General features: G+C 67.6%; 50 protein-coding genes (2 of these 50 cut by a window edge). 19 read left to right on the top strand and 31 right to left on the bottom strand.

All coding sequences use genetic code 11. The features are described 5' to 3' along the window. Together ACG3SL_RS11520 and ACG3SL_RS11515 are read left to right on the top strand one after the other, a co-directional pair. Positions 1-509, top strand: the end of a protein-coding gene (locus tag ACG3SL_RS11520) for a CocE/NonD family hydrolase (RefSeq protein ID WP_448661263.1). It extends 1,426 nt beyond the left edge of the window; only the last 509 of its 1,935 coding nucleotides appear in the window; its start codon lies beyond the left edge, outside the window; the stop codon is at positions 507-509. A gap of 170 nt (positions 510-679) precedes the next feature. Then, positions 680-1,219: a hypothetical protein gene (locus ACG3SL_RS11515; protein WP_448661262.1), complete on the top strand. Its 540-nt coding sequence runs from the start codon at positions 680-682 to the stop codon at positions 1,217-1,219. Between the two features lie 12 nt (positions 1,220-1,231). On the opposite strand, the gene ACG3SL_RS11510 is transcribed toward ACG3SL_RS11515, so the two are convergent. Both ACG3SL_RS11510 and ACG3SL_RS11505 read right to left on the bottom strand, forming a co-directional pair. Continuing rightward, positions 1,232-2,854 (bottom strand): FAD-dependent protein, encoded by a 1,623-nt coding sequence (locus tag ACG3SL_RS11510; RefSeq protein WP_448661261.1) that lies wholly within the window; start codon positions 2,852-2,854, stop codon positions 1,232-1,234. 54 nt (positions 2,855-2,908) lie between these two features. Further along, positions 2,909-3,691 (bottom strand): hypothetical protein, encoded by a 783-nt coding sequence (locus ACG3SL_RS11505; RefSeq protein WP_448661259.1) that lies wholly within the window; start codon positions 3,689-3,691, stop codon positions 2,909-2,911. A gap of 128 nt (positions 3,692-3,819) precedes the next feature. Here ACG3SL_RS11505 and ACG3SL_RS11500 point away from each other — a divergent pair, with 128 nt between their 5' ends. After that, entirely contained in the window at positions 3,820-5,223 is a 1,404-nt protein-coding gene (locus tag ACG3SL_RS11500) for a M16 family metallopeptidase (protein WP_448661258.1), read from the top strand. Beyond that, a complete protein-coding gene (locus ACG3SL_RS11495; protein ID WP_448661256.1) occupies positions 5,223-6,644 on the top strand; it encodes a M16 family metallopeptidase in 1,422 nt (473 codons plus the stop codon). The genes ACG3SL_RS11500 and ACG3SL_RS11495 overlap by 1 nt, the downstream gene beginning before the upstream one ends. On the opposite strand, the gene ACG3SL_RS11490 is transcribed toward ACG3SL_RS11495, so the two are convergent. Beyond that, the gene (locus tag ACG3SL_RS11490; RefSeq protein WP_448661255.1) at positions 6,589-8,670 is read right to left on the bottom strand and encodes an acyltransferase family protein; all 2,082 of its coding nucleotides are present in this window, start codon (positions 8,668-8,670) and stop codon (positions 6,589-6,591) included. The genes ACG3SL_RS11495 and ACG3SL_RS11490 overlap by 56 nt on opposite strands. A gap of 122 nt (positions 8,671-8,792) precedes the next feature. On the opposite strand from ACG3SL_RS11490, the gene ACG3SL_RS11485 reads away from it, so the two are divergent. Then, complete coding sequence (locus tag ACG3SL_RS11485) at positions 8,793-9,923, top strand: hypothetical protein (RefSeq protein WP_448661254.1); 1,131 nt, start codon at positions 8,793-8,795, stop codon at positions 9,921-9,923. 76 nt (positions 9,924-9,999) lie between these two features. Here ACG3SL_RS11485 and rplL read toward each other — a convergent pair whose 3' ends face one another. Together rplL and rplJ are read right to left on the bottom strand one after the other, a co-directional pair. Continuing rightward, on the bottom strand, positions 10,000-10,374 hold the full coding sequence (rplL, locus tag ACG3SL_RS11480) for a 50S ribosomal protein L7/L12 (RefSeq protein WP_448661253.1): 375 nt from the start codon (positions 10,372-10,374) through the stop codon (positions 10,000-10,002). Between the two features lie 57 nt (positions 10,375-10,431). Next, positions 10,432-10,947 carry a 50S ribosomal protein L10 gene (gene rplJ, locus ACG3SL_RS11475; RefSeq protein WP_448665118.1) on the bottom strand — a complete coding sequence of 172 codons (516 nt, stop codon included), beginning with the start codon at positions 10,945-10,947 and terminating at the stop codon, positions 10,432-10,434. Positions 10,948-11,426: 479 nt separating this feature from the next. Here rplJ and ACG3SL_RS11470 point away from each other — a divergent pair, with 479 nt between their 5' ends. Further along, the gene (locus ACG3SL_RS11470) at positions 11,427-13,970 is read left to right on the top strand and encodes a S8 family peptidase (RefSeq protein WP_448661252.1); all 2,544 of its coding nucleotides are present in this window, start codon (positions 11,427-11,429) and stop codon (positions 13,968-13,970) included. 91 nt (positions 13,971-14,061) lie between these two features. On the opposite strand, the gene ACG3SL_RS11465 is transcribed toward ACG3SL_RS11470, so the two are convergent. The 9 genes from ACG3SL_RS11465 to ACG3SL_RS11425 form a co-directional block, all read right to left on the bottom strand. Further along, positions 14,062-16,095, bottom strand: a complete 2,034-nt coding sequence (locus ACG3SL_RS11465) for a radical SAM protein (RefSeq protein WP_448661251.1) — start codon at positions 16,093-16,095, stop codon at positions 14,062-14,064. Between the two features lie 146 nt (positions 16,096-16,241). Further along, positions 16,242-16,934 carry a 50S ribosomal protein L1 gene (gene rplA, locus ACG3SL_RS11460; protein WP_448661250.1) on the bottom strand — a complete coding sequence of 231 codons (693 nt, stop codon included), beginning with the start codon at positions 16,932-16,934 and terminating at the stop codon, positions 16,242-16,244. A gap of 4 nt (positions 16,935-16,938) precedes the next feature. Continuing rightward, entirely contained in the window at positions 16,939-17,370 is a 432-nt protein-coding gene (gene rplK / locus ACG3SL_RS11455) for a 50S ribosomal protein L11 (protein ID WP_448661248.1), read from the bottom strand. A gap of 186 nt (positions 17,371-17,556) precedes the next feature. Beyond that, positions 17,557-18,531 (bottom strand): alpha/beta hydrolase, encoded by a 975-nt coding sequence (locus ACG3SL_RS11450; protein ID WP_448661246.1) that lies wholly within the window; start codon positions 18,529-18,531, stop codon positions 17,557-17,559. Positions 18,532-18,708: 177 nt separating this feature from the next. Then, on the bottom strand, positions 18,709-19,245 hold the full coding sequence (nusG, locus tag ACG3SL_RS11445; protein WP_448661245.1) for a transcription termination/antitermination protein NusG: 537 nt from the start codon (positions 19,243-19,245) through the stop codon (positions 18,709-18,711). A gap of 3 nt (positions 19,246-19,248) precedes the next feature. Beyond that, positions 19,249-19,452, bottom strand: coding sequence for a preprotein translocase subunit SecE (gene secE / locus ACG3SL_RS11440; RefSeq protein WP_448661244.1), 204 nt, complete (start codon positions 19,450-19,452; stop codon positions 19,249-19,251). Positions 19,453-19,604: 152 nt separating this feature from the next. Continuing rightward, positions 19,605-20,177: a YqaA family protein gene (locus tag ACG3SL_RS11435; protein WP_448661241.1), complete on the bottom strand. Its 573-nt coding sequence runs from the start codon at positions 20,175-20,177 to the stop codon at positions 19,605-19,607. Positions 20,178-20,430: 253 nt separating this feature from the next. Then, positions 20,431-20,865, bottom strand: a complete 435-nt coding sequence (locus tag ACG3SL_RS11430; RefSeq protein ID WP_448661240.1) for a hypothetical protein — start codon at positions 20,863-20,865, stop codon at positions 20,431-20,433. Between the two features lie 91 nt (positions 20,866-20,956). After that, complete coding sequence (locus tag ACG3SL_RS11425; protein ID WP_448661239.1) at positions 20,957-23,716, bottom strand: ATP-binding protein; 2,760 nt, start codon at positions 23,714-23,716, stop codon at positions 20,957-20,959. Between the two features lie 193 nt (positions 23,717-23,909). Between ACG3SL_RS11425 and ACG3SL_RS11420 the strand changes: the two genes are divergently transcribed. The 7 genes from ACG3SL_RS11420 (at position 23,910) to ACG3SL_RS11390 (ending at position 31,935) form a co-directional block, all read left to right on the top strand. Continuing rightward, positions 23,910-24,737: a hypothetical protein gene (locus ACG3SL_RS11420; protein WP_448661238.1), complete on the top strand. Its 828-nt coding sequence runs from the start codon at positions 23,910-23,912 to the stop codon at positions 24,735-24,737. Positions 24,738-24,788: 51 nt separating this feature from the next. Next, the gene (locus tag ACG3SL_RS11415; RefSeq protein ID WP_448661237.1) at positions 24,789-26,552 is read left to right on the top strand and encodes an MFS transporter; all 1,764 of its coding nucleotides are present in this window, start codon (positions 24,789-24,791) and stop codon (positions 26,550-26,552) included. Beyond that, the gene (locus ACG3SL_RS11410) at positions 26,539-27,633 is read left to right on the top strand and encodes an HlyD family secretion protein (protein ID WP_448661236.1); all 1,095 of its coding nucleotides are present in this window, start codon (positions 26,539-26,541) and stop codon (positions 27,631-27,633) included. The genes ACG3SL_RS11415 and ACG3SL_RS11410 overlap by 14 nt, the downstream gene beginning before the upstream one ends. Continuing rightward, a complete protein-coding gene (locus tag ACG3SL_RS11405; protein WP_448661235.1) occupies positions 27,630-29,018 on the top strand; it encodes an efflux transporter outer membrane subunit in 1,389 nt (462 codons plus the stop codon). The genes ACG3SL_RS11410 and ACG3SL_RS11405 overlap by 4 nt, the downstream gene beginning before the upstream one ends. 196 nt (positions 29,019-29,214) lie before the next feature. Then, the gene (locus ACG3SL_RS11400; RefSeq protein WP_448661234.1) at positions 29,215-29,997 is read left to right on the top strand and encodes a 3-hydroxybutyrate dehydrogenase; all 783 of its coding nucleotides are present in this window, start codon (positions 29,215-29,217) and stop codon (positions 29,995-29,997) included. Positions 29,998-30,058: 61 nt separating this feature from the next. After that, a complete protein-coding gene (locus ACG3SL_RS11395; protein ID WP_448661232.1) occupies positions 30,059-31,195 on the top strand; it encodes a patatin-like phospholipase family protein in 1,137 nt (378 codons plus the stop codon). Further along, positions 31,192-31,935 carry an acetoacetate decarboxylase gene (locus tag ACG3SL_RS11390; RefSeq protein ID WP_448661231.1) on the top strand — a complete coding sequence of 248 codons (744 nt, stop codon included), beginning with the start codon at positions 31,192-31,194 and terminating at the stop codon, positions 31,933-31,935. The genes ACG3SL_RS11395 and ACG3SL_RS11390 overlap by 4 nt, the downstream gene beginning before the upstream one ends. A gap of 75 nt (positions 31,936-32,010) precedes the next feature. On the opposite strand, the gene ACG3SL_RS11385 is transcribed toward ACG3SL_RS11390, so the two are convergent. From ACG3SL_RS11385 to ACG3SL_RS11335, 11 genes are all read right to left on the bottom strand, one after another. After that, on the bottom strand, positions 32,011-33,753 hold the full coding sequence (locus ACG3SL_RS11385) for a hypothetical protein (protein WP_448661229.1): 1,743 nt from the start codon (positions 33,751-33,753) through the stop codon (positions 32,011-32,013). Between the two features lie 21 nt (positions 33,754-33,774). Then, a complete protein-coding gene (locus tag ACG3SL_RS11380; protein WP_448661228.1) occupies positions 33,775-34,860 on the bottom strand; it encodes a protein-glutamate methylesterase/protein-glutamine glutaminase in 1,086 nt (361 codons plus the stop codon). After that, positions 34,857-35,699: a CheR family methyltransferase gene (locus ACG3SL_RS11375; protein WP_448665117.1), complete on the bottom strand. Its 843-nt coding sequence runs from the start codon at positions 35,697-35,699 to the stop codon at positions 34,857-34,859. Before ACG3SL_RS11375 ends, ACG3SL_RS11380 begins: the two co-directional genes overlap by 4 nt. 28 nt (positions 35,700-35,727) lie before the next feature. Continuing rightward, the gene (locus tag ACG3SL_RS11370; protein WP_448661227.1) at positions 35,728-36,210 is read right to left on the bottom strand and encodes a chemotaxis protein CheW; all 483 of its coding nucleotides are present in this window, start codon (positions 36,208-36,210) and stop codon (positions 35,728-35,730) included. Next, on the bottom strand, positions 36,207-38,129 hold the full coding sequence (locus ACG3SL_RS11365) for a methyl-accepting chemotaxis protein (RefSeq protein ID WP_448661226.1): 1,923 nt from the start codon (positions 38,127-38,129) through the stop codon (positions 36,207-36,209). The genes ACG3SL_RS11370 and ACG3SL_RS11365 overlap by 4 nt, the downstream gene beginning before the upstream one ends. Positions 38,130-38,295: 166 nt before the next feature. Next, positions 38,296-38,811 (bottom strand): chemotaxis protein CheW, encoded by a 516-nt coding sequence (locus tag ACG3SL_RS11360; RefSeq protein ID WP_448661224.1) that lies wholly within the window; start codon positions 38,809-38,811, stop codon positions 38,296-38,298. A gap of 4 nt (positions 38,812-38,815) precedes the next feature. Continuing rightward, positions 38,816-40,765, bottom strand: coding sequence for a chemotaxis protein CheA (locus ACG3SL_RS11355; protein WP_448661223.1), 1,950 nt, complete (start codon positions 40,763-40,765; stop codon positions 38,816-38,818). Continuing rightward, positions 40,762-41,130 (bottom strand): response regulator, encoded by a 369-nt coding sequence (locus tag ACG3SL_RS11350; RefSeq protein ID WP_010546075.1) that lies wholly within the window; start codon positions 41,128-41,130, stop codon positions 40,762-40,764. The genes ACG3SL_RS11355 and ACG3SL_RS11350 overlap by 4 nt, the downstream gene beginning before the upstream one ends. Next, the gene (locus tag ACG3SL_RS11345; RefSeq protein ID WP_448661222.1) at positions 41,127-41,432 is read right to left on the bottom strand and encodes an STAS domain-containing protein; all 306 of its coding nucleotides are present in this window, start codon (positions 41,430-41,432) and stop codon (positions 41,127-41,129) included. The genes ACG3SL_RS11350 and ACG3SL_RS11345 overlap by 4 nt, the downstream gene beginning before the upstream one ends. A 376-nt stretch (positions 41,433-41,808) precedes the next feature. Further along, entirely contained in the window at positions 41,809-42,855 is a 1,047-nt protein-coding gene (locus ACG3SL_RS11340; RefSeq protein WP_448661221.1) for an ATP-binding protein, read from the bottom strand. After that, entirely contained in the window at positions 42,852-43,529 is a 678-nt protein-coding gene (locus tag ACG3SL_RS11335) for a response regulator (RefSeq protein WP_448661220.1), read from the bottom strand. The genes ACG3SL_RS11340 and ACG3SL_RS11335 overlap by 4 nt, the downstream gene beginning before the upstream one ends. Positions 43,530-43,655: 126 nt before the next feature. Here ACG3SL_RS11335 and ACG3SL_RS11330 point away from each other — a divergent pair, with 126 nt between their 5' ends. The 6 genes from ACG3SL_RS11330 (at position 43,656) to ACG3SL_RS11305 (ending at position 52,212) form a co-directional block, all read left to right on the top strand. Further along, positions 43,656-44,780 (top strand): efflux RND transporter periplasmic adaptor subunit, encoded by a 1,125-nt coding sequence (locus tag ACG3SL_RS11330; protein WP_448661219.1) that lies wholly within the window; start codon positions 43,656-43,658, stop codon positions 44,778-44,780. Next, positions 44,767-47,892 carry a multidrug efflux RND transporter permease subunit gene (locus ACG3SL_RS11325; RefSeq protein ID WP_448661218.1) on the top strand — a complete coding sequence of 1,042 codons (3,126 nt, stop codon included), beginning with the start codon at positions 44,767-44,769 and terminating at the stop codon, positions 47,890-47,892. Before ACG3SL_RS11330 ends, ACG3SL_RS11325 begins: the two co-directional genes overlap by 14 nt. Then, on the top strand, positions 47,889-49,319 hold the full coding sequence (locus tag ACG3SL_RS11320) for an efflux transporter outer membrane subunit (RefSeq protein ID WP_448661217.1): 1,431 nt from the start codon (positions 47,889-47,891) through the stop codon (positions 49,317-49,319). The genes ACG3SL_RS11325 and ACG3SL_RS11320 overlap by 4 nt, the downstream gene beginning before the upstream one ends. Further along, positions 49,319-49,864, top strand: a complete 546-nt coding sequence (locus tag ACG3SL_RS11315; protein ID WP_448661216.1) for a cytochrome b — start codon at positions 49,319-49,321, stop codon at positions 49,862-49,864. The genes ACG3SL_RS11320 and ACG3SL_RS11315 overlap by 1 nt, the downstream gene beginning before the upstream one ends. A gap of 171 nt (positions 49,865-50,035) precedes the next feature. Further along, entirely contained in the window at positions 50,036-51,340 is a 1,305-nt protein-coding gene (locus ACG3SL_RS11310) for an O-acetylhomoserine aminocarboxypropyltransferase/cysteine synthase family protein (protein ID WP_448661215.1), read from the top strand. Positions 51,341-51,432: 92 nt separating this feature from the next. Next, positions 51,433-52,212 carry a class I SAM-dependent methyltransferase gene (locus tag ACG3SL_RS11305; protein WP_448661214.1) on the top strand — a complete coding sequence of 260 codons (780 nt, stop codon included), beginning with the start codon at positions 51,433-51,435 and terminating at the stop codon, positions 52,210-52,212. Between the two features lie 59 nt (positions 52,213-52,271). Here the strand turns inward: ACG3SL_RS11305 and ACG3SL_RS11300 are convergent, their stop codons facing one another. From ACG3SL_RS11300 to ACG3SL_RS11275, 6 genes are all read right to left on the bottom strand, one after another. Further along, positions 52,272-52,685, bottom strand: a complete 414-nt coding sequence (locus tag ACG3SL_RS11300; protein ID WP_448661213.1) for a YbaN family protein — start codon at positions 52,683-52,685, stop codon at positions 52,272-52,274. Beyond that, entirely contained in the window at positions 52,678-53,283 is a 606-nt protein-coding gene (locus ACG3SL_RS11295; RefSeq protein ID WP_448661212.1) for a biliverdin-producing heme oxygenase, read from the bottom strand. The genes ACG3SL_RS11300 and ACG3SL_RS11295 overlap by 8 nt, the downstream gene beginning before the upstream one ends. Before the next feature lie 27 nt (positions 53,284-53,310). Beyond that, positions 53,311-54,141 (bottom strand): energy transducer TonB family protein, encoded by an 831-nt coding sequence (locus ACG3SL_RS11290; protein WP_448661211.1) that lies wholly within the window; start codon positions 54,139-54,141, stop codon positions 53,311-53,313. Then, entirely contained in the window at positions 54,131-55,591 is a 1,461-nt protein-coding gene (locus ACG3SL_RS11285; RefSeq protein ID WP_448661210.1) for a surface lipoprotein assembly modifier, read from the bottom strand. The genes ACG3SL_RS11290 and ACG3SL_RS11285 overlap by 11 nt, the downstream gene beginning before the upstream one ends. 158 nt (positions 55,592-55,749) lie before the next feature. Continuing rightward, on the bottom strand, positions 55,750-56,514 hold the full coding sequence (locus tag ACG3SL_RS11280) for a Slam-dependent surface lipoprotein (RefSeq protein WP_448661209.1): 765 nt from the start codon (positions 56,512-56,514) through the stop codon (positions 55,750-55,752). A 118-nt stretch (positions 56,515-56,632) separates the two neighbouring features. Then, a protein-coding gene (locus ACG3SL_RS11275; protein WP_448661208.1) for a TonB-dependent receptor crosses the window boundary here: on the bottom strand, positions 56,633-57,467 show its end. Its footprint extends 2,213 nt past the window's final position; only the last 835 of its 3,048 coding nucleotides appear in the window; the start codon falls outside the window, past its right edge; it ends in the stop codon at positions 56,633-56,635.

Below are 57,467 nucleotides of genomic sequence, written 5' to 3'. Positions count from 1 at the left end.
GGCCGGACGTGCTGACCTATTCGACCGAAGTGCTGAAGGCGCCGGTGCGCGTCTCGGGCGCGCCGCTGGCCGACATCTTCGCCAAGACTACGGGCACCGACGGCGATTTCATCGTCAAGGTGATCGACGTGTATCCGGACGAGATCGCGTCGGACAAGGAAATGGGCGGGTTCCAGCTGCCCATCGCGATGGACATCTTCCGTGGGCGCTATCGCAATTCGTTCGAGAAGCCGTCGCCGATCCCGGCGAACAAGGTGCAGGAATACAAGTTCCGCCTGCCGACCGTGAACCATGTGTTCCAGCCGGGGCACCGGATCATGGTGCAGATCCAGTCCACCCAGTTCCCGGTCTATGATCGTAATCCGCAGAAATATGTGGAGAACATCTTCTTCGCCAAGCCGGAAGACTATCAGAAAGCGACCGTGTCGATCGTCTATGGCGGCGCGCAGTCGAGCGCGGTGCTGTTGCCGGTGGTGCCGCTGGACCAATCGGCCGCCAGCGCGAAGTGAGGTGCGGGCGGGAGGGGGCGGTGGCGCACTCTCCCGCATCGCGGCAGCGATTTGCGCTCCCTCAAAGCGCGGAGGCGGCTGTCGCGCTATAATTAGGTCATGGTTGCCCGATCCGTTTCTGTTTGCGCCCCTGACCCAGCGCCGAGGACCGGACGCAGGAGCGCGCGCGGATGATCCCGCCACAGATCCGCCGCCCGCTGCTCGCGACGCTGGAATTCAGCGCCTACTTCGTGGTGATGGTGCTGCTGGGCGTCGCGATGTTCGCGCTGGTGCGCTATCATCCGCGCGCCGATGCCAAATGGTATATCCTGATCACGCTGGTCGTTGGCCTGGGTTCCGCCGGCTATGCCGCGCGCGAGTATATGCAACTGCGCCGCGCGCTGCGCCGCACCCGCGCCGCCGGAGTGGAGGAAGCCGCGCTGGCGCATGCCGAGGCGGTCGCCAATCATCGCCTGTGGTCCGAACGGCTGGCCGAGGATGAGGCGGTGCCCCCGACGGACGCGCTCAAGGAATCGCGAAAGGCGCCGCCGCTGATCGAAGTCCTCTCGATCCTGGGCCCCGGCGAAGCAGCGCCGGAGGGTGCGGAGGGCGAAGAAGTTTCAGAGCCCGGACAGGACATGTCGCTCGACGCGATCCGCGCGCGCATCGCCGAACGCATGGCGCGCGAGGACCACGAACGCGAAGAAGCGGCGAAGAACTCGAAATTCTGAAGTGCCCCTGCGCTATCCCGCCAGGATGCTCTTCCCCACGGCTTCGGCCACCTTGATCCCGTCGATCGCGGCGGACAGGATGCCGCCAGCATAGCCGGCCCCTTCACCCGCCGGGTACAGCCGTTCGACATTCAGGCTCTGGAAATCGGCCCCCCGCGTGATCCGCACGGGTGACGACGTGCGCGTCTCCACGCCGGTCATCACCACATCGGGATGGTCGTACCGCGCGATCTGGCGCCCGAACACCGGCAGCGCCTCGCGCATCGCCTCGATCGCGAAGGCAGGGAGGCACGCTGACAGGTCGGTCATCGTCACGCCGGGCTTGTAGCTGGGGACGACTTCGCCGAGCGCGGTCGATGCGCGGCCCGCCAGGAAGTCGCCGACTTTCTGCCCCGGCGCCCAATAGTTCGATCCGCCCGCGACGAACGCGGCGCTTTCCCATTTGCGCTGCAATTCGATGCCCGCCAGCGGCCCTTCGGGATAGTCGCGGGCGGGGTCGATGCCGACGACCAGCCCGGAATTGGCGTTGAACTCGGCGCGCGAATACTGGCTCATGCCGTTGGTGACGACGCGGCCTTCCTCCGAAGCCGCCGCCACCACGCGCCCGCCGGGGCACATGCAGAAGCTGTACACGGTGCGCCCGTTTGCGCAGTGATGTGCCAGGCTATAGGCGGCGGCGCCCAGATCGGGATGGCCCGCGCAATTGCCGTAGCGCGCCTGATCGACCCAGCTTTGCGGATGTTCGATCCGCACGCCGATCGAAAAGGGCTTGGCCTCCAGGAACACGCCGCGCCGGTGCAGCATCTCGAAGGTCGGGCGGGCGCTGTGGCCCACCGCCATCACGACGTGATCGGCCTCCAGGAAGCTGCCGTCTTGCAGATGCAGTCCGCGCAGCCGCTGGTGCCCGTCGCCGGTGCGTTCCAGCTCCAGATCGTCGACGCGGGTCTGCCAGCGATATTCGCCGCCCAGCCCCTCGATCGTGCGGCGCATGCTCTCCACCATCGTGACGAGGCGGAAGGTGCCGATATGCGGGTGCGCCTCCCACAGAATGTCGTTGGGGGCGCCCGCCTTGACGAACTCCTCCAGGACCTTGCGGCCCAGGAAGCGCGGATCCTTGACCCGGCAATAGAGCTTGCCGTCGGAAAAGGTGCCGGCGCCGCCCTCGCCGAACTGGACGTTGGAATCGGGGTTCAGCTCGGCGCGGCGCCACAGGCCCCAGGTGTCCTTGGTCCGCTCGCGCACGATCTTGCCGCGGTCGAGGATGATCGGGCGCAGGCCCATCTGCGCGAGGATCAGCCCCGCGAACAGCCCGCACGGCCCCGCGCCGATCACGACCGGGCGCAGGCCCTGCCACCCCTCCGGCGCATGGCCGACGAAGCGATAGGCGGTGTTGGGGGTGGGGCGTACATCCTTGTCCCCGGCAAAGCGCGCCAGCACCGCCGCCTCGTCGGTCAGCGCGATGTCGAGCGTATAGACCAGCAGGATCGCGCTGCGCCGCCGCGCGTCGTTGCCGCGCTTCACCACGTCGAAGCGGACGAGTTCGTCGGGCGCGATACCCAGCCGCTCGCAAATGGCGCGGGGCATCGCCTCGGCAGGATGATCGAGGGGCAGGGACAGGCCAGAGAGACGCAACATGCGGCTCCCCCTAGCCGTTTCGCGCGCAGGCGCCAATTCCCGGCGCGTCCGGGCTTATGCGGAGATCGAGGCGAGGATTCCCGGCGCCGCGCCCGCCAGCGTGGCGTCGGGTGGGGCGTTGAGCTGGTCTTCGACTTTGGCCAGCGCGTGTTCGGCGTCGCGGACGTCCTTGTCGTCGGGGTCGCGATCGTCCTTGGCGCGGCGGATCAGCGCCTTGATCTGGGCGGCGGCGTCACGCGCGTCGCGGGCGAATTCGGCGTCGGCCTTGCCATCGGCCTGGCGGGCGCTGCTCTGGGCCACGGCGACGCGCTCGCGATAGCGTTCGAGGTCGGAGTCCTTGGCGTCCGCCGGATCGGCGGGCTCCTTCGCGGCGTCGGCGGGATCGGGCGTTGCCGCATCGGTGGTATCGCTCGCCTGCGCCTCGGTGCCCGCATCGGCGGCGGCTTCGGGGGCGGCGGCATCGGTGGTCGCGCCGAGATCGCCGGCCGATCCGCCGGCATCCTGATATTGCTTCACCGCCGCGCCCAGTTCGCGCGCGATCGCGGCGGCGGCGCGGGCTGCGGCCTTGGGATCGAAAGCCGCGAGCATCTGGAGCGCCTTTAGCCGTTCCTTGAGCTGGCGCACCTTTTCGCGCGCGGTGGCCTTGGCGCTTTCGGCCTGGTCGGTCTTGCTCGCCTCCAGCGTCGCCACCGCGCTCTGGGCCTGGGCGAGCTTGCGCTCTGCGGCCTGTTCGCGCGGCGTGGTGGCAGGCGTGGGGGTGGACGTCGCCGGGCGCGCGGGCGCCTTGGGGCGCAGCGCGGCAGGCACCAGCAACGGGGCGAGCGACAGGATCGACATCGCTTTCATTATAGCGGGCTGGCGGCCGGAACGGGTGCCGATCGCGCAAACAACCGGGCATGGCGCCGGCTTCCCAAGCCCAAAGTGTGATGATACCCCAACACACATAAGCGGACTCAGGGGATTGCATGCTCAAGAACAGATTGCGCCTCGCGCTCGTGCTCGCCGCGACGGCACTCGCCACCCCGGCACTGGCCCAGTCGACGCCGCCGGCCGCCACGCAGAAACTGCATGTCGAATCGCAGTATTTCACGCTGGCCAACGGGCTGCGCGTGGTGCTGGCAAAGGACAGCATCGCCCCGACGGTGACGGTGGGCGTCTATTACGGCATCGGCTTTCGCGTCGAGCCGCGCGACCGCACCGGCTTTGCCCATCTGTTCGAACATCTGATGTTTCAGGGGTCGAAGCACGCGCCCAAGGGCGTGTTCGACACCACGATCACCAGCTCGGGCGGCGTCAATAACGGCTCCACCCGCTTCGACTTCACCAATTATTTCGAGATCGTCCCTTCCAGCGCACTCGACCGGATGCTGTGGCTCGAGGCGGACCGCATGGCCAATCCGGTGATCGACGAGGTCGTGCTGAAGAACCAGCAGGGCGTGGTCGGCAACGAAGTGAAGGTCAATGTGCTCAACCAGCCGTACAGCACCTGGCCATGGATCGACCTGCCGATGCTGGCGAACACCAACTGGTACAACAGCCACAATTTCTACGGCGACCTGACCGAGATCGAGGCGGCGACCGTGGCCGACGCCAAGACCTTTTCCCAGACCTATTACCGGCCAAGCAACGCCGTGCTCGTCGTGGCCGGCGATCTGGACTATGCGGCGACCCGCGCGACGATCGAGCGCTATTTCGGGCCGATCGCCAAGCAGCCCCGCGTCGTCCAGCCCGACATCAGCGAGCCGCGCCAGACCGTGGAGAAGACGCGCAGCCGCGTCGATGCGCTCGCGCCCAAGCCCGGCTATGCTGCCGGCTATCATGTGCCCGCGCGTGGCACGCCCGAATGGTATGCGATGGGGCTGATCGACCAGATCCTGCTCCAGGGCGACGACAGCCGGCTGTACCGCAAGCTCGTCCAGCAGACCGGCATCGCCGGCGATGTCGATGGCGGGATCAACGGCGATCTCGGCAACATGTTCAACTATAACGGGCCGATGCTGTGGAGCTTCAGCTTCACGCACGACTCCGCGCACAGCCCCGCGCAGATTACCCAGGCAGTGGACGAAGTGATCGAGGCGCTGCGCTCCACCCCGGTGAGCGCCGAGGAACTGGCGCGGGCCAAGACCAAGATGCGGTCCAGCCTGTACGGCACGATCGACGGCAGCGGGCGCGTCGGCCTGATCGATCTGCTCGCGGTCTATGCGCTGTTCGACGACGATCCTTCCGCCGTGAACCGGATCGAGGACGGCTTTGCGCAGGTGACGCCCGCGCTGATCCAGAAGACCGCGCAGGAATATCTGCGCCGCACCAATCGATCGATCTACACGATCGAGCCCGGCGCTGCCGGCGCCAAGCAGGGGGCAAAGTGATGAAGCGCGCCATTTTCGCGAGCCTGCTCGCCATCGCTGCGGCCACCGCTGCCACGCCGGTGCTGGCGCAGGACAGCTTCCCGCCCGCGCCGCCGATCGGCGAGCCCAAGCCGTTCCGCCTGCCCGCGACCGAGACCTACACGCTCGCCAACGGGCTTCAGGTCACGCTGATCCCCTATGGCATCGCGCCCAAGACGGTGGTGGCGCTGCGCATCCGCGCGGGCAATGCCAATGAAGGGGCCGAAACCTGGCTGGCCGATGTGACCGGCGAGATGCTGAAGGAAGGGGCGGGGGGCCGTTCCTCCGATGCGCTGGCGACGGCGGCGGCGGCGATGGGCGGCGACCTGAATGTCGGCGTCGGGCCGCAGACGACGTCGATCGCGATGAACGTCCTGTCCGAACATGCCGGCGACGCCATCGCGCTGGTCGGCGACGTCGCCACCCGGCCCGACCTGCCTGCCGGCGAGCTGGCGCGAGTAAAGGCCAATATGGGGCGCAATTTGGCGGTGATGCTGTCGCAGCCGGGCTCGCTGGCGAACATCGCGCTGGCGCGGACGGTGTACGGTCCCGACCATCCCTATGGCCGAATCGTGCCGAGTGCGGCGCAGCTGGCGGGGTACACGATCGCCGATGTGAAGCGTTTCTATGCCACCCAGTTCGGGGCGAAGCGCGCGCATCTCTACATCGCCGGGCGCTTCGACGCGGCCAGCGTGAAGGCGGCGGTGGAAAAGGCGCTGGGCGGCTGGGCGGCGGGCCCTGCGCCCGCGACGCTCGCCGCGCCCCACAAGCCGGGGCCGCAGCTGGTGCTGGTCGATCGCCCCGGCGCGCCGCAGACCACGCTGCGGCTCGCGTTCGATGCGACGCCGGCGGGCGCGGCGGACGATATTCCCCAGCGCGTGACCAATGCGCTGCTCGGCGGGTCGTTCAGCTCGCGCATCACCACCAACATCCGCGAGGACAAGGGCTATACCTATTCGCCCTATTCCGACGTCGATTTCAGCCCGAGCGATGCGCTGTGGACCTTCCAGGCGGACGTGACGACGGCAGTGACCGGCCCGGCGCTGGCCGAAGTGTTCAAGGAAATCCGCCGGATGCAGACCGAGCCGGTGCCGGCGGACGAGGCCAAGGGTATCCGCACCTATATGGCCGGCACCTTCGCGATCCGTAACTCCACCGCAGGCGCCGTGGTCGGCACGCTGGCCGAACGCGACCTGCTGGGCCTGCCCGCCGACTGGACCGAAACCTATGTCCCCGCCGTGCTGGCAGTGACTCCTGCCCAGATGATGGCGTCGGCCAAGGCGGCGTACCCGCTCGACAAGATGACGCTGGTCGTGGTCGGCGACCTCAAGGCCGTCAAGGACCAGATCAAGGCGCTGCCGGAGCTGGCGGGGGTGCCGGTGCAGCAGGTGACGGTGCCGTAAGCGCCAGCATGGTGTCGCGCAGCGAGGGATAGACCCGGTCGTTGCCGAATCCGCTCAAATGGTCGCCGTCGAAGAAGAGGGGGCGGCCATCGGGCAGCGCCTGGCACGGGTCGCCCGGACAGAGCACGGGGAACGGGTCCCACAGCGTCAGCCCCGGCTGGTGCACCGCCAGCGCGTTCATTGCGGCGACCACGGGGCTGCGCAACAGCAGCAGTTCGTCGCGCGGCACGGTGTTGCCGCCGCGACAGATCGGGTTGTTCCGATTGAACCAGTCGGAGCAGCGGAAGGTGGGGCTGCGGAACAGCGGCTTGGGCGCTTCCAATACCAGCGATCGGCGGCCATCGCCGGACAGCTGCGCCAGCACGCGCTGTGCCTCCGCCAGTGCCTCGGGCGATACGCTGTCGTCGTGCGGCCCTTCGATGTCGCGGTCGCCCTCGAACTGGTTGGTCAGGCGAGTGAGGCGCAGTCCGGGCAGGAACACGACGTCGCCCGCCTTGCCGGCCGCGTTGATGTCGGCGACCACGGCGGCATAGAAGGGTGTGCATTTGGGGCGCGAGGCCATCGTCTCGATCAGCTTGAGATAGGGGCAGCCCGCGCGGAAATAGACGCGCACCGGCACGCCCAGCTCGGCCACCAGCTGGTCCATCGCGGCGGCATAGGCCAGCGCGTGCGAATCGCCCGGCATGAACAGCGTGAAGCCCGCGCCGGCGCGGGTGCAGTTCTGCGGCGTCAGGATGCGCCGCTTGCCCCCCGCCATGCGGCTTTCCTCGCTATGGACCGTGCAATGGCTGATGGCGGGGTTCAGCGGGCGCTTGCCCTCCGAATACCAGTCGGCGGCATTGCGCGTGACGCTGAGCGAGATGCGATCGTGCGACGCGATCAGCGCCTGTCCACCAAGCCCCGCGAGCACCACGGCGGCGATCATGCCCGCCACCACGCGCCCGCGCCGCGCCTGCGCGATCCAGCGGGCGCGGCGGATCGGCCGCTCGATCAGCCAATAGCTGGCGAGCGCCAGCACCACCACGATCCCCAGCGCCGCCAGCGCCAGCCGGGGCGTATCCAGCCCCAGCGTCCAGCGGAACAGCACGAACACCGGCCAGTGCCACAGGTATAGCGAATAGGAGAGCAGCCCCACCGCCACCATCGGCGCGCTGGCGAACAGGCGGGTCAGCGGCGTCTGCGTCGCGCTGAGGCTGGCGATCAGCCCCGTCGTGCCGAGCACGGGCAGCAGCGCGAGCGGGAAGGGGAATAGCGCGCCTTCGGGGATGGCCAGCCCGACGGCGACCAGCGCCAGGCTGCCCCAGCCCAGCGCGGACTGGATGCCGGGTCGCGCCTGCGCCAGCCACGGGCCCCAGCGTGACGCCGTCAGCAACAGCAACATGCCCGCGCCCAGTTCCCAAAAGCGCGTGACGATCAGGTAGAAGGCGAATTTGGGCGCGAGGAAGGTGAGGGCTGCGGCCAGCGCGAGCGAGGCTGCCGACAGCCCGACGATGACCCGCACCGCGTGCGCCCCGCCGGACAGCCGCTGATGCCACCATAGCAGGAACGGGAAGAGCAAATAGAATTGCTCCTCCACCCCCAGCGACCAGCTGTGGGTAAAGGGGTTATACGCTGCCTGCGGCCCGAAATAGCTGTCGGTGTCGGTCGCCAGCACGATGTTGCTGAGCCCGGCAAAGGCGAAGCGCGCGACCTGCGCGGCGCTGTCGCTCAGCCACGCATTGGGGATGAACAGCTGCGACGCGGCGATGGTGACGAGCAGCATCGCCACCAGCGCGGGCATGATCCGCACCAGCCGCCGTGCATAGAAATGGCGGGCCAGTTCGCCGAGGCTGTCGAAACGATATCCCGCCATCGATCCGGTCACGACGAAGCCGGAGATGACGAAGAAGATGTCGACGCCGGTAAACCCGCCGGGCAGCGCCGCCGGGCGCAGATGGAACAGGATGACTGCGCACACTGCGAGCGCGCGCAGGCCGTCCACGGCCGGCAGATAGCCGAAATGATGTGATGATTGGCGCGTTTGCACCGTGTTTCTCCCCGTGCCGCCGCCTCTAGGCGAAGCGACCGGGATCGCCAACCCACGCCAGACCGGTTCGTGCGCGCGGTGCGTGCAGGTGCAGTTCAGGCGGAACCGGCTAGAGTGCGCGCGTGCGTTGCAACTCGTTCAGGATCGGCGGGCCTCTGGTCCTTGCCGCCGTCGTCGCCGGGGCACCCGCCCTTGCCCAGCAGAGCCCCGCGCCGGTGCCTGTGCCTTCACCCACCCCCAGCCAGACGCCCAGCGTCTTCTACCTGCCGGGCGTCACGCCCGAGCGGTACAGCATCGGCCCGACCGCGACGCCAGCGCCCACGCCGACCGCGACGCCAGTGCCGCAGGTGCGTCCTGCGCGCGTCGAGCTGCAGCCGACCCCGCGCGCCGCGCCCACGCCCATTGCGTCTCCCCGGCCCGTGCCGGCGCCGACGGCCAGCGCCACGCCGATTTCGGACGTGGCGCCCGTGCCGCAGGTCGTCGCCACGCCAGAGCCTGTCGCGACACAGGCACCCGTCACAGCCGAGGTGCCCGCAGCAGCGGGAGACTGGCTACCCGGCTGGGCCTGGGCGTTGTTGGGCGCAGGGGCGACTGCGCTCGCCATGGGCGGGTGGTGGGCGCTCCAGCGCCGCCGTCGCCCCGAGGACTCGGTGCCCGACGTCGTCCCGCCGCAGGTCGCCGATCCCGTGCCGCCGCCCTTGCCGCCGGTGGCGCTGCCCCCGGTTCGTGGAAACGCGGTTCCGGTCCCTGCACCCGCCGAACCCTTCGAAATTGCGCTTAGCAACATCCGCGTCTCGTTCGGCGCGCAGGACATCGCGCTCGACCTCGAATTGCTGGTCGGCAACCTCCAGCCCGGCAACGCCGATGCCATCCGCGCCGCGCTGGTGCTGCTCAGCGCCAACCCAGATCAGGACCAGCAGCGCGCGGCGTTCCACGGCGCGACCATGCTGGAGCAGGCCGGTGCGCCGTTCGACCTGCCGCCGGGCAAGGGCGCGCGCATTCCGGTGCGGCTCGCGATCCCGCGCGATGCCGTGCATGTGGTCGATGTCGGCGGGCGCCCGATGTTCGTGCCGATGCTGCTGGTCGATCTGCGCTGGCGTGCGGGGCTCAGCGTGCGCCGCTTCGCCGCCGATTTCATGCTGGGCACGGCGGGGCAGGGGGGCAAGCTGGGCCCGATCTGGCTTGATCGCCCGGCGCCCGCCGCCACACTGGCCGCGACCCGGTATCAGCCGCGCGCGGCAGTGCCGGCCTGAAGTAGCGTCAACAACGAAAAGGGCGGCCCGTTGCCGGACCGCCCCTTTCTGTTCTCTGCCGTGAAGCAGAAGAAGCTTACTTGACCTCGACGGTCGCGCCGGCTTCTTCGAGCTGCTTCTTGATCTTTTCGGCTTCGTCCTTCGACACGCCTTCCTTGACGGCCTTCGGAGCGCCTTCGACCAGCGCCTTGGCTTCGGTCAGGCCGAGCGAGGTGATCGCGCGGACTTCCTTGATGACGTTGATCTTCTTGCCACCGTCGCCGGTGAGGATCACGTCGAACTCGGTCTGCTCTTCAGCAGCCGGAGCAGCGGCGCCGCCGGCAGCTGCCGGTGCGGCAACAGCAGCAGCAGCCGAAACGCCCCACTTCTCTTCGAGCAGCTTCGACAGCTCAGCAGCTTCGAGAACGGTCAGCGCGGAAAGCTGGTCAACAATTGCGTTAAGGTCAGCCATGGTATTCTCCAATCAAATCAATATGTTCGGGTAAATAATCGCAAAGAGCCGCAGTTATTATGCGGCTTCCTTCTCGCTGTGCGCAGCCAGGACGCGGGCGATCTGCGCCGCGGGAGCCTGGGTGATGGTTGCGATCTTGGTCGCGGGCGCAACAATGAGCCCGACGAGCTTCGCACGCAGTTCATCCAGCGACGGCAGCGATGCCAGCGCCTTCACGCCTTCCGCATCGAGCAGCTGCTTGCCCATCGCGCCGCCGACGATCTCGATCTTGTCGGTCGTCTTGGCGAATTCCGCGACCACCTTGGCAGCAGCCACGGGATCGGCGGAGGTGGCAAGCGCCGTCGGACCCGTCATCAGGTCCGCGATCACCGAATAATCGGTGCCCTCGGCGGCAATCTTGGCAAGGCGGTTCTTCGCGACCTTATAGCTCGCACCGGCGTCGCGCATCTTGTTGCGGAGGTCCGTCGATTGCTTGACGGTCATCCCGAGATTGCGGGTGACAACCACCACGCCAACCTCGTTAAAGGTGCGGTTCAGCTCGGCAACGGCGTCGGCCTTCTGGGAACGATCCATGCCGGTCTCCTCGTTATGAAGCACCCTTGCAGGCGCTTCGGTTACACTATGTCCGAGGGGCATGATCGTCAGCGGCCAGAGGCGAACCCCGGCATGACCCCGGTGGCCCATAAGGGCGACCGATAAAATCTGTCCCCGTCTTGGCGAGAGATTAAGACCGGCAGATTCCGGTCACTCGCTGTCTCGGACGGTATTCTCCCCGAAAGGAGAAGCGGCGCCCTTACCCGATCGACAGGGGGAGTCAAGCCCGTTCGACGCAATGCCGGCGATCGAGGCGGCCCGACGCGGCGCCGGTAGCGTAAACGCATCCTGTAAAATACGGAGCGTGTTTCCCACTAATCCGCCACCCCTGATCCGGATATCAGCGAATAATATTAATAGCTTAGTAGCCATCAGTTGGCGAATTTGCCGTTCGCCCGGTCACGTCGCGATGCAGTCGCCATCCTATAAAAATACAAACAGGGTGAAGGTGACGCGACGTGAAGATCGGCATTCTCGGATCAGTGAGCCTGCTGGCGCTTTCAGCGCTGGGCGGTTGCGGTGGCGGCAGCTCCGGCGGCACCGGCGTGAACTCCAGCGGGAGCATCGCGCCGGGCGTCACGCCCGCACCGGCCCCGGTGGTGTCGCCTGCGCCTACCCCGGCCCCTGCGCCGGCTCCGACGCCGACCCCCACGCCGGAACCTGTCGCGACGCCTGCGCCTACTCCCGCACCGACACCGGCGCCTACGCCCACGCCAACGCCGGCGCCGGTGAACCAGACGCCCGTGACCGACGTCGGCGCGCCCGCGCCGGAGCCCGTGCCGACGCCAACCCCGACGCCCGCTCCCGCCCCAACCCCGACTCCTACGCCGACCCCGGCGCCGCCGCCGAGCACGGACACGGGATCGCAGACCCCGGCGCCTACGCCGTCGCCCACGCCGACCCCCGCGCCGGTGACCGAATATGCCGCGCCGGTGGCGCCCACCGGGCCGTACATCGTCACGCCCTATTGGATGCAGCCGGTGCGCTCGGCCAATGACACGTCGGAATATCGCGCCAATTTCGTGCCCGCAGAGCTGGGCAACGCGCTGTATGCGCTGGACAGCGGCCATACCGGCCAGGGTGTCATCGTCGGCGTGACCGACGATGGCGTGGTCAATGTGAATGGTGAACTCGACGGGCGCATCAGCAGCCTGTCCAAGGACTTTGGCTATGTCACCGCCGGCGGTGTGCTGACCAAGCGCAATGTGCTGGGCGATGCGCAGTCGGACCATGGCACTGCCGTCGCCAACATCCTGGGCGCCGCCGCCAATGGCAAGGGCACCGTCGGCTATGCCCCGTCGGTGCAGATCGCAGTGCTGCGCATTTCCGACTGGAATGCCGACACCAAGACCGAAGTGCTGACGCACCTGATCGAAGCGATCGACTATGCCGGGCGCCAGGGGATCAAGATCCTCAACAGCTCGCTTGCCGGCACCGGCAGCGCGTCGTGGGGCGCGGCGGTGACGCGCTATGCCGCGACCGGCGGGCTGATCGTCAATTCGGCAGGCAACGCCGCGGGCGAATCCCCGATCGATGCCCCCGCGATCAACGACAGCAACAAGCGGGCGATCCTGTTCGTCGGTGCGATCGGCCCCTATGTGAACGGCTATGTGCTGGAGAGCTATTCCAATCGCGCCGGCACGATGAAGGACCGCTATGTCGTCGCGGTCGGCCGCAACTATACCACCGACATCAACGGCGCGATGGTGCAGTTCTCGGGCACCAGCTCGGCCGCGCCGATGGTGAGCGGGCTCGCCGCCGACATCCTCTCGAAATGGCCGCAGCTGACCGGCCAGCAGGCCGGCGACATCATCCTCAATACCGCGCGCGACATCGGCGAGCCCGGCGTGGACGCAGTGTTCGGCCACGGCCTGGTCGATTTCAAGGCGGCGCTGTCGCCCGTCCAGCCGACGCTGTCCAACGGCACGGCCCAGACCAGCCTGGACAATTCGGTCATGGCCGTCCCGTCGGCGATCGGCGCCGTCTCGATCCAGACGGCGCTGTCCAAGGTCACGGTGCTCGACGCCTATGGCCGCGACTTCGCCGGATCGCTTGCCGGCATGGTCCTGCGCCCGCAGGCCGGGACCGCGCGCAGCCTTCAGCGCCGCGTCGAGCAGATGGGCAATTATGTCGATCTGTCCGCCGGCAAGTTCGTGGGCGGCATGGCGTTCGCCAATTATCGCACCGGCCCCGAAACCGATGCCGTGCGCAGCGTGCCGCTGTCGGGCACGATGGCCTATGTCTCGGGCAAGACGGGCGTGCGCCTCGGCTGGAACACCTCGGAATCGCTGCAATCGGACGTGATGGGCCTCGCCCCGTTCGCCGATGGCGTGCTCGCCTATGTGCCCCAGGCCGATACGAGCTTCGGCATCGATCGCTACATGGCGGGCGGCAAGCTGAGCGTGACGACGTCGATCGGCGCGGGCAGCGGGACGCGCGCACAGGCGCTGACGCTCGGCTGGTCGACCACGCATAGCGATATCCGCGCGTCGCTGATCGAGGAGCGCGGCACCGTGCTGGGCGTCGCCACCGGATCGGGCGCGCTGCGGCTGGGGCGGGGTGCCTCCACCGCGATGGTCGAGGCGCATCACAGCATCGACCTTGGCGACACGTGGCAGGTCGAGGGTTATGGCTCGGTCGGCGTGACGCGGCTCAAGGTCGCGTCGGGATCGCTGGTCACCGGCGCGACGCCGCTGATCGGGACCCGTCTGGGTCTTCAGGTCACGCACCGCCTGGGCGGTGGCGCGTTCAGCCTGGGGGTTGCCCAGCCGCTGACGATCGAATCCGGTTCCGCACGACTGACCTATGGCACGGGCTATGACCTCGCATCGCAGGCGCTGGTCTATTCGAGCACGTCGGCCAGCCTGGCCGGCGCGCGCCGCCTCCAGTTGACTGCCGGCTATGTGACCGGCGGGCCGCGCTCGTCGTTCCGCGTCGGCATCGCGCAGGACGTCGAGCATGGCTCGGCACGCGCGCTCGCCGGGTGGAGCATCCGCTGGTGACCGTTCAGGCTTGAAATGCAGATTGAGAAAGAAGGGGTCGGGAGCGGCGTATCGCTCGCGGCCCCCTTTTGCTGCGGTCCGGCAGGAGCTATCAGTCCGTGCCGCAGCGGCGCGTGGGCGAACCCAGGCAGATCTGGCAACCGGTGCTGGTCGCGACGCCGTTGGAGAGTTCGGCGAACATCGTCGTCGCCTGTGGGCTCATCAGCGCGGCGTTGATGCTGCCGCCGAAATCGTCGAGCGATCCGAAGGTCGCCGTGCTGTTGAGATCGAGGCAGCACATTCCCAGCCGCCCGGTGGCAAAGATCGCCAGCGATGGCTTCTTCGTGAAATGGCACCGGCTGGTGCTGAGCAGCTTGCGCTCGACCGACCAGTTCGGGTCGTGTTCGAGCAGCAGCTGCGCATAGCTGTCGAGCGGGCGCGCGGAGAGGAACGCGCTCTGGCGGGCGCCGTTCACGTCGTCCCAGTGGAGAAGCCACAGCAATTCGCCGTCGCCGTCGCCATGCTTCGAATGGAATGCGCGGGTGATCGCGGCGTCGCTGTTCACATGCGCCTCGACGCCCGGCAGGGCGGCGGCGATGTCGGCGGCGATCGCCTCCCACCGGCGGACATTGGCGATCAGCCGTTCGGGCGTGTCGGCAAAGGCATCGCGCGTCGCCTGATCGACGCGGGCGTCGGCGGCTTCGTTGGCGGTGATCTGGTACAGCCGCAGGTGCGAGGGCGCGCGCTCGGTCGCCATCTGGCGCATCAGTGCGCTCACCCGCGTCACCAGCGTCGCATAGTCGCCGATCTTGGCGCTGCGCGTCGCGGCATAGGATTCCTGGCTGTCGTTGTGCAGCGACACCGCGATACCCTGTGGGTAATTTTGCGACAGCTGCTTCAGCTTCTTGTCCACCAGGGTCAGGCCATGCGTGGTGAAGAAGGTCGGCCAGGGCAGCCGCTTTTCGCGCAGATAGGCGAGGATTTCGGCGATGTTCGGGTGCAGCAGCGGTTCGCCATAGGCATTGAGCTGCATCGAGCCGACGCTGACGCTTTCCGCCAGTTCGTCGATGATGGCCTTTACCCGGTCCAGCGGCAGCCAGGCGCGGGCATCCTCGCGGAACATGTCCGGGCAGAAGGTGCACTTCTGGTTACAGAAATTGGTGATCTCCAGCCATACCGTCTCGACATGCGGCTTGCCGTCGCGCACCGGATAGGCGGTGACGGCCTGGATGGTGCGCAGCCGGTCCTGGAGCAGCGCGACTTCCTCGGCATCGAGGAAGGGCAGGGTGCCGGCGGCGTTCCACTTGCCCAGCAGATCGGCGGCGGCATGGGCAACCGGGGCGTTCATCGCCAGCGTCCAGGCGATGCGCGACGTCCGCAGCACGGACGCTTGGTCGCGCGCAGTCAGAACGGCGAGGGCCATCGCCAGTTCGCCGGCGCATTCGTGCTTCGCAGCGGGGTCGAACGGCAGCGCCAGCGCGGTTGCCAGCGCCTCCAGACCCTCGACCGGAGAATCCCGCAACAGCAGCTGCCGCGCGATGAGGCGGTGTGCGTCGAGCGTCAGGGGCGCGCGATCGATCTGCGCGCGGGCGGCGGTTTCGGCCTCGGCCCCGGCGGGGCGGATCGGACCGCCGGGCCAGTGTGCGCCGACATCGGGATCGCATCCCGCCCAGCGGCAGCGCGCGAGCCATGCGGCGTGGCGGATGGCGGGGCTGGGGCGCGTGTCGCGCGCTTCGGAGAGGACGATCGCCGCCCGCTCATGCTCGCCACCGGCGGAGAGCAGGCCGACCAGGCCGATGAACTGCCCCTCGGTGAGCGCGGCGAGATCGGCATTGTACGAGAAGGCGAGGCGGATCATCACCCCGGCCAGCGCCGCGGCATGCTCCTGCGGCATCCGCTTCAGCGCGGCATAGGCGAGTGGCGAGCGCGGATCGCTCTCAAACGCGTCGAGCAGCGTGCCGATCGCAGTCGCCAGCGCGGGTTCGACCTCGTCCGCGTCGTTGCGGATCGCGTCGTCGAGGCAAGCCAGGATTTCCGGCAGAATCGCCACGCCGCCCATCCGCAACTGCTCGCGTGCCAGTTGGGCGCGTTCGCTGGTCGCTGCGCGCATCGCGCCGATCATGGATGTTGCGTCGAACGGAACCATGCATTCTCCCCAGGCCGTGACGGGCAATGCCCGGCTCAAGGAAACTTATAGGCGGATGGCGCGCCTCCGGGGTTCTCCGGACGCAAGAAAGGCCGGGATCGCTCCCGGCCCTTCTCGTTTTGCGTATCGTACGGGTGCCGTGCGGATCAGACCGCAGCGACTTCCGCCGTGTCGACCTTCACGCCCGGGCCCATCGACGAGCTCAGCGCAACCTTGCGCAGATACTTGCCCTTGGCGCCCGTCGGCTTGGCCTTGACCACTGCGTCGACCAGCGCGTCGAAATTGCGACGCAGGTCCTCTGCAGAGAAGGACACCTTGCCGATGCCGGAATGGATGATGCCGGCCTTCTCGACGCGGTATTCCACCTGGCCGCCCTTGGCCGCCTTGACGGCTTCGGCGACGTTCATGGTCACGGTGCCCAGCTTCGGGTTCGGCATCAGGCCCTTGGGGCCCAGCACCTTGCCGAGGCGGCCGACCAGGCCCATCATGTCGGGCGTGGCGATGCAGCGATCGAAATCGATCTTGCCGCCCTGGATGGCTTCCATCAGGTCCTCGGCGCCGACGACGTCTGCGCCCGCTGCGGTGGCTTCTTCAGCCTTGGCGCCGCGTGCGAACACGCCGACGCGCACGGTCTTGCCGGTGCCTGCGGGCAGGGTGACGACGCCACGGACCATCTGGTCGGCGTGACGCGGATCGACGCCCAGGTTCAGCGCGACTTCGACCGACTCGTCGAACTTCGCCGTCGCATTCGCCTTCACGATCGCGATCGCTTCGTCGACGCCGTGCAGCTTCTCGTTGTCGACCGACCAGGTCTTCTGCTTCTTGGTGAGCTTCGCCATGAGATTAACCCTCCACAACCTGGAGGCCCATCGCGCGTGCGGAGCCTTCGATGATCTTCGTTGCTGCTTCGATGTCGTTCGCGTTGAGGTCCTTCATCTTGGCCTCGGCGACCGCCTGGACGGCCGAACGCTTGATGGTGCCCGCGGAAACCTTGCCCGGCTCCTTCGAACCCGACTTCAGGTTGGCGGCCTTCTTCAGCAGATAGGTCGCGGGCGGGGTCTTGGTCTCGAACGAGAACGAGCGGTCCGCATAGACGGTGATGACGGTGGGAAGGGGCGTGCCCTTTTCCTGGTCGCCGGTCGATGCGTTGAACTGCTTGCAGAACTCCATGATGTTCACGCCGCGCTGACCCAGGGCAGGGCCGATCGGCGGAGAGGGGTTCGCGGCGCCGGCGGGCACCTGCAGCTTGATATAGCCGGTAATTTTCTTTGCCATGTCACTCTCTTTCGTGGACGCCGCCCGGGGGCGGGCATCCGGATCAAGTTTAGCGGTTCAGTCGGGCGCGTCGCCGCACCCTCCCGCAGGTTTCCAGTCGTGTGCACGCTTGGAAGCGCGGGCGCCTAGCCGAACTGGCGCCCGAATGCAAGCGCCGGGGCAGTCGCGCCACCCCGGCACTGCGCGTCACTTGGCCGGGGCGAGCCAGCCATGCATGTCCATCCAGCGGACGAACTCGTCGAACCAGCCGGTGCTGGTGGTCTTCTTCTGGTACATGCCGAAACCATGGCCGCCCTGTTCGAACAGGTGGAACTCGACTGGCTTCTTCGCCTTCATCCAGCTTTCGACCAGCCCGAATCCGCGCCCGCTGAACAAGGGATCGTCGGCGGCGATCCCGACGAACAGCGGCGGGGCGTCCGCCGGTACGTCGACCGGGTTGAGCGAGCCATAGATGGTGCCGATGAACGCGGGCTTCGCGTCGTTGCCCGACAGCGTCGTTGCCATGGTCAGCCCGGCGCCGGCGGAAAAGCCGACCATGCCGACACGCGCCGGGTTGATGTGCCACTGCGCCGCGCGGCTGCGGACCAGCGCGAAGGCGGCGCGGGCATCGGCGAGCATCGGATCGAGGTTCATCGCGGGGCGCGGTCCGGCGGGCGCTGCTGCCGGCGCTGCGCCGGGTGCGGGGGCGGCGGCGACGCGGGCGAACATGTTGCGCATCGATTCCTCGAACTCTGGGATCGATGCCGGGGTCTGGTTGAGCCGGTACTTCAGCACGAACGCCGCGACGCCCTTGGCCGCCAGCGCCTTGGCCACGTCCCAGCCTTCATTCTCCATCGACAGCGTCATGAAGCCACCGCCGGGCGCGACGATCACCGCCGTGCCATTGGCCTTGGCCGGATCGGGCAGGAACGGAGTGAGCGTCGCCACCGTCACGTTGCGCGCGAACACGCTGCCATATTGGCTGTGCCAGGACTCGGCGTTCTTCGCACCGGGCAGCGGGCCGGTGTCGAGCGTGATCGCGGTCGGCTGCGCCGGAATGGCGATCGGCATCATCTTGTCGCTCTGTGCGTGCGCCGGAAGCGCAACGGCACCGGCGGTGGCAACGCACAATGCGAGCGCGCGCCACTGACGACGGCGCCCGCGCGCAAACAACTCCGACATATTCGATATGGCCCGCATGACGAATCCTCTCCCTGATTTTATCGTTACGGATCATATATGATCTGCTTTTGTCGAACTAATCAAGAGTGCGCGGGCCGCCCAGCAACGAAAACGGCCGGAGCTTTCGCCCCGGCCGTTTGGTATTTCATGATGCGTGCGTCGCGTTGGACGCAGCCGTTACTTGACTCGTTCGACGTCCTCGAAGCCCAGCTCCAGCGGAGTCGCGCGGCCGAAGATCGAGATCGAGACCTTGACCCGGCTCTTGTCGAAGTCGAGCTCCTCGACCACGCCCGAGAAGGTCGCGAAGTTGCCGCTGACCACCTTGACGGTATCGCCGATGTCGAAATCGACGCTGACCTTCTGCTTCGGCGCGGCGGCGGCTTCCTCCTTGGTGTTGAGGATGCGCGCGGCCTCGGCCTCGCTGATCGCCTGGGGCTTGCCCATCGATCCGAGGAAGCCGGTCACCTTCGGCGTGTTCTTGACGAGGTGATACACGTCGTCGTTCATTTCCAGCTTGGCGAGGACATAGCCCGGGAAGAACTTGCGCTCGGACTGGATCTTCTTGCCGCGGCGAACCTCGGTGACGGTCTCGGTCGGAACCTCGACCGCTTCGACCAGCCGGTCGAGCCCGAGGCGCGTGGCGTCGGAGATGATCTGGTCGCGGACCTTGCCCTCGAAACCGGAATAGGCGTGGATGATGTACCAGCGCGACATGAATTAACCCTTGGTTGCCAGGCTGAGGAGGAAGCGGACGAGCGCGTCGAAGAACGCGTCGACCCCGAAGAAGAACGCGCCGAGCAGCGTCGTCATGATGATGACCATCACCCCGGTCATCACCGTCTCGCGGCGGCTGGGCCATGCGATCTTTGCAGTCTCGGCACGCACCTGGCGCGCGAATTCGATGGGACTGGTCTTTGCCACGCGGGCCATCCTCACATAAAAAACATCACCGGCGGCGAGGCATGGGTCCGCTGCCGGGTCCTTCGGGAAGGAACCGGCTTTGCCCAAATCACGCTGTCGGATTGGGAATGGTATCTAGCGGCTAGTCGCGCCCAGTGCAAGGCGGGTTGTGATCAGAGGTAGGCGACCGCCGCAAACCCGCCGACGAGCAGGATCAGAAAGCCCCAGGCGAACCAGTTGAGCCGCTTTTCGATGAACGCCTGCACCGGCGCGCCATAGCGCTTGAGCAGCGCCGCGATGATGAAGAAGCGCGCGCCGCGCGTGATCGTGCACAGCAGGATGAACCACCCGAAGGGGAAATGGGATAGCCCGCTCGCGATCGTCACCAGCTTGAAGGGGATGGGCGTGAGCCCCTTAACGAGAATGAGCCAGGTGCCGTATTTGTTGTAGGCAAGGGTGAACTCTTCGAACGCATTATGTCGAAAGAACTCCAACATCGAGCGGGCGATGTCGGTCATGAAATAGCCGATCGCATAGCCGAACATCGCGCCCAGCACCGAAAACAGCGTGCAGATGCCGGCGATCAGATACGCCTGCTCGCGGCGCGCCAGCACCATCGGCACGACCATCACATCGGGCGGAATCGGAAAGAAGCTGCTTTCGGCAAAGGAAACGGCGGCAAGGCTGCGCAGCGCGTGCCGATGATGCGCCATGCGCAGGACCCAGTCGTACAATGCGCGAAACATGCGATCTCCGGGAGTGCGGCCCGTCGCCGGGGGCGGGCCATTCGCCGCGCCCGCAACGCCCGGCCGGGCAGGGAAAGGGAAGGGCGCCGATGGTGTGCATTCGGCCTTCCCCTGCATCGGGAAGCGAACGCACCGCCGGGCGCCCGGCCAGCTAAGACTGGCAGGTGCAGTGCCAGCAGCCGGTCGGGTTGTCGAGAGTCGAAATGGCACCCTTGCGGTCGAACGACCTGCGGCGAGGTCTACCGCGCGGCGGTCAGGAACGCGCCGCCTGCCGCCGGTCGATCCAGTCGAGAAACGCACCATGTCCGTGAAAGTCGGTGCGAATCTCGTCGTGCAGGCCCCGCACGATCGGCGTGGTCAGGAACCGATCGATGTCGCGCGACCAGATCGCCCACATCCGCGCCTTCACATAGCCTTGCGCCCGCAGCTCATAGAGTTCGTGGATGAGGTGCATCACTTGCAACACGCCCGGAAGAACGCGCGACACGTCATAGGCCGACAGTTCCGTGGTCCAGATCGGCATCAATTCGGTGAACAGCATGTGCCGCACGGTTTGCAGGCGGTCCGAATAGGTGAGGAAGATCTGGGCGTCGAGCTGGCGCGTGTGGTTGCGCGTTGCCGCATAGACGGCGATCACGCCAACGAACACGCCGCTGGTGCCCATGAAACGGAGGATGATTTCCAGCATTGCTCCTGCCTGGCGGCACCGGAAGGCTACGCCCCGATAAAGGTGCCGGACGCCGTAGCGCCCACCGTCACGCGAGGGGCGTGACCGGGCGTTAGCGTGTCAGTTCGGGCAGCAGGGCGCGGGCTGCGCGTACGTCCGGATGGTGTTCGTCGCCTTCGATGCGCGCGAGGGCCGGCTCCAGTATGCGCGCCGCCGCGTCCGGGGGCATCAGGCGGGCCAGCGATGTCGCGGCCCGCAGCGCCCACAGCCCTGCGCCCTGCGCCTCTGCGATCGCCAGCGCGCGTTCGAACTGCGCCCGCGCAGCCGCTGCGTCGCCGGCTTGCAGCCTGTTCTCGCCGTCGGCGCGCAGGATCTCTGCGGTCGCCCAATGGGGGGCGCTTGCTTCCGCCCGTGCGATCGCCTCTGCATCGCACAGCGCCGCGCAGGCGGTGATGAACACATCCTTGTCGTGCGGCAGGGGTGGGCGGATTCGGTCGAGCGGAAACGGCTGTGGCGGCTTCCCCATGCGCAGGTCGGCGATCCGCGAAAACCATGCGGCGAGTTCGGCCATGTAGGTGAAGCGGTTGTCGTCCGCCGCGCGACCGAGCAGGTCGGCATAGTGCCGGGCCAGTTCGTCGTCGCCCAGCCACAGCGCGACCGGACAGGCCGCGTTGCTCAACAGATAGCAGAACGAGCTCGGATTGCGCAGCCGCCGGGCATCGATCACCGCTTCCATGATCGTCGCCCGCGCGCTTTCCAGCCGGCCCTGTACCGCCAGCGTCACGCTGTGGTTGCCCCGCAATATCGTCGCATGATCGTATCGAAGCATGGCGCCATAGGCGGTGCGGTCGCTGCAGTGGGTGACCAGTTCGGCGCCGATCGCCGCCGATTCTTCCATGCGCCCGACGCGGAACGTCATCGTCGCTATCACCCGTTGGGCGAAATGCTGGAGGTCGCGATCGACATCATTGCGCTCCGGCCCCAGCATCTGCTGCGCAAGCGTGAGCGACGCGGGATGATCGCCCATGATTCCCCGTTGACCGGAAAGCATCCACAGCGCCGTCGCCCTGGCCACGGGATCGCCGAGCTTCTTGGCAATGCGCAGCACCTGCGTCGCTGCGCGCACGAAGCGTTCGCCGGGCCGGTCGGCGTTGAACAACAGCACGCACAGGCCGATCTGGAGCTTGATTTCCTCGGCCCCGCCGCGCTGGCCAAGCGTATCCAGCGTGGTAAGCGCCTGCTCCAGCCAGCGATGATATTCGGCGAATTGCGACATGCCGAGCCACAGCGGTGCAGAAGCAATAATCAGGCGGATGCCCAATTGCCTGTCGCCGGCCTCGCCGAGGGACCAGACCAGCGCCGCGCGCACGTCGTCGATTGCGTTGCCGTATCGCTCCCACCAGGTGGCGCGCTCCATCCGCAGCCAATCGGCCTGGGCGCGATCCAGCAGCGTCCCGACCCATTCAGCGTGCCGACGCGCCGCGATTTCCGCCTGACCGGAGTCCTCCAGCTTGCGGCGGGCATAGGCCTTGGTCGTCTCCAGCAGGCGATAGGTGACGTGTCGGGGCGAAGGCTCGACGGTCAGCAACGATTTCGTCGCCAATTGCAGAACGGCCTGCGCAGTGTTCATAGGCTCTGCCGGGTCCGGCGCGGCGACCTGTACGGCGGCGGCAAGATCGAAAGTGGCGCGGAACAGGCTGAGGCAGCCGAACACCAGCCGCTCGTCAGGCGCGAGCAGCTCGTAGCTCCAGTCCAGCATCGCTTCGAGCGTTTCGTGGCGCGCGAGCGTGCGACGACCAAAGGCGAAGGGTGAGAGGCGCCCGGCGAGGCCACTGGACAGCGCATCCAGCCCCACCATCGGCGCCGCTGCCGCCGCCAGTTCGAGCGCGAGCGGCAGTCCGTCGAGCGAGCGACACACCGCCGCGACCTGCCGGGCATTCTCTTCGCCGAGCGAGAATCCCCCAGCCGCCGCCGCGCGCTCCGCGAACAGCGCGACCGATGGGTTGCCGGTTATCGTCTCCATGGTATCCGCTGCGGCGGGCACAGGCAGGGGCTGGAGATGCACCTGCACTTCCCCCGGCACCCGCAGCGGCTCGCGGCTGGTCGCCAGCAGCGTGACGCGCGGGCAGGATTGCAGCAGCGCCTCTGCGGCTCTGGCTGCGGTGTCGATCAGATGTTCGCAATTGTCGATCATCAGGACCAGTTCGGCCGCGCGCAGGCGTTCCACCAGCACGGCGGGCATCGTGTCCTGGCCCATCGGGCTTTGGAGCGCCGCGGCGGTGGCGGTGGCCACGTGCGCAAGCGACGTGCAGTTGGTCAGATCGACAAGGCACACGGCGGTGCGGGCGCGAAGCTGCGTCAGCGCCGCCAGCGCCACGCTCGTCTTGCCGATGCCGCCCGAACCGACGATCGTGACCAGCCGATGCCGCGCGACGCTCTCGACCACCTCGGCCACGCACGCCTCGCGGCCGATCAGGCGGTTGATCTGCAGCGGCAGCGGCAGCGGGCGGATTTCCGCAGAGATCGGCACCTGCGCCGTTTCTTCGCCCGTCGCCTCGATGGTCACGTCGGCGCGCAACCGATAGCCGCGGCCCGGCACATTGACGATCTCGATATCGTCATCCGCCCCGGCGCGCAGCGCGCGGCGGATGGCGGTGATGTGCACGCGCAGATTGTTTTCCTGGACGAAGATGTTCGGCCAGACGCGATCGGTGATTTCCTGCACCGAAACGACCTCACCCGCGCGTTCGGCGAGCAGCGCCAGGATCGCGAGCGCGCGGGAGCCCAGGCCGACACGGACGCCGCCACTCAGCAATTGCCCCCGTTCCGGGCGAAGCTCGAACGAGCCGAACCGGATGACCCTGTCGCTCATGACCGTCTGGCGTGTAGCCGACCCACGTACGTCCCCCCCGACAGACACGTTAGCGCTAACTGTATGCGCGAATTAGCAGCCTTTGACACCTGTTAAGTCGGGGCTTTTGGGCGGTTCGTCTATGCGGCTCGGGCAGGGACGGGGACCGAGATTTGCTCGACGTCCGCCACCGTTCCGCGCCCGGAGATAGTGTATGCGCCTCGTAGAGATTGCTGCGCCGGTTGATGCCGGTGCCGGAGAGACCTTTCGACCAACGCCCGAGGACGTGCGGGCGCAACTGGTACGGCTTCGCGATCATGCGTTCACCGGCTCGGACAAGCTGTACGCCTTTCTGCACTTCGTCGTGGAGGAGGCGCTGGCCGGTCGCGGGGGCACGCTGAAGGAACTGGTGATCGGCGTCGAGCTCTATGGCGGCGTCGTCGATTATGATCCGCGCATCGATTCCGCCGTGCGCGTCGAGGCGCGCCGATTGCGGCGTAAGCTCGCGGCCTATTATACCGGGCCGGGCCGTGAGGACCCGGTGATCGTGACGATCCCGACGGGAGGCTATGCGCCGCGCTTTCACTTGCGGCAGGATGCATCGCGCATCGCCCAGGCGGCCGGCACGGCGCCGAGGTCGCCGATGCTGGCGGTGCTGCCGTTCACTGCGCTGTGCATCCACGAGAAGGCCTTTGCGGCGGGGGTGACGGACGAGATCATCTACGCGGCGGAGCGGGACGCGCGTCTCCGGGTCGCGCCGCGCGCGATCATGTTCCAGTTTCGCGAGAGCCGCTATTCGCTCGACGAAGTCGCCCTGCACGCCGGATCGGATCTCGTTCTGCACGGCACGATCCGCCGGGTGCAGGAGACGCGCCGGGTGTCGGTGGAACTGTCCAGTCGCTGGGGAGAGGTCCTGTGGTCGGACCGCATCGATATCGTCGGCGAGAGTGAACTCGACGTGCAGGAACGCATGGCGCGGGTGATCCTTGACCGGCTCCCGCAGGATGCGCTGCGCGAGCGGGGCGTCCTGGATGCCGCCTGAAGCGCGCTAACAGGCACTCGCGTCCGGACCGGCGAGTCAGGACCTATACCCGTGCAGCGCGGCGAATGCTCGGCGCCGGCAGAAGGTTTGACCCGTGAAACCATATCTTCTCACAGCCCATCCGCACGTCCGCGTGACGATCGCGTCGGTGGCCCGCACGGGCGCTGTTGGCGACGCGGTTCCGTCGACAGCGTCATGAGCGGGGAGCATGTTTTCAGGCCCGAGGAGCGACCGCTCTTCGCCGGGTCGCCATTCTCGCCATCGCATCCTGCTCGTCGTCGCCTCGGCTATTTTGCCATAGGCATGTTCATCAGCGCGACCTCGACGTTCGGTAACGCGCTGACGACGGTCAACACGGGAAGCGTCGCCGGCCCCCTGGGCCTCTACGCTGCCGAGGCCGCCGCCCTGCCGGCACTTTATGTCGCGATGAATGCGACGGCCAACCTCTCGCTCGTGAAGGCACGGGCGCAGTTCGGCATCGCGCAGGTGACCGGCTTTTTCCTTTGCCTTAACGCGCTTGCGGGGCTGGTCCATTTCGGCTTCGCCAGCTTCTGGGCGGCGGTGTTCGTGCGCGCGACCAGCGGCATGGCCGCCGCCGCGCTGATTACCCTCGGTGTCTATTATCTGATGCAGGCGCTGCCACCCAAGGCGAAGCCGGTCGGCGCGGTGATCGGCATGGGGCTTTCTCAGCTCGGCACGCCGCTGGCCCGGCTCGTCCCCGTCGAGGTGCTGGTCGACAACGGGCTCTGGGGTCTGCACGCGATCGAAGTCGCGCTGGCGCTGGTTTCGCTTGCGCTCCTTCTCGCGCTGCCACTGCCGCCCAGCGAGAAGAGCAAGGCGTTCGCGCCGCGCGATTTCCTGACGATCCCCCTGGCGACCGCCGGCATGTTGCTGCTCTGTCAGGTCATCGGGCAGGGCCGTGCGCTCTGGTGGTCGGACACGCCCTGGCTCGGCGTGGCGCTCGCGGTTTCCATCGCGTTGCTCACGGCGGCGTTTCTCAACGAGACGAACCGGCGCGATCCGCTGGTGCATTTCGAATGGATCGGCACCTGGGGCATATTGCGGTTCGCCGCCGTCGCGCTGGTCGTGCGCCTGGCGCTGGCCGAGCAAAGCTATGGCGCGGTCGGCCTGCTGACGCTCGGCGGGCTCAACAACGACCAGCTCGGGACGCTGTTCGCCGTCGTCGTGCTCGCGATGCTGCTGGGGATTGTCGCTGCCGCGCTGACGCTGTCCGAGCGCCGCTTGCCCTGGCAGGTGCTGGTCGCCGCCCTGATTATCGCTGCCGGCGCGTGGCTGGACAGCGACGCAACCACGCTCACACGCCCTGCGCAATTGATGCTGAGCCAGGCCCTGATCGGCTTCGGCACCACCTTGTTCGCAGGGCCGGCGCTGCTTTACGGATTTCTCCGCATGATCCAGCGGGGAGGCGATCACCTCGTCAGCTTCGTCGTCACGTTCAGCATCACGCAGAATGTCGGCGGGCTCATGGGGTCCGCGCTGCTCGGCTCGTTGCAGACGACCTGGGCGCGCAACGCCAGCAACGCGCTTGCGGCCGATATGCTGGCCAGCGATCCGCAGGTCGCCGCGCGGATCGGCGGCGGCGGCGCGTCGCTGGCCGCCGTGCTCGTCGATCCGGCCCAGCGCGCCGCACAGGGCGCGGGCCTGTTGGGACAGGCGATGGCGCGCGAAGCCGCGGTGATCGCCTTCAACGATACTTTCCGCTTCGTGGCCATGCTTGCGCTGGTCACCGCAGCCTTCCTTTTCGCGAACATCCTCGTCGCGCGCACCCGAGAGAAGACCCATGACCGCAGCTGAAGACGCCCAACCGCCAGAGAACGCGGCGCCGCAGTGGCGCCCCGCCGCCAAGCGCCCGATACGGATCGCCGCCACGGTGGCGCTGGCGCTTGCCGGTATTCTCCTCGTCCTCGCCGCCTGGAGTCTGCCGCCCTTTGCCGGGCGATACGAGGCGACCGACAATGCCTATGTGCGCGGCCGGGTCACGGTCATTGCGCCGCAGGTGAGCGGCTACGTCCTGCAGGTGCTGGTCCACGACTATCAGGTGGTCACGCCCGGCCAGATATTGGTGCGCATCGACGACCGCGTCTACCGCGCCCGCGTCGAGCAGGCGCGCGCCAATCTCTCGGCAGCCGAGGCCGCGCTGGCCAATTCCACCCAGGCGCGCGCATCCCGATCAGCAGGCCTCCAGGGCCAGGTAGCAGGCGTCGAAGGCGCTCGCGCGCAGCTCGCCCGCGCGCAGGCCGACATGGCGCGCGCGCAGGATCTTGCCCGCGATGGCTCGATCTCGATGCGCGAGCGCGACCAGACGCTGGCGGCGCTCGCCCAGGCACAGGCGCAGCTGCGCCAGGCACAGGCCGGCAGCGAGATCGGCCGCCAGGATATCCGAACGGTCGAAGTCGGCCGTGGCGGTCTGGAAGCGCAGGTCGAAGCGGCGCACGCACAGCTGCACGCCGCCGAGATCGACCTCGAGCACACCGTGATCCGCGCGCCCGAAAGCGGCGTCCTTGGCGAAGTCGGCATCCGCGTCGGCACCTATGTCACCAACGGATCGCAGCTGCTCGCGATCGTGCCGCCGGACCGCTGGGTCATCGCCAACTTCAAGGAAACCCAGACAGGCCGGATTCGCCCGGGCCAGCCCGCCATCCTGACCGTTGACGCCCTGAATGGCGCCAGGCTGAAGGGCCATGTCGAGCGCCTGTCGCCCGCTGCCGGATCGGAGTTCGCGGTGCTCAAGCCGGACAATGCGACCGGCAACTTCGTGAAAATCCCGCAGCGGATCGGCGTGCGGATCGCGATCGATCCCGGCGCGGCAGAGGCGAAGCGCCTGCGCCCGGGCATGTCGGTGGAGGTCCGCGTCGACACGAGCGCCCGGCCATGAGGGGGCGTCTAGCTGCCGTCAGCCTCGCCCTGCTGCTGTCGGCCTGTGCCGGCCCCCGCCCGGCGGTGCCGCCAGCAGCCGAGGTCACGCCGCCGGCCCAGTGGCGCGATGCTCGCGGAGCATTGGACATCGCCGTCGACGCGCAATGGTGGCGTAGCTTTGGCGATGCCACGCTGGACGGCCTCGTGGAAGCGGCGCTCGCGCGCAATGCGGATATCGCAATCGCCGCCGCGCGGGTCGAGGAGGCGCGCGCGCAGTTCGCCGCCGCGCGCGGCGCCCGGATGCCGCAGGTCCAAGCCGTCGGCACGGGCGGCCGCACCCGCAGCGTCAACGCGTTCGGGATCGATGTCGAGCAATGGGCGGGGCAGGGCGACGTGCAGGCGTCGTTCGACCTCGACCTGTTCGGCCGCCTGCGCAACAGCGCCGCCGCCGCGAAAGCACAGCTCCTTGCCAGCGAGGACAGCCGCGAAACTGTCCGGCTTGCCATCGCCGCAGGCGTGGTCAGCGGCTATGTCCAGCTCAGGACGTTGGACGAACGGCGGGCGATCCTGCGCCGCACGCTCGATGCGCGCGCGGGCACCCTGAAGCTCATTCGCCGCCGCGCTGAGGCGGGGTATGGCTCGCAACTCGATCTGGCGCAGGCCGAAGCGGAGTATCAGGCGGCGGCCCAAATCCTCCCGACCGTGGACCTCGCGATCGCCAAGCTGGAGAACGGCCTCAGCATCCTGCTCGATCGCGCGCCGGGCCCCATCGCGCGCGGCGCGGCGCTGACGGCGCTGACCGTCCCAATGATCCCGTCGCAGCTGCCGGCGCGCGTGCTTCGACAGCGCCCCGACATCGCCGCAGCCGAGCAACAGGTCGTTGCGGCCGATCGCGCGCTCGACGCGGCACGCGCCGCGTTCCTGCCCGACATCAAGCTGGCGGCATCCGGCGGCTTCGTCGCGTCCTCGCTGCTCCCGGACGATCCGCTTTCGATCTTCTCGCTGGGCGGCAGCATCCTGGCGCCGATCTTCAACGGCGGAAGGATCCGCGCCCAGGCAGATGGCGCGAGCGCCCGCCGCGACCAGGCCGCCTTTGCGTATCGAAAGGCGGCGCTTACGGCGTTTCGCGAGGTCGAAGACGGGATGGCGTCGGTCGAACGGTATGGAGAACAGGAGGATGTGCTGACGCGCCAGCAGGCCGCGCTCCTCCGCGTCCAGCAGCTCGCGTCGCGCCGCTATCGCGAGGGCTATTCGCCCTATCTCGAACAGCTCGACGCCGAGCGCAGCCTGTTGTCGTCGCAATTGTCGCTCGTGCAGGCGCGCGGCGACCGCCTGCTCGCATCGACCGCGCTCTTTCAGGCGCTTGGGGGCGGTTGGCAGCCTCCGGGGCGGCGGGCGGAATGATCCGTCCGCGCATCACCTTGTCGCTAACGGTCCCTCACCTCCGGACCGCCATGCAATACGCTCTTTAGACGATGGAGCGCGGCGAAAGGCTTGTCGCCCCTGGCGACGCCTACCCGGCGCAGCGGTGAGACCTCAGAACGCCATAGATATCCCGCCTCGGTGAGAGGGTGTGGCGTCAGACGACAAGGAAATTCGAATGGATTTGGGAAATAAAGTCGCGATCGTCACGGGCGCCGCCAGCGGGATCGGGAAGGAGATCGCCCGCCAGTTCATCCAGCAAGGCGCAAAAGTGGCCATTGCCGATCTCAACATCGACGCCGCGCGCGCGACTGCCGAAGAGCTCGATCCCAGCGGCGTCTCGGCCATGGCGGTGAAGATGGACGTGACGAGCGAGAGCGAGGTCGATGCGGGCGTAGGCGCGGTATGCGATTCCTTCGGTGGGATCGATATCCTCGTCTCCAACGCAGGCATCCAGATCGTGTCGCCCGTCGACGAGTTCGCTTTCGCGGACTGGAAGAAGATGCTCGCGATCCATCTGGACGGCGCGTTCCTCACCACCCGGGCATGTCTTCAGCGGATGTACGCCCAGCAGCGCGGCGGCTCGATCCTCTACATCGGGTCGGCACACTCCAAGGAAGCGTCCAGGCTGAAGGCGCCGTATGTCGCGGCTAAACACGGGCTGCTCGGGCTCGCCAAGGTCGTCGCGAAGGAAGGTGCCGAGCACGGCGTCCGCGCCAACGTGGTCTGCCCGGGATTTGTGCGGACTCCGCTCGTCGAGAAGCAAATCCCGCAGCAGGCGAAAGAACTCGGCATCACCGAAGAACAGGTGATCCGCGACGTCATGCTCAAGGAAACCATCGACGGGCAGTTCACCACGCTCGACGACGTGGCGCGGTGTGCGACGTTTCTCGCGGCATTTCCTTCCAATGCACTGACTGGTCAGTCGATCGTGGTCAGCCACGGCTGGGCGATGCAATAGCCAAGGGGGCGCTCCAATGAATATCGCATTGAAACCTGAGAGATTTGGGCGGGCCGGGCGCGTGCAGCAACCGGCTCCCTTTGATTGCGTCGCGCTTGTCCTGCAGGGCGGCGGTGCGCTCGGCGCCTATCAAGCCGGTGTGTACGAAGCACTGGCCGAAGCGTCACTCCACCCGAACTGGGTCGCGGGCATCTCGATCGGCGCGATCAACGCCGCGCTGATCGCCGGCAACGCGCCGGAGCTGCGCGTCGAGAAGCTGCGTGCCTTCTGGAAGACCGTGACCGCCGACCCCTGGTCGGACTGGGTGGGCACGCCCAGCCAACTCGGCGGAGACCTGGTCCGCCACTGGGCAAACCAGTGGCATGCTGCGGACGCTGTATTGCGCGGTGTCGGAGGGTTCTTTGCGCCGCGGAGGGTGCCCGCCTATTTCGCGCCTGCCGGCACGCTGGACGCGATCAGCTTCTACGATACGTCGTCGCTCAAGACGACGCTCGAACGGCTGGTCGATTTCGACAGGATCAATGCGGGCGAAATGCGCTTCAGCGTCGGCGCAGTGAACGTGGCGACGGGCAACCTGATCTATTTCGACAACCGGACGCACGCGATCCGGCCCGAGCATGTCATGGCCAGCGGCGCGCTCCCCCCTGCCTTGCCGCCGGTCGAGATTGAAGGCGAGTTTTATTGGGACGGCGGCGTCGTCTCGAACACCCCGCTCCAATGGGTGGTCGATGGCGCAGAGCGCCAGGATACGCTCGCCTTCCAGGTCGATTTGTGGAGCGCACGCGGCGCCATCCCTCGCACGATGCCGGAGGTGATGACCCGCCAGAAGGAAATCCAGTATTCCAGCCGGACACGGGCGCGATCCGATCAGTTCAGGAAGGAGCAGCAGCTGCGCAGCGCCTTGACCGAACTCATTTCGAAACTGCCCGAACCTCTGCGCGACACGCCCGAATATGCGCTGCTGGCCCCCGAGTCCGATCGCAAGGTCTACAACATCATCCAGCTCATCTATCAGGCGCATCGCACGGAAGGGGACTCGAAGGACTTCCAATTTTCGGCGCGCAGCATGGAAGACCATTGGGCTGCGGGGCTGTCCGACACGATCCGCACCCTGCGCCATCCCGAAGTGCTGCAGCGCCCGACCAGCGCCGATGGCGTCTTCACCTTCGACATTGCCGCCGACGGGAGGCTTTCATGAACATTTCCGACGTCCGCAAGCACGCGTTCGCGATGCCGCTGACACAACCTGCGTACCCGCCGGGGCCGTATCGGTTCTGCGACCGCGAGTTCCTCATCCTCACCTACCGCACCGATCCCGACAAGCTTCGCGCGATCGTCCCCGAACCGCTCGAAGTCGTCTCCGACCTGGTGAAGTTCGAATTCATCCGCATGCCGGACTCGACCGGCTTCGGCAATTACACCGAAGCCGGTCAGGTCATCCCCGTGCGCTTCCGGGGCGTGAGCGGGAATTACACGCTCAACATGTTCCTGAACGACCACCCGCCGATCGCGGGCGGGCGGGAGATATGGGGCTTTCCCAAGAAGCTCGCCGGCCCCAGCCTCCAGACCGAAACCGACACGCTGGTCGGCACGCTGGACTACGGCCCGGTCCGCGTCGCGACAGGGACCATGGGCTACAAGTACAAGGTGGGGGACGCGGACGCGACGCTGCGCTCGCTCGCCGCGCCGAACTTCCTCCTGAAGATCATTCCTCACGTCGACGGAACCGCCCGCATCTGCGAACTCGTCGAGTATCATCTGGAAGACATTCAGCTGAAAGGGGTGTGGACGGGGCCGGGGGCCTTGTCGCTGGTTCCCCATGCGCTGGCGCCGGTGGCGGATCTGCCGATACGCGAACTCGTGTCGACAACCCATTTCGTTGCGGACCTCACACTCGGACTTGGCAAGGTCGTCTACGACTATCTCGACGACACGTAATACCAAGTCGCGTTGAGCGCGACTCATACCACCCGTCCCGCATGGTCGGGAAAACGCCCTATCGGGCCGCGTCGCTCAGAACAGGCCGTCGTCCTCGTCTTCATCCTCCCCGGGCGTGCCGGCTTCGGTTTCCACTTCTTCCTGCTCGGCGGCGGAGGCGATCGCGAAGGCGCGGTGCACGGCGCGTTCGCTGGCCATGGTGTAGCTCTGGGCGATCCGGTCGAGCAGCGGGTGCAGTATCGCCGCAGTCTCTTCGTCCGGCGCAGGGCACGGTGCCGCCAGTAACGACAGCCGCTCTGCGGCCATCCGCAGTTCCTCGCCATATTCGGCTTCGCAGTCGATCGCCCGGCTGGTGGCTTCGATAGTCCGCGTGACCGATGCCGCGTGCGCGTCGAGGCCCTGGATCCCTTCGCGCATGCGCATCGCGCCATGGTGAATACACTCCATCGAGGCGACGAGTGCCGTGGCCAGATCGACACCCGGCTCTGCATCGGGGTCGCGCAGCGCCGCAACCGCCTCCACCAGCGTTTCCACCGACGTACGGATCGCGCCGGAAATCCGCGCCAGCGTCGTCGCGAAGGTCCGGATTTCGGAGGCGACCATCGCCAATGCCTTGCCCTCATCGCCAAGCCGGTGGCACCGCAGATCGGTGTTCCACGCCATCAGATGCACGTCTTCGTTGACGCGGTGCACGATGCGCAGCCGGGCGGCGAGGCGCTCGGCGCCATCGGAGGTGGAGAGGGACAGCGTCTGGGCGCGGGCATCGGCATCGCGCAGCTTGGTGGTCACCGTGCTCACCTCTGCCACGCTTTGTTCGAGCGCGGCGAGGAACGCGGCCTTGTCGTCGCCGCTCGTCGCCCGGTCCCCCTCGGCCTTGATCTCCAGCAGCGCCGCGATGCTGGGCGCGATCCCCGTCAGGCTTTCGCAGAGCCGCAGCGATTCCTGATGAAAACCGGTTATCGTGTCGGCCGTCTGCGCAGCGAGCAGCGCAATCACATGGCCGCTGGCCTGCAGCACCGCGCCGGGCTGCGCAAGATCGCCCTGCTGGCGCACCGCGATCACGGCGCCGAGGCCGGCAGCGATATGTTCCAGCCGCTGGCGCGTGATGTCGCCGATCTGCATGGCGCCGATGGCACTTGCCACCTTTGCACGGATGTCGCGCGCCACATCGGCGATGCGGGCGGCGCGCACGCTGTCCTGCACCTGGTGGCGTTGCAGCGCGACGGCGTCGGCGGAGAGCTTGCGTGGCACCTGCGGGATCACGCGCGCGCATTCCGCGCCGAGCTGGCGATCCACTTCGAGCAGCGCGGGGATGCTGGCGATCAGTTGCTCGATGTCCTCGCCGATGCCGCCGATCTCGCGCTCGCCGACATCGAGCCGTTCGGACATGGTATCGGCAAAGGCGGAAAAGCCGTTCTGCCCGGCGGCGGCAACACGGATGTTCAACCCGCAGATGCGCAGGAAATCGAGCGTCCGCATCACCTGGCCGATCTGATGGCGCAGCGGCTGCGCGCCGGTGGCGATCCGCTCCAGCCCCTCGCGCCGCGCGGCCTGCACCTGCGGCAGCCGCTCAAGCCGGTTGGCGATGGCCTGCATGTTGCCGATCGCCGCCTCGGCGGCGTCCCGGCCCAGGGCGTTGGTGACGCTCTCGAGTTCCTGGACCAGTTGCTCGACGATGCCATAGGCCTGCGCCAGCGCCTCGCCCGCCGAGACGAACCGCGCGTCGAGCCCGGCCGCAATGCGGGTTATCGTTGCCTCGATCGCGGGCAGCGAGATTTCGGCGCCGGGATCGGGCTCAGGGGTATCGGCTGCGTACAAGACGAGTTCCTTTCCGCGCGCTCACCGGGTTGCCGCCGCGAGCAGTTCGCTGGCGATATGGCCGAGCGCGATGACGCGTTCGGCGGCGTCGCGGGCGATTGCTTCCTTGGGCATGCCGAACACGATCGACGTCGCCTCGTCCTGCGCGAAGGTGCGGGCGCCGGCCTGCCGCATCTCCAGCAGCCCGCGCGCGCCGTCGTCGCCCATGCCGGTCATGATGATGCCGACTGCGTTCGATCCCGCCGCGCGCGCGGCCGAGCGGAACAGCACGTCGACCGAGGGGCGATGGCGCGAGACCAGCGGTCCGTCGCGCACCGACACGGAATAGCGCGCACCCTGGCGTTCGAGCATCGTGTGCTTGCCGCCGGGCGCGATCAGCACATGGCCGCGCAACACCGGATCGCCGTCGGCGGCTTCCTTCACGTCCACGTGGCACAGCCCGTTCAGCCGCTGCGCGAAGGCGCGGGTGAAATGCTCGGGCATGTGCTGGACGATGACGATGCCGGGCGAGTTGGCGGGCAGCGCCTCCAGCACTTCGCGCAAAGCCTCGGTCCCGCCGGTCGATGCGCCCATGCACACCACCATTTCGGTGGTGCGGCTCATCGGCTTGCTGTCGGGCGGCGGCAGCATCGCGTCGGCGGTGAGCTTCTTGGGCGGCGCCTCGCTGCGAAAGGCACGGGCGGTGGTGCGTCCACGCACCTTGGCGCGGGCGGCCGCCTTCACTACGTCCCGGATCTGGAGATGATGTTCGGCCAGGTGATCGGCGACCCCGAAGCGCGGCTTGAGGATCACGTCGACCGCACCCGCCTCCATCGCCTGGAGCAGCGTCTCCGATCCTTCTTCAGTCAGCGACGAGCACATCACTACCGGGACCGGGCACTGCGCCATCAGCTTCTTGAGGAAGGTGATGCCATCCATCCGGGGCATCTCGACGTCGAGCGTGATGACGTCGGGCACCATTTCCTTGATCCGTCGCGCGGCGCTGAACGGATCGGCGGCGGTGCCGATCACTTCGATCTCGGGGTCCTCGCCCAGGATCGACGCCATGGTCTGGCGCACGCTGGCCGAATCATCGACGATCAGCACGCGGATCCTGCCGACGGTCATGGCTGCCTCCGCTGGAACACCGTGCTGCCCACGGGCGTGAGCGGCAGGTCCATGCCGTGCACCGATTCCGAATGGCCGAGGAACAGATAGCCGCCCGGCGCCAGGCATTCGAGCAGCCGCGACACCACCTTTCGCTGGGTGGGCTTGTCGAAATAGATCAGCACGTTTCGGCAGAAGATCAGGTGCATGGGCTCTCCCACCGGATAGCTTTCGTCCATCAGGTTCAACCGGGCGAAACCGATCGCGCTGCGCAGTTGAGGTGCGATCCGCACCTCGCGACGGCTGCGGTCGTTGGGCGTGCGGACATAGGTGCGGTGCATTGCCGCCGGCACCGGCGCGAGCAGGCCGGCGGGGAAGATCCCCTTGCGCGCGGCGGCGAGGACATCGGTGTCGATGTCGGTCGCGAGGATGCCGTATTCGGGCCCGCCGTGGCGCGCGGCATAGTCATCGAGCACCATCGCCAGCGTATAGGGCTCAGGGCCAATCGAGCAGGCGGCGCTCCACACCCGGAGCGTCCGGACACCCTGCCGCAGCAACGCCGGCAGCGCCGTTTCCACCACAAAATCGAAATGGGCGGGCTCGCGGAAGAAATCGGTCTTGTTGGTGGTGACCACGTTGATCAGCAGCGGCGTTTCCACCGCAGCATGTTCGCCGGAGAAGAGGTGGTCGCAATAAGCATCGAGCGTGTCGACACCCACGGCCTGGAGCCGCCGCCGTAGCCGGCCTTCGACCATCGTCTTCTTGGCGTCGGGCAGCTTGATCCCCGCGACGTCGTAGACGTGCTGGGCCAGCCGCGCGAAGTTGCGCGCGCTCAGCGTGTCCGGCGGGGACATCCCCATCAAGGTGCGGGCGGTGCTCAAGACCGAATCACGCAGCCGCGGCCGGGCGATCGAGCAGCCCGGCATCCTCGGCCGAGAAGATCCTGCCCATCTCGACCAGCACGACGAAGCCGTCCGCACGGCGGAACACCCCGGCGATATAGTCCGACGGCCAGCGCACCCCGATATCGGGGGCGCCCTCCAGCTGCTCGACGGCGACGCTGCACACTTCCAGCACGCGATCGACCACCAGCCCCAGCATCAGCACGCGGCCGGCCACGGGCACGTCGACGACGAGGATCCGCGTGCTCGGCGTCGGCTGGGCGGCGGGCAGGCCGAGGCGGACGCGGAAGTCGATCGTCGTCACGCAGTGGCCACGCATGTCGGTGAGGCCCAGCAGATAGTCGGGCCCGTTAGGGATGCGGAAGGCCTCGCGATAGTCGAGAATCTCGCGGACGAGCGAGACCGGGACCGCGAACACTTCCGCCCCAAGGCCGAACGTGACGATCTGGAGCTCGCCGCCGCCGCTCATGCCGCCTGCGCTCCGAAATCGGCATCGTCGGCATCGGGGCCGCCATTGCTGAGATCGAGCGCGAAGCCGTGCGCGCGGGCCTGTTGTTCGGTCACCGTCGCGCCGCGGGGGGCGGGCTTGGTTGCCTTTGCCGGGGCCCGGCTGCGTGCCACCTCCGTGCCGCGACCGCGCGTTGCCTTCCCGGCCTCGCGCTGGCCGCCCGGCAGCTGGAAATAGGCGATGCTGGACTGTAGTTCGTCGGCCTGGCCGGCGAGTTCCTCGGAGGTCGACGAAATCTCTTCCGAGGCGCTGGCATTCTGCTGGGTGACCTGGTCGAGCTGCTGGATCGCCTTGTTGATCTGCACGGCGCCGATATCCTGTTCGCGGCAGGCTGCGCTGATCTCCGAGATGAGTTCGGCGGTGCGGCGGATGTCCGGCACCAGCTTGCGCAGCATCTCGCCGGCTTCGACTGCGGCCTTGACGGTTTCGCTCGATACCGAGCTGATCTCCGTCGCCGCGCCCTGGCTGCGTTCGGCCAGCTTGCGCACTTCCGAGGCGACCACCGCGAAGCCACGGCCATGCTCGCCGGCGCGCGCCGCCTCCACTGCGGCATTCAGCGCGAGCAGATCGGTCTGGCGGGCGATTTCCTGCACGATCCCGATCTTCTCGGCGATCGTCCGCATCGCGCCGACCGCGCGCTCCACCGCTTCGCCGCTGCTCTCGGCGGCGAGCGCAGACTGGCGGGCCATTTTCTCGGTCTGCACGGCGTTCTCGGTATTCTGGCGGATGTTCGCCGCCATCTGCTCCATCGAGGCAGAGACTTCCTCGGTCGCGGCGGCCTGTTCGGTAGCGCTCTGCGACAGCTGCTCCGAGCTGGCGGAGAGTTCCTGGCTACCCGAGGCGACCTGTTCCGAGGAGGTGCGGGTATCGGCGATGATGACGCGGAGATTCTCGACCAGCAGGTTGATCGCATCCCGCATACGACGATGATCCCCGTCGCACGGGATTTCGAACCGCTCGCGCAGATCTCCCGAACTGACGGCGTCGAGCACGCGATTGCCCTCCGAAATCGGAGTCAGGATCGCGTCCATCATGCCGTTGATGCCCGAAACGAGCGAAGCGAAGTCGCCGACGAAGCGCTTTTCGTTCCCGCGTTCGCTGAGGTCACCCGCCGTGGATGAGGCGATCAGACGCTGGACCTCCGCAGTGATCTCGCGCAGGTTCCTGCGCAGCGTCTCGATGGTGTCGTTTATGAACGCCTTCTTGCCCGGAAACTGTTCGAGCGTCGCATTGAAATTACCCTCGCCAAATTCCTTGATGCACGCCATCGCTTTCTTTTTCACAGCGATATGGGCGGAAACCATTTCGTTTACGCCGTTCGCCATTGTCGCGAAATCGCCGGGGAATTTCTCCACGGACAGGAATACGTCGATGTCTCCCTTTTCATGTTCGGAGTACATCTGTCGCATCTCGGCCAAGATACCTTTGAAATTGGCGCGCAGCATTTCGATGGTATCGTTGATGAATGCTTTCTTGCCGGGCAACTGCTCCAGCTTGGCGTTGAAATCGCCTTCGGCAAACGCGTGGACGCACGCCATGGCCTGTTTCTTCACCCCGATATGGCTGGCAACCAGGCCGTTGACGCGCTTTGCGATGACGGCGAGGTCGCCCTGAAAATGGTCGACCGGCAAAATGGCGTCGATATCGCCCTTGTCGTGCTCGGCGCACATCTGGGAAATGCGGTCGTTCAGGTCCGCGACGGGCTGGTTCGATTTGTCCAGCAGGTCGTTGATCGCCGCGAGGACGTCTCGCGTGTGCCCCTTGGCGAGCGAGAGATCCGCGCGTTCGGCGATGTCGCCCCGTGCGAAGGAACGATTGAGGCGTGCGAGTTCTTCGGTCAGGGTCGCCTTGGACACGCCGCTGAAAATATTGATGCTCATAGAATACGTCCTGTTGTCACATGTTCGCGGAAGGAAGGGGGTGGGGTCGTGACGACGCTTCACCCTGTTTCTGCGGGGATCCTGAGACGGTGTGCGGTTGCTCTAAGCGGGTGCGGCGCCAGCCGCGGCGTGTGCCTGCGGTGACTGCGCGGCGCGTATGATCTTCTCATGCGGACACCTCGGTAACGGCGTTGCCGAGCTGCGCGGCGAAGATGGCGTGGAGGTCGGGCAGGACGATCACGCCATCGGCACGTCGCACGAGGGTGCGGACGAACTGGCGGCGCCAGCGCATGCCGACGGCGGGGGGGGCCTCGCTGGCGGCGCGGTCGAGCGTGGCGACTTCGTGGACCTTGTCGGTGCGGATGCCGATCTGGAGCGGCTCTGCAGCGAGGGGAATCTCGATCACGACGATGCGGCTGTCGAGCGTCGCCTCGGCGGGCGGCATGGCGAAGGCCCGGCGCAGATCGGCGATCGGGATGATCTTGCCGCGGAAATTGACGACGCTGTGGACCAGCGGCGCGGCACCCGGCACCCGCGTTTCGGGCAGCAGGTCGAGGATCTCGCGCACCAGCACGGCTTCGAGCGCGAAGGTCTCGTCGCCGAGATCGAAGGTGAGGACTTCGAGATGGCCGGCCTCGTCCCAGGGTACGGCGGCGGGGGTGGGGGTGGGGGTGTCCTGCATGGGCTCAACCGGCGGCACGCAGCCGCTCCTCCTGCTGCTGGCCGGCCAGCACGAGCTGGACGACGTCGAGGATCAGCGCGACGCCGCCGTCGCCCAGGATCGTCGCGCCGGCAAAAGCGGCAACCTCCCGGTGGAGCGGCGACATCGACTTGATCACGGTCTGGTGGCTGCCGATGATCTGGTCCACGACCAGCCCGACGCGCTCGGCGCCGGTGGCAATGACGACGATCTTCTGGTGCGGATCGGGCTTGGTGCCCGTCTCGAACATCTCGCGCAGGCGCAGGAACGGCACCAGCCGGTCGCGCAGCGTGATGAAGCTGCGCCCGCGCGAGCGCAGATCGGCCTCCAGGCTCAGTTCCAGGCACTCTTCGACGGCAGCCAGCGGGATCACGTAGCGCCCCTCGCCGACGCGAACGAGCAGCCCGTCGATGATCGCAAGCGTCAGCGGGATGCGCAGCACTACGGTCGAGCCTTCGCCGGGCTTCGAGGTGATGTCGATCGCGCCGCGCAGGCTCTCGATCGTGCGCTTGACCACGTCCATGCCGACGCCGCGGCCCGACAGGCTGGTCACCGCCGCCGCGGTCGAGAAACCGGGGTGGAAGATCAGCTGGAGCAGGTCGCTGTCGCTGACCTGCTGGCCGGGCTGGAGCAGCCCCTGCGCCTCGGCCTTGGCGCGGACGCGCTCGCGATCGATGCCACGGCCGTCGTCGCGGATGGTGATCAGCACCTCGCCACCGGCCTGGTGCGCGGACAGGCGGACATGGCCGGTGGCGGGCTTGCCGGCGGCCTCGCGCTCGGCGGCGGGTTCGAGGCCGTGGTCGCAGGCGTTGCGGATCAGGTGGACCATCGGATCGGCGAGCCGCTCGATCACGGTCTTGTCGACTTCGGTGGCCTCGCCCTCGGTGGAGAGCTCGATCGTTTTGCCGGTCTCGCGAGCGAGATCGTGGATCAGGCGGCGGAAACGGCCGAACAGCGTGGCGACCGGCACCATCCGCAGCACCATCATCGTGTCGCGTAGCTCGCTGACCAGCCGTTCGATTTCCTCGGAGATCGAGCGCAGCACCATGTCGCCGCCGCTGCCATTGGCGAGCTGCGACAGGCGGCTGTGGACGATGACGAGTTCGCCGACCCGGTCCATCAGCTCGTCGAGCCGCTCGGCTGGCACGCGGACGCTCTCGCCGGCTTTGGCGGCGGACTTGCCCGGGGGCGCAGCGGCTTCGGGAGGAGCGGCGGCGGTGACGGTCGGGAGGTCCACCGACACCTCGGTCGCGCCGCCGATTTCCTCGACGGTCAGCTCCATGTCGTCCATCACGAACAGGAACACATCGTCGATGTCGTCACGCGACACGTCGCCGAGCAACTCGACGTCCCAGCCGATATGGCATTCGACCGGATTGAGTTCGGCAAGCGGCGGAATGCGATCGGTGCGCGCGACGATGGTGCAGTCGCCCAGTTCGCGCAGCTCGTCGAGCAGCATCAGCGGGTTGGTCCCGTTGGCCATCGCTTCTGGCGGCAGCCAGAACGATAGCCGCCAGCCCTTGCGCCGCGGCGCGGAGGGCGCGGCAGGCGGTGCGCCGGCGGCGGCATCGACTTCGCGCTGCAGTTCGGCGAGGATCGCGGCGCCGGCGGCCTCCAGCCCGGTGCCTTCGCCGTCGACCAGCGCGCGCATATGGTCCTTGGCCGACAGGATCACCGCGACCAGCCCCTGCGTCGCGGGCGCCAGCCCCTTGCGGACGCGGTCGAACGCGGTCTCGCAGTGATGGGTGAAGCCGGCCAGCGCGTCGAACCCGAACATCGCGCCCGAGCCCTTGAGCGTGTGCAGGCCGCGGAACACCGCGTCGATCAGATCGCGATCGTCAAGCCGGTGGGTCAGGTCGAGCAGGCCCTGCTCGACCTGGTCGAGCAGATCGCCGGCCTCGACGCGGAAGGCGGCGATCGGATCGCCACCGCTCACCGCCCGAGTACCTTGCGCGACACTTTGAGCAGCTGTTCGGGGACGAACGGCTTGACCAGCCAGCCGGTGGCGCCCGCCGCCTTGGCCTGCTGCTTCATCGCGTCGTCGCTCTCGGTGGTGAGGAACAGGATCGGCGTGCCGCACTGGGCGGGATCCTTGCGCAGCTCGCGGATCATCGTCAGCCCGTCCATGTTGGGCATGTTCAGGTCGGTGATGATCAGGTCGAACTTGGCGCCCTTGGCCTTCGCGAGCCCCTCGACCCCGTCGCCAGCCTCGGTGACGCTGTAGCCGGCCCCGGTCAGCGCGATTTTGATCGCCATGCGCAGGCTGGGCGAATCATCCACGGTGAGGATCGAGGCGGTCATTGCGGGCATTCTCCGTGAAACCAGAAGTCGAGATCGTCGGGGCTGGCGGCGGCCAGGAAGCCGGCGCGCTCCAGCAGCGCCGCGACTGGGGCGGGGGCGGGGCTGCGCAGGCGCACCGGCCGCCCGGCGAAGGCGGCGGTGGCGCGCAAAGCTGCCAACAGTTGGAGAAGGCTTAGGTCCCCTTCCTCAACTGTGGCGATGTCGATTTCGATCGCCCCCTCCGATGCAATTCCGTCCAACACAATGTCGCGGCATGCGCGGGCATTTCTTACAGTAACGGACGATGGAATCGCCACTATCATCATAATCCTCCGCCGAGTCCGGCAGTTTATCTTAAGTTAAAATACGTATGTGGTCAGTACAGCGTACCTGTTTCGATATTTGTAGATGCGTTTGATGGCGGGCAGACGGTCGCGATATAAATTTGATTGTCTCGGCACGCGGAGTGTTTGGTGTATGGAGAATGCACCAAGTTGATTTGCCTCGTGGCCAATGGCTTTCGAAGGGGGCGATGAGAACTGTCGCCTGAGCAGCGTTGGCGAAATCGCCGATGGCGAGCGTTACAAGCGCGTCACCGGGTGTGGCCGAAAATCCGGGCTATCTGCTGGGGTGGCATGAGGCGCGCTTGACGCGACTTGGTATGACCCGATGACGCGCTTCGGCCCCATTCTCGCGCGTTCAGCGCGGCAGAAGCAATCGAAACTGGCATTCCTCCGCCGTGCGGCAGTAGCTCGCCTCGCCACCGTGCGCGCGCGCGATGCCGCGAACGACCGCCAGCCCCAAACCCGACCCGCCGGCGACGTTGGTACCCCGTACGAACTGGCGAAACGCATCGTCTGCGACATCCAGTGGGATGCCGGGGCCATCGTCGGTGACCGTGATCGCCATGGCCTTATCGGTGAACGCGAGTGCGATCCGGAGCTTGCAGGGGTTGGCGTGACGACGCGCATTATCGACCAGGGCAATTACCGCCTGCCGGATACGGGTGAGATCAACCCGAGCGACGCCGGGTTCCAGGTTCAGATCCAGCCCGAACCCGGCGGGCATCAGCAGCGACGACAATGTGGGGGCCAGCGCTTCGAGTTCGGCGGCAAGATCGACCTCGGCCAGCTCCAGATCAAGGCGCCCGCTATCTGCCAGGCTGACGCTGCGCAGGTCCTCGACGAGCCGGGTAAGGCCGTCGACCTGCTGCTGGAGGCTGGTGACCAGTTGGGCGTCGAGCGGAAATACGCCGTCCTGTGCACCTTGCAGCCGGCCGCGCAGGATCGTCAGCGGCGTGCGCAGCTCGTGCGCGATCTGCGCGTTCCAGACCTTCACGTCGTCGGACATGCGTTGCAGCCGGCCGGCCATGGCGTTGAAATCGGCGATCAGCAGCGCGGTTTCGCCGTGCGCCTCGGGAATGGGATCGATCCGCGTCGCGAGGTCGCCGTCCGCGATGCGGCGTGCCGCGTCGCCCACCGCGCCCATCGGCCGAACGATTCTCCGGGCCAGCCGAACCGCCATCGCCAGCGCCAATAGTCCGCCGAACACGCAGGCGACCAGCGTGATGCCGACATCGAGACTGGTGGTATCCGCAACGCCCGGTGGCAGCGGGGCGACGATCCGCAGCCGCTCCAGCACGGCATAGACGACGTAGAATGCAGCCGTACTGACGATGATCGCCATCGTCGCCAGTGCAGCCATCGCCACCGCCAACTGGCGGGTAAGGCTGATCCGCTTTCTCATCCGCGTGACGACAATCGGTAGCCGACGCCGCGCACCCCTTCCGGCATGTCCGCTGCCCCGGCCTGTTCCAGCTTTCGGCGCAGCTTGCTGACGTGGCTGTCCACCGTCCGGTCCAGCGCCTCCGATCCCGGCAGACAGGCGTCGAGCAGCTCCCCGCGCGTGAAGACACGGGTCGGCGTGCGCGCCATGTGGGTGAGGAGGCGGAACTCGGTCAGCGTCAGCGCCACCTCTCCGCGATCGGTGCGGACGAGGTGCGCGGCGGTATCGATCTCCACGGGGCCGACGCGCAGCACACCCGCCGCCCCGCCGGCCCCGGAGCGGCGTAGCACGGCCTTGACCCGGGCCACCACTTCGACCGGGTTGAAGGGTTTGACGACGTAATCGTCGGCACCGACGCGCAGGGCCTGCAGCTTGTCGATGTCCTGATCGAGCGCAGTGATGACCAGCACCGGCGTACTGCCCCGCCGCCGTACTTCGGAAAGCACCTCCCAGCCATCGACCAGCGGCATCGAAAGGTCGAGCAGCAGGACGTCGGGCTTGAGCGCCAGATGCAGGTCGAGCGCGGTGCGCCCGTCGCCCGCCTGCACCGTGCGAAACCCCTCGCGCTCGAGATAGGCGCGGAGGATGTCGGCGATGTCGCGCGCGTCTTCGGCGATCAGCGCGAGCGGGTTCATGAGGGGAGGGCTCCGACGGGCATGGTGCTTCCTATCAGCGGAGCCGGTATGACCACCAGCCTGCCTCCACATAAACTCCACGCAATCTCGACGCAGTCGCAGCGCTCTGCGCGGATAGGCGGCGGCATGATTGGCTTTCTTCCTTTGCCCCGTGCCCTCGCGCGCACCCTGCCGGCGGCACTGGCGCTCGCCGGCTGTTCCGCCGAGGCGCCCCGCGAACCGGTGCGAGAGATCGAGGTGCGGACGCTGCGGGTCGCGCCGGCGCCCGTCGCGCCGACCGACGAGCTGCCGGGGCGCGTCGTCGCGTTCCGCATCGCCGAGATAAGGCCGCAGGTCGGCGGCATCGTCCAGCGGCGCTGGTTCGAGCAGGGCGCGGCGGTGCGCGCCGGCCAATTGCTGTTCCAGATCAACCCCGCGCCGTTCCGCGCCGACGCCGATACCGCGCGCGCAACGGTGGAAAAGGCGCTGGCGGCCTATGCGCGTGCCCGCAACCAGGCGGAGCGGCTGAAGCCGCTGGTCGATGCCGATGCGATCAGCCGGCAAAGCTATGACGATGCCCTCGCCGCGCGCAACCAAGCCGCCGCCGAGTTGGCGGAAGCGCGCGCCACCCTGCGCCGCCGCCAGGTCGATCTTGGTTTCGCGCGTGTCGTTGCGCCGATCTCCGGCCGTATCGGCGGCGCCAACGTGACGGAAGGCGCGCTGGTCGCCGCCGCCGACACCGCGCCGCTCGCGACGGTCCAGCAGATCGATCGGGTCTATGTCGATGTCCGCCAGCCCGCCGAGCGCTATGCCGCCCTTCGCGAGGCCGGTGGGGCGGCTGGGCAGGTGGAGATCGTGTCGGCGTCGGGAGCGGTGCATCCGGTGAAGGGCCGTATCCTGTTCTCCGGGATCACCGTCGATCCGGGCACGGGCGATGCGCTGGTACGGGTGGAAGTAGCGAATCCGGGCGAGCGGCTGCTCCCCGGCATGTTCGTCCGCGCGCGCCTGCCGCGCCCGGCCATGCCCGCCGCGCTTACCGTGCCGCAACAGGCGGTTACGCGTGGCGACGACGGTGCCGCCCAGCTCGCGGTGGTGGATTCGCAGGACCGCGTGCACGTGCGGCGGGTGCAGCTCGGGCCGATCGTCGACGGGCGCTACGTCATCGTCGCGGGCCTTCGCGCCGGCGAGGTGGTGATCGTCGAGGGGCAGGATCGCGTCCAGCCCAACACCCCCGTGCAGCAACGCCCCTGGCGCGACGGTGCGGGCCGCTGAGATGTCGCAATTCTTCATCAACCGCCCCGTCTTTGCCTGGGTCATCGCCATCGCAATCGTGCTGATGGGCGCGCTCGCCATCCCGCAAATGCCGGTCGCGCGCTTCCCCAGCGTCGCGCCGCCTACGGTCAGCATCTACGCCAGCTATCCCGGCGCCACGCCGCAGACGCTGAACGACAGCGTCGTCTCGCTGATCCAGCGCGAGCTATCGAGCGTGAAGAACCTGCTCTATTTCGAAAGCTCGGCCGACACCTCCGGCTCGGCGACGATCACCGCCACCTTCCGCCCGGGCACCGACCCGGAAATGGCGCAGGTCGACGTGCAGAACCGGCTGAAGGCAATCGAGGCGCGGCTGCCGCAGGTGGTGCGCCAGACCGGTGTGACGGTCGAATCCGCGTCATCGAGCTTTCTGATGATCGTGAGCCTGCTCTCCGATGGTCGGCAGGACGAAGTCGCGCTTTCCGACTATATGACGCGCAACATCGTCGACGAGCTGAAGCGCGTGCCCGGCGTCGGCCGCGTCCAGAATTTCTCCGCCGAACGCGCGATGCGGATCTGGATCGATCCGGCCAAGCTCGCCGGCTTCGGCCTGACCGCTACCGACGTGACGACGGCGATCGGCGAGCAGAATGTCCAGATCGCGCCGGGCGCGCTGGGCGCCGAGCCGACCGCGGGCGGCCAGCGCGTGCAGGTGCCGCTCACCGCCGACGGCCAGCTCAAGACGCCCGAGGATTTCGCCCAGGTGATCCTGAAGGCGAACCCCGACGGGTCCAGCGTCACGCTCGACAAGGTCGCCCGGATCGAGCTGGGCCGGCAGAGCTTCGGCAACGCCACGCGCGAGAATGGCAAGGTCGCCGCATCCGTCGGGATCCAGCTGAGCCCCGGCGCCAATGCCGTCGCCACCTCCCAGGCGGTGCGCGCGCGCATGGCCGAGCTGGCGCGCGCGCTGCCGCCGGGGATGGGCTGGTCCGCGCCGTTCGATACCGCGCCGTTCGTTCGCATCTCGATCGAGAAGGTGCTGCACACGCTGGCCGAGGCGATGCTGCTCGTCTTCCTGGTGATGTACCTGTTCCTGCAGAAGGTGCGCTACACGCTGATCCCGGCGATCGTCGCGCCGATCGCGCTGCTCGGCACGATCGCGGTGATGCTGGCGGCGGGCTATTCGATCAACGTGCTGACCATGTTCGGCATGGTGCTGGCGATCGGCATCATCGTCGACGATGCGATCGTCGTGGTCGAGAATGTCGAGCGACTGATGCACGAGGAGCATCTGTCACCCCGCGACGCGACGGCCAAGGCGATGCGCGAGATCACGCCCGCGGTGATCGGCATCACGCTGGTGCTGTCGGCGGTGTTCATCCCCATGGCGTTCGCCGCGGGATCGGTGGGCACCATCTATCGCCAGTTTTCGATGGCGATGGCGGTGTCGATCCTGTTCTCCGCCTTCCTCGCCCTCACGCTCACCCCGGCGCTGTGCGCCACGCTGCTCAAGCCGCTGGACAAGGAGCGGCGCGAGAACCGCTTCTTCGCCTGGTTCGACCGGCAGTTCGAGTCCGCCACCCAGCGCTATCAAGGCTGGGTCCGCGTGCTGCTCCAGCGGAGCGCGCGGATGATGCTGGTGTTCGTGGCGATCCTGGGATTGCTCGGGCTGGCCTTCACCCGGCTGCCGTCGTCGTTCCTGCCCGAAGAGGATCAGGGCTATTTCATGACCAGCTTCCAGCTTCCCGCCGACGCCACCGCCGCACGCACGCTGGAGGCGGTGCAGGCGCTGGAGCGGCACGCGCACGGCCGCCCCGGCATCGAGACGACGGAAGCGATCCTCGGCTTCGGCTTTTCCGGCTCCGGCCCCAATGCGGCGATGGTGTTTACCACGCTGAAGGACTGGGGCGACCGCGCCGGCACCGACGTCCGCCGCGAGGTCGCGGCCGCCGACGCCGCGCTGCCGAAAGCCGTGCACGAAGGCCAGGTGATGAGCCTGATGCCGCCGGCGATCGACGAACTCGGCACCTCGTCGGGATTTGCGCTTCGGCTGGAAGATCGCGCGGGCAAGGGGCGGCAGGCGCTGTTTACCGCCCGCGACCTGTTGCTCGGCTATGCCGAACGCAGCGCCAAGCTCACCGGCGTCTATGCCGAGGGGCTGCCCGCCGGCACCAGCGTGCGGCTGGACATCGATCGTGCCAAGGCGCGGGCGCTGGGCGTATCGTTCAGCGCGATCAGCGACATGATCGGTACGGCGCTCGGCAGCAGCTATGTCAACGACTTCCCGAACCAGGGCCGGTTGCAGCAGGTGATCGTGCAGGCCGATGCCGCGCATCGCATGAACATCGACGATGTGCTGCGCCTGCGGGTGCGCAGCAGTGCCGGGGGCACCGTCGCGCTCGCCGAGCTGATAACCCCGGTCTGGAGCAACAGCCCGCTCCAGCTCTCCACCTATAATGGCTATCCCTCCATCAGCATCACCGGCAACGCCGCACCCGGAACGTCGAGCGGCGAGGCGATGCGCGAGATGGAGGCGCTCGCCGCGCAGCTGCCGCCGGGCTTCGCGATCGAATGGACCGGCCAGTCGCTGCAGGAGCGCGAGGCCGGCGCGCAGGCGCCGATGCTGCTCCTCTTGTCGATGCTGGTCGTATTTCTGGTGCTGGCCGCCTTGTACGAAAGCTGGTCGATCCCGGTGGCGGTGATGCTGGTGGTGCCGCTTGGCCTGATCGGCGCGGTGTCTGCAGTGGCGCTGCGCGGCATGTCGAACGACGTCTTCTTTAAGGTCGGGTTGATCACCATCATCGGGCTGAGCGCCAAGAACGCGATCCTGATCGTCGAATTCGCCAAGCAGTATCGCGAGGCGGGCAGCAGCCTGATCGAGGCCGCCATCGCCGCCGCACGGGTCCGGCTGCGTCCGATCGTCATGACCAGCCTCGCCTTCACGCTCGGCGTCGTGCCCCTGATGCTGGCGGGTGGCGCCAGTGCCGAGACGCAGCACGCGATCGGCACCGGCGTGTTCGGTGGGATGATCACCGGCACCGTGCTGGCGCTGGTCTTCGTGCCGACCTTTTTCGTGGTGGTGGTGGGGCTGGCCGAGCGCTGGCGCGGCTGGCGAACGGGCAAGGAGGCATGACGATGCGCTATTGGGCTTTCCCCCTGCTGCTGGGGACGACCGCCTGTTCGATGACGCCGACGCTAACCCTGCCGGCCGCGCCGGTCGCCAATGCCTATCCCGTCGCCGATGGGGTAGAAGCGCTGCCCGAATGGCGCGGCATGTTCGGCGATCCGCGGCTGCAACGGCTGATCGCGCTGGCGCTCGACAGCAATCGCGACCTGCGCATCGCGGCGCTGAATGCCGAGGCGGCGAGGGCCCAGCTGCGGATCCAGCGCGCGCAGGCGCTGCCCGGCGTGAATGTCGAAGGCGGCTATACCCGCCAGCGGCAACCCGCCGGCGTGGCGGGTGCCGGCGTCGGCCTCACGCCCGGCACGGGTTCGGGAAACGGGGCCAGCGGGTTCGAATTCGGCCAGTTCACCGCGCAAGCCGCGCTGACCAGCTTCGAGATCGATCTGTTCGGCCGCGTGCAGGCACTGAACGCGGCGGCGTTCCACCGCTGGCTCGCCTCGGTCGAGGCGCGGCGCGCGGTGCGTCTGGCGGTGATCGGCGCCGTCGCCGATGCCTATTGGAACGAGCGGCTCGCCGCCGAACAGCGCGCGCTGACCCGCGCGACGCTGGACGATTGGCGCGCCTCGCGCGACATCACCCGGCGCCGCAGCGAGGCCGGACAGGCGAGCGGCGCCGATCTGGCCCAGGCCGAGGGCCTGGTGCGCCAGGCGCAGGCCGATCTGGCGCAGCGCGAGCGCGAAACAGCGCAGGCGGCGAACGCCCTGACGCTGGCAGTGGGCGCGCCGCTGCCGGCCGATCTGCCGCCGCCAAGCCCGTTGCTGGAGCAGCCGATCCGCACCGCGCTGGCGGCGGGAACGCCCTCGGACCTGCTGGTCCTGCGCCCCGACATCGCGCAGGCGGAACAGGAGCTGCGCGCGGCCAACGCCGATATCGGCGCAGCGCGCGCGGCGTTCCTTCCGCGCGTTTCGCTGACCGGCGCCTTCGGTTTCGCCAGCCTAGCGCTCGACAGCCTGTTCCAGGGCGCCAACCGTTCCTGGTCCTACACGCCGGCGGTCAGCCTGCCGATCTTTCGCGGCGGGGAGTTGCGCGGCAATCTGGACGTGGCGAAGCTCCGGACCTCGGTTGCCGTGGCAACCTATGAGAAGGCGATCCAGACCGCGTTTCGCGAGGTCGCCGACGGGCTTTCCGCGCAGGCGACCTATACGGCGCAGCTGGACGCGCTGGGCGCGGTCGTCACCCAGGCCGAGCGCCGCCTCCGGCTGACGGCGCTTGCCTACCGCGCCGGCCAGACCGGTCGCCTCGAGTTGCTCGATGCCCAGCGCGTCGCCTATGCGGCGCGGCAGACGGCGCTTGCCGCGCGACGGGATCAACTGAGCGCCGCCACCGCGCTCTACCGCGCGCTGGGCGGCGACGACAGAACCGAAGGAGCCCGATGATGCACCCACGCCCCCGTTATTCGCTGCCGATGCGGCTGCTCCACTGGACGCGCGCCGCGCTCATCCTGGGGTTGATCGCGCTGGGCTGGGCGATGACCTCGCTTCCCGACAGCCTGACCGCGAAGTTCACGTGGATGTATCCTCTCCACAAGGAATTCGGCGTGCTGGCGTTCGTGATCGGATCGGTCGCGCTGATCGTGCGCCTCCGCTCCGCCGTGCCGCCGCATCCCGCCGGCCTGTCGTGGTGGGAGACGGCGCTGTCGGGCATCGTCCAGTATGCGATGCTGGCGCTGGCGATCCTGGTGCCGCTGATGGGCTATGCAATGTCCAGCACATTCTCCCAGAGCGACGGCGTGCCCTTCTTTGGCGTCGAGCTTCCCGAACTTCTGCACAAGAACGACCGCGCCTCCGCGATCTTCGCCTGGGCGCACGAGACGCTCGCCTACGCGCTGCTGGCGCTGGTGGCGCTGCATGTGCTTGGCGTGATCAAGCATCGCTTTCTCGACCGGGGACGAGACGCCGACGTGCTGCCCCGGATGCTGTGACCGCTCCTGCCCCCGAGTCCGTTTTGCCCGGCGCGCGCGAGCCGGATGCCCGCGCCGCCATCATGGTTGCGCTCGTGGCGGGCCGCTCCCAAGGAAAACTATCTCCCCTTCGCGTGCGCGGTCGTTAGCATTGGCGCCAATGTACCGACACGCCCTTTAAGAGGAACGACGATGGCCGACCGCACGCTGCACCCCGAAACCCTGGCCCTGCATGCCGGCTGGCGCGCCGACCCGACCACCGGCGCGGTGGTGCCGCCGATCTATCAGACCACCTCCTACCAGTTCCGCGACACGGACCATGCCGCAAACCTGTTCGCGTTGCGCGAGCTGGGCAACATCTACACCCGGCTCGGCAACCCGACGACCGACGTGCTGGAACAGCGCATCGCCGCCCTCGAAGGCGGCGCGGCGGCGCTGGCGGTCGCCTCGGGCCAGGCCGCTTCGGCCTATGCGGTGCAGAACCTCGCGCGCGCGGGCGACAACATCGTCAGCGGTACGGACCTCTACGGCGGCACCTGGAACCTGTTCGCCAACACGCTGAAGGACATGGGCATCGAGGTCCGGTTCGTCGATCCCGCCGATCCGGAAGCCTTTGTCCGCGCCAGCGACGATCGCACCCGCGCCTGGTATGTCGAGACGCTGCCCAATCCCAAGCTCATCGTCTGCCCGATCGGCGAGATCGCGGCGCTGGGCCGCCCGCTCGGCATCCCGCTGATCGTCGACAACACCGCCGCACCGCTGATCGCGCGTCCGTTCGACCATGGCGCGGCAATCGTGGTCTATTCGACGACCAAGTATATCGGCGGCCACGGCACCTCGATCGGCGGGATTATCGTCGACGGCGGCACTTTCGACTGGGAGGCTTTCCCCGATCGCCAGCCGCTGCTCAACACCCCCGATCCCAGCTATCACGGCGCGGTGTGGAGCCAGGCGGCCAAGCCGCTCGGCCCGATCGCCTATATCCTGCGTGCCCGCACCGTGCTGTTGCGCGATCTGGGCGCGGCGCTGTCCCCGACCAACGCCTTCCATATCCTTCAGGGGCTGGAGACGCTGCCGCTGCGCATGCCGCGGCACTGCGAGAATGCGGCCAAGGTGGTCGCCTTCCTGCAAGCGCGGCCCGAGGTGACGCGTGTCATCCATCCGTCCGTCCAGACGGGCGTGCAGGCAGAGCGCGCCGCGCGCGTGCTGGCCGGCGGGCAGGGCGGTCTGGTCGGGTTCGAACTCGCGGGCGGGAGCGCTGCGGGGCGCGCCTTCATCAACGCACTCCAGCTCTTCTACCATGTCGCCAATATCGGCGATGCGCGCAGTCTCGCGATTCATCCCGCCTCGACCACCCATTCGCAGCTCTCGGCCGAGGAGCAGCGGGTGACGGGTGTGTCGGAAGGCTATGTCCGCCTCTCGGTTGGCCTCGAACATATCGACGACATCCTCGCCGACCTTGGCCAGGCGCTCGACCGCGCAAACGCAGCGCCGTGATGGGGCCGCGCGCGCCGGGGGGCGGCGGCCGGGTTGGCAAGATCACTCCATCACGATACATGTAAAGTTACATGAGTCGTGGAGTGCCGAAGATGCCTGCATTCGAGAATCCGGACCATTGGGACACCGCCGCCCAGCATTACGAGAAGACCGCGCATCCCTTTACCGTCCGCTATGCCGAGGCCGCGCTTGCGCGTGTCGCGCTGACCCCCGAGAGCCGCGTCCTCGACGTCGCGGCCGGCACCGGCGCGCTGGCGCTGACAGCGGCACGCACCGGAGCACAGGTGCTCGCGACCGACTTCTCCCCCGGCATGGTGGCGCGCATCGCAGCGGCGAACGTGCCCAATGTCCAGACGCGGGTGATGGACGGGCAGGCGCTGGCTCTGGACGACGGCATGTTCGATGCAGTCTTCTCGATCTTTGGCGTCATCATGTTTCCCGACTGGCGCAAAGGCCTGTCCGAGATGGCAAGGGTGACGCGCGCTGGGGGATATGGCGTGGTCGCGACCTGGCAGGACAGCGGTGCTGCAACTTTCCTGCTGCTCGGCCAGATCCGTCGCAAGCTGTTCCCCGAGCGCGACGGCATGACCATGCCCGAAGCGGTCAAAGCACTGAGCGACCCAGACGATTTCGCCCGCGAACTGGTTTCCGCCGGGTTCCATGATCCGCAGATCGAGCCTGTCACCCATGACTATGCGCTCGATATAGCCGCACTTGCCGAACCCGATACCTTGTTCGGTATGTCCCCCGACTGGACCAGCTTGCGTGATTCAGAGAAGGCCGCCGTCGTCGCCGAAGTGCGGAAAATGGCCGGCGATCGTGCGATCCTGCCTGTCCCTTCGACCGCGCTGATTGCCGTGGCCCGGCGCTGAGGCAGAACCCTTTGCTGCGATAGCCGGGATGCCCCTGTGGTGGTGTCGGCGCCGACTACTCATTGATCCTTTGGCGAACGGGGCGCTGGCCGGCTGAGGATAAAGGCGGCACAGCCCGCCATCACCAGGCCGACGGTGAGTTCGAGCATCAATGTCGGCCGTGCGGACCACCAGAACAGCGCATAGCCTAGGGTGATGCCCGAACAGGCCATGATCTTTGCCCGCGGACCGATCGCGCCATCCTCGCGCCAGGCACGCAATGTCGGGCCGAACTTCGGATGGTCGAGCAGCCACGCCTCCAGCCGTGGCGAGGAGCGTGCGAAGCAGCCCGCCGCCAGGATCAGGAAAATGGTGGTCGGCATCAGCGGCAGCAGCGCGCCGATGAAGCCGAGCGCCACGAACACGATGCCGAGCGCCGCCCAGGCTCCTCGCGAAAGATGGGCGGCAACGCGGCGGTGACGTGGTTCAGGCAAGAGTGGCTCCGGCGAGCGCGTGGACTCGAGAGAATGCGGCTCGGGCACCATCGATCACGCGCGCATCCTCTTCCTCCGAAAGATCGAGCGTGTCGAGCGCGGCTGTGAATTCCCGCCAGTGCTGCGCCCGGCCGTCCGGATGGCCGGCAAGGTGCCGCGCGCCGTGGCTGGCGTCCAGCCCCAATGCCGCTGCCGCCTTGTAGAGGAAGGCCGCGCCCAGGTTTGACCCTTCGGCGACGTAGAGCCAGCCGAACGCGGTCGGCAGGTCGATCGGTCCGGTCCCGAAGGCCGGGGTTTCGCCGTCATCGGGAACCGGCAGCTCCAGGAAGGCAAGATCCTGGGCGATGGCATCGAGCCGGCGGCGGCCCGCGAGATCGGGCAGCGCGGCGTCCAGCGCCGGATGCCGGTAGAGCGCATCGATGTCGCGGTGGAACCGATACTGCATCTGCAGAAAGCGTCCGTAGCGGTCGCGATCCCGAAACGGCTCTGCCGCCATGATCCGCTGGTCCAGCGTGTCATGGACCACATGGGTCGCGGCCTTCAGCCGCTTGGCGCGGCTCGACGCGGCGGTTGCCGGTTCGTTGAGGAGGATGGTCATGCAAGGCCCTTTCTTGTCGGAGGGAAGTCAACGCCGGAGCGAGAACAGGATGGGGATGGTGACGATCACCGGATCTCCCGGGATGTCGGCGCCGGGCGGCGGCACCGGCGATCCGCGGCGGATCATCGCCACGGCCTCGCCATCGAGCATCGGATAGCCGCTACCCCGCGCCAGTCGGGCGCCGAGCACGTGGCCCTGCCGATCGACCGTGATCGTCACCTGCGCGATCCCTTCCTCGCGGGCACTCTGCGAGGGGCGCGGATAGCGCAGGAACCGCTTGAGATGCCCGAGCAATTCGCTTTCCCAATTGGCGAGCGCGGCCTGTGCGGTCGATGCGCTGTTGGTGCGCGCGGCGACCGTCGACGCCTGGTTCGCAATCGCCGGCGGGGCGGTGGTCTGGTCGACGCGTCGCGTCGCGGTCGATGCTTCCTCTGGCTGGACCGCCGCCACCGCAGCCGGCTGGATGGGCACCGGCGGCGGCACGACCTGCGGTTCGGGCGGCGTTACCGACTGGCGCGTGCTGGCGGCCTCCTGTTCCTGCTGGAGCGGGCCAGGAGGTACCTCGGCCGGCGGCGCAGGCGGCGCGGCAGGGGTGGGGGCCAGTTCGAACGTGACGGCCATCCGCGACGGGGGCGCGATCTGGACCAAGGGCGATTGCGGCACCCAGGCCAGGATCGCGAGCGCGGCACCGAAGATAAGGGTGGTACCCGACATGCCGATGCGGCGGCAGGCGGCAGGCGGTTCGTAGCGGGACCGCTCCCACGCCAGCCCGACCGTCGCCAACGGTGGGTGCGGGCGCAGCAGGCCGGGCGACAGCGGCGCGGGGCCGCGCCGGGAAAGACATGCGTCAGAAGGCATATTCGAGCCTCATCGCCGCAGTGGTCCGCTCGTACGAGTAAAGCCAGTCGACATTGCTCTCGACCTGGTTGTGCTGGACGAGGATGTTCGGGGTCAGCCCGGCGAAGCGCAGCGCGGGCAACTTTACGATCGCGACGATATTCTGCTCGCGGTCGCGGCGCTTCGCCTCGAGAAGTTCGCTGTACGCGCGATAGTCCCGCCAGCGCAGCGAGGTGAAGGCAAGCAGGCTGACGGCCTTGCCGAAGGCCTTGTTCATGCCAAGGCGGACGCCGAACTGCCGATAGGCGTTGGCCGCATCTTCGGCCGTCTTGTCGACGACATCGGGGCCACCGAACAGCGACAGCCCGCGCGACACCCCGTACCACCCGGTGAGATTGGCTTCGGTCTGGGCACCATCGAAATTGCGATATGCCGGCAGCCGATAGTCGAGAACCTTGCGGCTCAACTCGATGCGGAGCGCGGCACTGTCGGCCGCGTTGACCATCGCCTCGGCCCGCACGCCCCAGGCGGTGTAGAGTATGTCCGATCCCAGGCTCCCGATGTCGAAAGTGGGCCCCAGGGCGAAGCTGCCGCGCGCGGATTGGTGATCATAGCCGATCTGAGTGGAGAGCGTCGTCTGGCTATAGGCGCCGTTCCCCGGATAGACATCGCCATAGAGCAGCGCCCGGCCGGCGATTCCGCCATTGCCGCCGATCGGCACGCGCCGGCTGAGCGTGCCTTCGACGTTGATGCCGGTGGCCTGGATCGCGTCGGGCACCTTGCGATCGATCAGGCAGGTGCCGTCATCGCCCGTCAGAAGGCAGGCATAGCTCGCCGAGCTCTGGTTGAGATTACTGCTGTAGCCCGGCCCGATCGCGAGAGACCCCTGCCATCGGCTCCGCCGCCGCAGCGCCTTCAGGAAGGTCTCGACCGTCTGGCGGATGCCGGCGGCCCTGTCGCCCTGCGCTTCCAGCGCGGCCTGCGCCTGCTGGAATTCGGCGAGCGCCGCGCGGTCCTTGCGGCTCTCGAACAGCACGCGGGCCAGTTCGAGGCGGCCGGGCAGGAAGTCGGGCTGCAGCTTGAGTAGCGCGCGATAATCGCGCTCCGCCGAGGCGAAATCCCGGGCCTGCCGCGCCAGTGCGCCTTCGGCATAGAAGACCAGCATGGGATCGCGCACGGGAAGCGAAAGATACGCCTTGAGGAACCGGCGCGCATCGGCCCATTGTCGCCGTGTCAGGGCGACATAGAGCGCCTCGCCCATCTCGCTGGCATTGCGGTTGACCGTATAGGTGCGCCCGTCGATCCTGATCGTCGTCGGTCCGGCGTCGATGTCCTCGACACCTTCCAGCAGCGCTCGCTCGGTGTCATCGGAGCGGCGATCGATGCTCTGGCCGAGGCGCAGGCGCGTGTCGTCACCGCCGACGGTCTGCGCGCGGGCAGCGCCACCGGTAGCGAGGGCGGCGCTAGCCACGAGCAGCGCACCGGCGAGACGCTGTCGAAGAAGATGCGGTACGCGCTGCACGGCCGGGAAGCTTTCCGTTGGCGGTCGAAGGGACGATCGGCGCGAGCGACGGGAAACGAGGGAGTCCGCAGACCCCCTCGCCCGAGTGCCGGAACCGACAGGGAGGGTCAGTTCTTGGTGCCACCGAAGGCCGTGTCGTACTGGCGGCTGCCGAACGCGACCACGCCGGCAAGCGCCGCTGCATTGCTGCCGTAGAAGCGGCCGCTGACCTGCCCACCCGAAGCAACCTGCACGCCGGACTGGGTGGCGGTCGCGTCGCCGGCGCCGATGATGTTGGCGCCATCGATGTCCGCGGTGCCGATGTTCACGCCGAAGCCGGTGCTGGCATTGGCGATGCTGCCGGTCAGCGTAGCCGCGCCGAAGTTCGCGGTGAACGTGCCGGTCAGCAGCCCCTTGTTCGCATAGTCGCTGATACCGTTGACCGAGTAGGTCGCCGTGCCGCTGGTCGGTACGGTCGTGCCGGCGCTGTCACCGGCATAATAGACGGTGTGCGTACCGTCGCCGACGCTCGACGTCTGCGCCCATTCGCCGAAATAGAGGTTGGCGGTGCCGACCTTTGCGAAGTGGAACACGCCCAGGTTGGTGTGGTCCGAGGGGGTGCCCGATGGCGCGTTGAGGGTCGATACCGCGTTTGCGTCGGCGCCGACGGAGGCCTTGAGGCCCTGGAAGTCGACGAGATTGCCGAGGCCCGTCGAGGGGACGGCAATGCCCGGGCGGCCCGAGGCGTGCGGACCGCCATTGATCGTGCTGGCGCCGACCACGGCCTTGCTCGTGTCGGTCGATTCCCCGACGATCTGGGCATTGGCCGCGCTGCACCAGGCAAGCGATGCGAGGCCGGCAGCGGCGAGCATCTTGCGGTGTACGATCTTCATGATAATTCTCCTGCAGTTGGAGCGCCTGAACCGTCAGGCGCCTTCATCCAGGGCGCGTCGCCATCCCACAGGTCTTGCAGGGTTTGTCGGGATTGGCGGCGCCCCTGAATCTCCGTCATCAGAACCGGCCCGTGAGGCTGAGCCGGACTGTCCGGCCCGGGGCCGGCATGAGCGACCGCGACAGCGGGTCCAGATAGTAGCGATTGTTGAGGTTGGTCCCGGCCAGCTCGGCCGAAAAACGATCATCGAGCCGGAACTTCACATAGGCGTCGACGGTCAGGATCTCGCCCCAGGTATAGGGGACGTTGAGAGCATAGCCGCCGATGCGATCGGCGACCGGGCCGCTGATGAACGTGTCGAGCTGGGGATTATCATAGCCGCTATACCAGGTGAGGCGGCTGCCAATCTCCAGACGCTTATCGAGGAAGCGTCCGCCCACGCTCCAGTTGATCTGGTCCTCGGGCGTCGCCTGGGTGAGCAGGTAGCTTGAGACGAACCCATATTTGACGCAATTGGGCACGCGGCCCTGCACAGGGTCCTGCTGGATGGCGAAGCTCTCGTCGCACACCTTGTTCTTTGTCATGTGCGCCGCGCCCAGTTCGGTGAAGAACCGGCCATTGTCATAGCGGGCCTGCAGTTCCAGACCCTGGATCTCCTGCCGGTCGAGGTTGAAGAACAGGAGCTGCGTCGAGCGCTCGATAACGTCCCTGGTCAGGTTGCGGTACCAGGTGAGCTTGATATCGGCGTGCTGATCGGCGCCGTTCAGGCCGAAGGCCCCCTTCAGGTCCTGCACGAACGCCGCCTCGATCGCATACATATGCTCGGGCTTCAGCGTCTGGGTCGGGTTGAGCGACGCCGAGAAGCCGATCGTGCTCTCAAAGATGCTGGGGAATCGATAGGCCTCGGCGTAGCGGACATAGGCCCTGCTAGCGCCGCTGAAATAGACGGTGGCC

This window comes from Sphingomonas degradans (assembly GCF_053502645.1).
This window is presented reverse-complemented; position numbering and strand designations above follow the sequence as displayed.

Excerpts from the sequence above, each read along its gene's own strand:
- ACG3SL_RS11515 (WP_448661262.1), top strand. The coding sequence starts at position 680 with ATGATCCCGCCACAGATCCGCCGCCCGCTGCTCGCGACGCTGGAATTC.
- ACG3SL_RS11510 (WP_448661261.1), bottom strand. The coding sequence starts at position 2,854 with ATGTTGCGTCTCTCTGGCCTGTCCCTGCCCCTCGATCATCCTGCCGAG.
- ACG3SL_RS11505 (WP_448661259.1), bottom strand. The coding sequence starts at position 3,691 with ATGTCGATCCTGTCGCTCGCCCCGTTGCTGGTGCCTGCCGCGCTGCGC.
- ACG3SL_RS11500 (WP_448661258.1), top strand. The coding sequence starts at position 3,820 with ATGCTCAAGAACAGATTGCGCCTCGCGCTCGTGCTCGCCGCGACGGCA.
- ACG3SL_RS11495 (WP_448661256.1), top strand. The coding sequence starts at position 5,223 with ATGAAGCGCGCCATTTTCGCGAGCCTGCTCGCCATCGCTGCGGCCACC.
- rplL (WP_448661253.1), bottom strand. The coding sequence starts at position 10,374 with ATGGCTGACCTTAACGCAATTGTTGACCAGCTTTCCGCGCTGACCGTT.
- rplJ (WP_448665118.1), bottom strand. The coding sequence starts at position 10,947 with ATGGATCGTTCCCAGAAGGCCGACGCCGTTGCCGAGCTGAACCGCACC.
- ACG3SL_RS11465 (WP_448661251.1), bottom strand. The coding sequence starts at position 16,095 with ATGGTTCCGTTCGACGCAACATCCATGATCGGCGCGATGCGCGCAGCG.
- rplA (WP_448661250.1), bottom strand. The coding sequence starts at position 16,934 with ATGGCGAAGCTCACCAAGAAGCAGAAGACCTGGTCGGTCGACAACGAG.
- rplK (WP_448661248.1), bottom strand. The coding sequence starts at position 17,370 with ATGGCAAAGAAAATTACCGGCTATATCAAGCTGCAGGTGCCCGCCGGC.
- ACG3SL_RS11450 (WP_448661246.1), bottom strand. The coding sequence starts at position 18,531 with ATGTCGGAGTTGTTTGCGCGCGGGCGCCGTCGTCAGTGGCGCGCGCTC.
- nusG (WP_448661245.1), bottom strand. The coding sequence starts at position 19,245 with ATGTCGCGCTGGTACATCATCCACGCCTATTCCGGTTTCGAGGGCAAG.
- ACG3SL_RS11435 (WP_448661241.1), bottom strand. The coding sequence starts at position 20,177 with ATGTTTCGCGCATTGTACGACTGGGTCCTGCGCATGGCGCATCATCGG.
- ACG3SL_RS11430 (WP_448661240.1), bottom strand. The coding sequence starts at position 20,865 with ATGCTGGAAATCATCCTCCGTTTCATGGGCACCAGCGGCGTGTTCGTT.
- ACG3SL_RS11425 (WP_448661239.1), bottom strand. The coding sequence starts at position 23,716 with ATGAGCGACAGGGTCATCCGGTTCGGCTCGTTCGAGCTTCGCCCGGAA.
- ACG3SL_RS11420 (WP_448661238.1), top strand. The coding sequence starts at position 23,910 with ATGCGCCTCGTAGAGATTGCTGCGCCGGTTGATGCCGGTGCCGGAGAG.
- ACG3SL_RS11410 (WP_448661236.1), top strand. The coding sequence starts at position 26,539 with ATGACCGCAGCTGAAGACGCCCAACCGCCAGAGAACGCGGCGCCGCAG.
- ACG3SL_RS11405 (WP_448661235.1), top strand. The coding sequence starts at position 27,630 with ATGAGGGGGCGTCTAGCTGCCGTCAGCCTCGCCCTGCTGCTGTCGGCC.
- ACG3SL_RS11400 (WP_448661234.1), top strand. The coding sequence starts at position 29,215 with ATGGATTTGGGAAATAAAGTCGCGATCGTCACGGGCGCCGCCAGCGGG.
- ACG3SL_RS11390 (WP_448661231.1), top strand. The coding sequence starts at position 31,192 with ATGAACATTTCCGACGTCCGCAAGCACGCGTTCGCGATGCCGCTGACA.
- ACG3SL_RS11380 (WP_448661228.1), bottom strand. The coding sequence starts at position 34,860 with ATGACCGTCGGCAGGATCCGCGTGCTGATCGTCGATGATTCGGCCAGC.
- ACG3SL_RS11375 (WP_448665117.1), bottom strand. The coding sequence starts at position 35,699 with ATGGGGATGTCCCCGCCGGACACGCTGAGCGCGCGCAACTTCGCGCGG.
- ACG3SL_RS11370 (WP_448661227.1), bottom strand. The coding sequence starts at position 36,210 with ATGAGCGGCGGCGGCGAGCTCCAGATCGTCACGTTCGGCCTTGGGGCG.
- ACG3SL_RS11365 (WP_448661226.1), bottom strand. The coding sequence starts at position 38,129 with ATGAGCATCAATATTTTCAGCGGCGTGTCCAAGGCGACCCTGACCGAA.
- ACG3SL_RS11360 (WP_448661224.1), bottom strand. The coding sequence starts at position 38,811 with ATGCAGGACACCCCCACCCCCACCCCCGCCGCCGTACCCTGGGACGAG.
- ACG3SL_RS11350 (WP_010546075.1), bottom strand. The coding sequence starts at position 41,130 with ATGACCGCCTCGATCCTCACCGTGGATGATTCGCCCAGCCTGCGCATG.
- ACG3SL_RS11345 (WP_448661222.1), bottom strand. The coding sequence starts at position 41,432 with ATGATAGTGGCGATTCCATCGTCCGTTACTGTAAGAAATGCCCGCGCA.
- ACG3SL_RS11340 (WP_448661221.1), bottom strand. The coding sequence starts at position 42,855 with ATGAGAAAGCGGATCAGCCTTACCCGCCAGTTGGCGGTGGCGATGGCT.
- ACG3SL_RS11335 (WP_448661220.1), bottom strand. The coding sequence starts at position 43,529 with ATGAACCCGCTCGCGCTGATCGCCGAAGACGCGCGCGACATCGCCGAC.
- ACG3SL_RS11330 (WP_448661219.1), top strand. The coding sequence starts at position 43,656 with ATGATTGGCTTTCTTCCTTTGCCCCGTGCCCTCGCGCGCACCCTGCCG.
- ACG3SL_RS11320 (WP_448661217.1), top strand. The coding sequence starts at position 47,889 with ATGACGATGCGCTATTGGGCTTTCCCCCTGCTGCTGGGGACGACCGCC.
- ACG3SL_RS11315 (WP_448661216.1), top strand. The coding sequence starts at position 49,319 with ATGCACCCACGCCCCCGTTATTCGCTGCCGATGCGGCTGCTCCACTGG.
- ACG3SL_RS11310 (WP_448661215.1), top strand. The coding sequence starts at position 50,036 with ATGGCCGACCGCACGCTGCACCCCGAAACCCTGGCCCTGCATGCCGGC.
- ACG3SL_RS11305 (WP_448661214.1), top strand. The coding sequence starts at position 51,433 with ATGCCTGCATTCGAGAATCCGGACCATTGGGACACCGCCGCCCAGCAT.
- ACG3SL_RS11295 (WP_448661212.1), bottom strand. The coding sequence starts at position 53,283 with ATGACCATCCTCCTCAACGAACCGGCAACCGCCGCGTCGAGCCGCGCC.
- ACG3SL_RS11290 (WP_448661211.1), bottom strand. The coding sequence starts at position 54,141 with ATGCCTTCTGACGCATGTCTTTCCCGGCGCGGCCCCGCGCCGCTGTCG.
- ACG3SL_RS11280 (WP_448661209.1), bottom strand. The coding sequence starts at position 56,514 with ATGAAGATCGTACACCGCAAGATGCTCGCCGCTGCCGGCCTCGCATCG.